Source organism: Blautia sp. St.27G3 (assembly GCF_059728505.1).
The window spans coordinates 346,029-403,699 of the sequence record NZ_BAAGFO010000002.1 but is presented as its reverse complement, the minus strand read 5'-3'; the positions used below and the strand labels follow the sequence as shown (position 1 = coordinate 403,699).

Sequence of the window (57,671 nt, the reverse complement as noted above, 5' to 3'; positions counted from 1 at the left end):
GTCCGATATCCTTTCAGCCGGCGGAGCTTGCAAAGCTTGCAGTGATTCTGTTTATCCCGGTTTTAATTGTAAAGATAGGGTACAAGCTGAAGGGGGTTAAGGCCCCGTGCATTGTGTTTGGTTTTGGCCTTCTGTCGGCAGCCTTTACGTATGTGTTCACGGAGAACCTGAGTACGGCGATTATTATTGCCGGTATCACAGTGGTTCTGGTTTTTATTGCACACCCGAAAACGGCGCCTTTTGTGATTGCCGCTGTAGCGGGCGCTGCGCTTGTCGCGCTTGTTGTGCTTATTCTTGTAAACAGTGCGGCAAACTCTGAGAATTTCCGAATTCGGCGTATTCAGGTCTGGATTGATCCGGAATCATATTCGAGTCTCGGCGGTTATCAGGTTATGCAGGGGCTGTATGCGATTGGGTCCGGCGGCTTTTTCGGAAAAGGACTTGGAAACAGTGCACAGAAACTTGGAGCGCTTCCGGAGGCGCAGAACGATATGATTTTTTCGATTATCTGTGAAGAGCTCGGTGTGTTTGGAGCAGTATTAGTGATTCTGATGTTTGTGCTGATGCTGTACCGGCTGTTTTTTATCGCACAGAATGCACCTGATTTGCTGGGGTCTCTGATTGCATCCGGTATTTTTGTGCATATCGCGCTTCAGGTAGTACTGAACATTGCGGTAGTGACAAATATGATTCCGACGACGGGAATTACGCTTCCGTTTGTCAGTTACGGAGGTACGTCGATTTTGTTTTTGATGGCGGAGATGGCGCTGGCGCTCAGTGTGTCACGACAGATTCGTTTTAAATAAAATACATGGCAGACTGTATTTCAGGCGGAGACATGCTTTGCCTGGTGTCTGTGCAGGAAGAAAAAGAGGAGTAGAGTATGAGCAAAGTAAAGACGAGATTCGCACCAAGCCCGACAGGCAGAATGCATGTGGGAAATTTAAGGACGGCGTTGTACGCTTATCTGATCGCGAAGCATGAGGATGGGACGTTTATGCTGCGCATTGAGGATACCGATCAGGAACGTTATGTGGAAGGCGCTGTGGAGATTATCAACCGCACTCTGGAAAAGACGGGGCTGATTCATGACGAAGGGCCGGATAAAGATGGCGGCTGCGGTCCATACGTGCAGAGTGAACGGCAGAAAGCCGGAATCTATATGGAATATGCGAAAAAACTGATTGAAAAAGGAGAAGCTTATTATTGTTTCTGCGATAAGGAGCGTCTGGATTCTCTGAAGCAGGAAGTTGCAGGAAAGGAGATTGTTGTATACGACAAGCATTGCCTGCATCTTTCTAAAGAAGAGGTAGAGGCGAAACTGGCAGCGGGCGTGCCGTATGTCATTCGTCAGAACGTACCACGTGAGGGTACAACGCGGTTTGTGGATGAGATTTACGGCGTGATTGAGGTGCCGAATGCAGAGCTTGACGATATGATTCTGATCAAATCAGACGGTTTTCCGACCTACAATTTCGCCAACGTTGTAGACGATCATCTGATGGGAATCACGCATGTCGTACGCGGAAACGAATATCTTTCTTCTGCACCAAAGTATAACCGCCTTTACGATGCATTTGGCTGGGAGGTTCCGGTATATGTGCACTGTCCGCTGATCACGAACGAGGAGCACAAAAAGCTTTCCAAACGTTCCGGTCATTCCTCCTATGAGGATTTGCTGGAGCAGGGCTTTGTGTCAGAGGCGATTGTCAATTATGTGGCTTTGCTTGGCTGGTGCCCGGAGGATAACCAGGAGATTTTCTCTTTGGAGGAGCTGGTGAAGGCTTTTGATTATCACCATATGAGTAAATCTCCGGCTGTATTTGATGTGCAGAAGCTGCGCTGGATGAACGGAGAATATCTGAAGGCAATGGATGATGAAGTATTTTATGAAATGGCGCTTCCGTATTTGAAGAATGCAATTTCCAAAGATCTTGACTTCAGAAAGATTGCGCAGATGGTAAAAACAAGGATTGAAGTATATCCGGATATCACGGAGATGGTTGATTTCTTTGAAGTACTTCCGGAATATGAGCTTTCCATGTATACGCACAAAAAGTCAAAAACGACGGAGCAGAGCTGCTATGAGGTACTGACAGAGCTTCTGCCTGTGATTGAAGCACAGGAAAATTTCACGAACGACGCACTTTTTGATATGCTCAAAGCATATGTGGATGAAAAGGGCTGTAAGGTGAATTTTGTGATGTGGCCAATCCGCGTGGCCGTTTCCGGAAAGCAGATGACGCCGGCCGGGGCGACGGAGATTATGGAGATACTTGGAAAAGAAGAATCTGTTGCAAGAATCAAAAAAGCAATTGAACGATTAGGTGAAGCATGCAGATAAGCAATGCACAGTCACGGGCGATCGCCCATGGAAAAGGTCCTGCCATGGTACTGGCGGGACCTGGTTCCGGAAAAACCCTTGTTATTACACAGAGAACAAAATATCTGATCGAAAAGCATCGGGTCAGTCCGCGGGAAATACTGGTGATCACATTTACCAGAGCGGCGGCACAGGAGATGCAAAATCGGTTTGCAAAGATTTCAGGCGCAAAAGGAGTAATATTCGGTACATTTCATGCCGTTTTTTTTAGTATTCTGAAAGCGGCGTACCGGTTTACTTCAGCAAATATTTTAAGCGAAGAGAAAAAATACCAGATATTACAGCAGCTTTTAAGAGAATATCGGCTCAATCCAGCGGAAGAAAAGGAATTGCTTCCGGAGCTTGCAGCAGAGATCAGCCTTGTGAAAAATGAGCAGATTGACCTTGCTCATTATTATTCGAGATCGTGTCCGGAGGAAAGGTTTCGGATGCTGTTCGCACGTTATGAGCAGGCGCACAAAGAGATGGGCCTGTTGGATTTTGATGATATGCTCGTGTGTACGTATGAACTTCTGAGAGAGAGGGAGGATATTCTTGCCGCATGGCAGCAGCGGTTTCGCTACATTCTCGTGGATGAGTTTCAGGATATTAATCTTTTGCAGTATGAGATTTTGAAAATGCTTGCGAAACCGGAAGATAATCTTTTTATTGTGGGAGATGATGATCAGTCTATTTATCGTTTCCGGGGAGCGAAGCCGGAGATTATGCTGAATTTTCCGAAAGATTATCCGGGGGCGGAGATGATTTTGCTGGATATGAATTTTCGTTCTACGGCTCCGGTAATACAGAGTGCGCAGCTTGTGATTGAAGAAAATCGAAATCGTTTTCCGAAGAAAATCCTGCATGTTCGTACCGGAGGCGTCGCTGTAGATGTCCGGCAACTGGAACATCAGGAACATGAGAGTCTGTATCTTGTGAAATGTATTCAGAAATGCGTGGAAGCGGGAGTTCCACTTACGGAGATTGCAGTACTGATGCGCACGAATCAGGGAGCAGGCCCGTTTGCACAGCGGCTGATGGAATTTAATTTGCCGTTTGAAATGAGGGATGCACTGCCTAATATATACGAACACTGGATTGCGAAAGATATTTTTGCCTATCTGCATCTGGCAAGAGCAGGACTTGACAGGGCAGAATTTTTGCAGGTGATGAACCGGCCGACGCGCTATTTCAGCCGCGACAGCATTGATGCGCCGGTCGTATCGTTTGAGACGCTGCGGACATATTATGAGGAAAAGGAATGGATGTTGGATCGCATTGACCGGATGGAGCAGGATTTGAAACTTCTGGCAGGTATGACGCCTTATGCGGCAGTGAATTACATACGTTATGGAATGCAGTATGAAGAGTACCTGAAAGAATATGCAAAGAGCAGAAGGATGAAATCAGAGGAACTGACCGATCTGATTGATGAGATTCAGCAGTGTGCAAAGCCGTTTCATACGTATGAAGAATGGTTTGAACATCTGCGCGCTTATAAAGAGGCTCTGGAAGAGAGAAAACAAAATGGAAGTCAGAAAAAGGAAGATGCAATCACTCTGGCTACATTGCATAGTTCTAAAGGGCTTGAATTTACGGAAGTGTTTCTTGTCGATGTGAATGAAGGGGTGATTCCTCACCGGAAGGCGTCGGTGGAGGCAGATCTGGAAGAAGAACGCCGCCTGTTTTATGTCGGGATGACGCGGGCCAAAGACCGGCTGCATATTTTTTATGTAAAAGAGCGGTATGGAAAAGAGGCGGAGCCATCACAGTTTCTGGAAAAGCTGCTGCCGGAATAAAGGGCTAAAAAGAGCGGGCTGCTTTCTTTCGGCAGCCCGCTCTTGAATTCCGGACAGGAAATCTGTTTGCAAAACCTCCGACAGCTTTGCTGTCTGTTTTCGTTTTAAACGAGTTTTATTCCTCGTCTTCAGCCGGAACCAGTTCATCGTATTCCATGGAATCGAGCCACTCGTCGAAGCCGTCAGATGCAGCCTCGTATTCGTCGTCGTCCTCAATATTTTCCAGTACCGGAACGCCGTTTTCTTCGTGGAAACGATAGATAAATACTTCTCCGTCCTCATTGATCCCCTGTTCATTCAACGGAAGCAGTGCAATGTAGTTTTTGCCTGCCGCTTCATAGACGGTAAGGATGGAGCATTCAATAGTTTCGTCGTTGTCAAGAGTCAGCGTGATTGTTGCGCCGCCTTCGCTGCATTCTTCTGCGCAGCCTTCACAATTGCCGCTGCATGTTTCGAAATCGCTCATGTCTGTACCTCACTTATTCTAAATAGTTGTAAGCTTGTTTTCTTACTTTAACATAAAGCAGGCAAAAAGGAAAGATACTACTGGGAAAATATTTCAAATAATGATATAATAAGCGTCAGAGAGGAGAGCACAATGAAGTTAATATCATGGAATGTAAATGGGTTGAGGGCATGCGTCCAGAAAGGATTTCTCGATTTTTTCAAAGAGACGGATGCTGATATTTTCTGTATTCAGGAGAGCAAGCTGCAGGAAGGGCAGATAGAGCTGGAGCTTCCTGGCTATTTTCAGTACTGGAATTATGCAAAGAAAAAAGGTTATTCCGGGACAGCGGTATTTTCGAAACAGGAGCCATTGTCTGTCTCCTATGGCATAGGAATCGAACAGCATGACCAGGAAGGCCGGGTGATTACCCTGGAATTTGATGCGTATTATCTTGTGACTGTCTACACGCCGAATTCCCAGAGTGAGCTTGCGAGGCTTGATTACCGGATGCAGTGGGAGGATGCCTTCCTGGCCTATTTAAAAACGCTGGAAAAGAACAAACCGGTGATTTTCTGCGGAGACCTGAATGTTGCTCACCGGGAAATTGATTTAAAAAATCCAAAGACAAATCGCAAAAACGCAGGGTTTACGGATGAGGAGCGGGCAAAGTTTACACAGCTTACGGAACAGGGCTTTGTTGATACGTACCGTTATTTTTATCCGGAAACAGAAGGTGTCTACAGCTGGTGGTCCTATCGGTTTAAAGCAAGAGAGAAAAATGCGGGATGGCGGATTGATTATTTCTGTGTGTCGGAAGCGTTGAAATCCTGCCTGGTGGATGCGAAGATTCATACGGAAGTGATGGGATCGGATCATTGTCCGGTTGAGTTGGAGCTTGATCTGACATAAGTGCGGAGATCGGATGACCGTAAAAATAAATATGAAACGTAAAAGATAGAGACAGATTAAGAAGAACGTACAAGCAGGGAAGGGGGCGGAAGATTGAACGAAATAAATTTTAAAATAACAGAAGACAACTGCCGGCAGCCAGGAGCAGTGCCCATGCGTGACGGTATACATTTTGGCTGTTTCGGTTCAGGGAAAGAAACGCCAGTTCTGCTGCTTTACAAAAAAGGGACGCAGGAAATTGTGGCAGAGCTGCCGTTTCCAGAAACAGGTGCCGGGGATCTCTATTATGCTATGAAAGTGAAGCTTCCGACGGAAGCGTATGAATACAATTTCCGCGAAGGGGACAGGATATTTACGGACCCATATGCAAGAAAAATATGTGGAAGGGAGACATTCGGTACCGTGCCTGCGGACTGTGCACACGCTCTTCGCGGCGGATTTATGGTACCGAAGTACAGCTGGGAGAATGACCGTCTTCCGGCAATTCCATTTGAGGATGCGGTGATGTATCATCTGCACGTTCGCGGTTTTACGATGCAGAAAAATTCAGGTGTGCGCAAAAAAGGAACCTACTCTGGGTTAAAAGAAAAGATTCCCTATTTGAAAAAGCTTGGGGTGAATCAGTTAAAACTGATGCCTGTGTATGAATTTGCGGAGGTTTCGCTGCGGGTTTCCAGACATCAGGAACGGCCGCAGACGCAGCAGGAGGCGGCAAAGCGGGCCTTTGAACTGCCGGAGCCGATGACCGATTCTGCGGTAAATAGGCAAAACCAGTCATTACATTGGACAGAGGGGACGAGCGTCAGCGAAAAATATCGGACGAATTTCTGGGGGTACGGAGTGGGGTATTACTTTGCACCGAAGCATTCCTATGCTGCCGGAGAGCACCCGGATACAGAGCTGAAAGATCTGGTTAAAGCGCTGCATGCAAACGACATAGAGCTGCTTCTGGAATTTTGCTTTACAGAGGATACAGATATTTCCATGATAACGGAATGCCTTTCTTACTGGGCGTGTGAGTATCATATTGATGGCTTTTCTGTCATTGCAAGAGAAAGCGTGACGGCAGAGCTTGCCAGGCTTCCGCTTTTTCGGACGAGAAAGCTGATCTGTGGCTGGCATCCGGAGTATATTAAGGGCTGGAACGAAAGAATCGGGCACAGATTTTTAGCTGAGTCAAACGACGGCTTTATGAACGACTGTCGCAGGCTTTTAAAAGGCGATGAATCTTGTCTGGAGGCTTTCAGCTGTCAGCTGCGCAGTCATCCGGAAGGCTGTGCAAAGGTGAATTATCTAACGAATCACGATGGCTTTACGCTGATGGATCTCGTATCGTATGAGCATAAACATAACCTTGCCAACGGTGAAAATGACAGGGATGGTACGGATTATAATTACAGCTGGAACTGCGGATGTGAGGGTCCTTCCGCGAAAAAAGCGATCGCTGCTTTGCGAATGCGCCAGAGGAAAAATGCATATGCGATGCTTCTGTTCTCGCAGGGAGTTCCAATGCTGCTGGCCGGCGATGAATTTGGAAATTCACAGGAGGGCAACAATAATCCCTACTGTCATGACAGCGAGCTTTCCTGGGTGGACTGGAGTACCTGCCGCCGTCAGAAGGAGCTGACGGAATTTGTGGAGAAAGCGATTGTCTATCGAAAGACTCACCGGGTACTGCATCAGGCCAGGGAACCGAAGCTTACGGATCATCTGTCCAGCGGATATCCGGCCTTATCTTTCCACAGTGAACGCGCCTGGTACGGGGATTTCTGCCGCTCAGGGCGACATCTTGGGTGCATGTATTCCGGCCGTTATGCAGGCGAGGAAGGCTTTGTATATATTGCGTGGAATTTCCACTGGAATCCCAAAGAGTTTGCGCTTCCGTCTCTGCCGAAAGGCCAGACATGGCGCAAGGTGATGGATACTTCATTGAAAGAGAGCTTTCCGGAGGAAGATGCGCAGGAGAAAATTGGAGAGGTGAAGGCGTTTACCGTCCCGGGAAGAACGATTATAATTTTAGAAGGAAAATAAAATGAAACTGTCAAAAGCATGGAAGATGATTTCCTGGAGAAAGATCCGGGGACATCTGAAAACAATCAATGAACATAAGCTTCTGGTGATGAAACACTGTTTCCGGATTGGCTTATATAAACAGGGGCTTCTTCACGATTTGTCCAAATATATGCCGTCAGAGCTGCTGATGGGTTTTCTGTATTACGATGACGGGAAAAGCAGTCCGAATAATGGAGAACGCCGAGACAAGGGGTATTCTGGCGCATGGATGCATCACAAAGGCAGAAATAAGCATCATTTTGAGTACTGGTCCGACTATTCTTTGCATCCGGTGGAAAAGAAGTATCCGCTACAGGCCGTGCAGATGCCAAGAAAATATGTGGCAGAGATGCTGATGGACCGAATCAGTGCATCCAAGAATTATAATAAAGAAACGTACACCCAGCACCATCCGCTGGAATATTTTGAGCATGGAAAGAGTCATTATCTGCTGCATCCGCAGACAGAGAAGGAGCTGCACGGCATGCTGCGGATTCTGGATGAGCGTGGAGAAGAAACGCTGATGCGTTTTGTGCGGGACTACTATCTGAAAGGTTATAAGATATAATCACGAAGACCATTGAGATAAAGGAATAGATATGACAGCAAATATTATAGAAATAAAGGAGTTTGAAGCGCCAGAGCTGGATGTTTTCTGTCGTCTTACGGAAAATCAGCTGTTGAACCGTCACGAGCCGGAGAAGGGGATTTTTATCGCAGAAAGCCCACGGGTCATTGAGCGGGCACTCGATGCCGGCTGCGTTCCTGTATCGATTTTGATGGAACGAAAGCATGTGGAGAGTGTGGCCAGTGGCATTTTGGAGCGGTGCCCTGGCATTCCTGTCTATACGGCTGAGTTCGATATTCTGACAAGGATTACAGGATTTCAGCTGACAAGAGGGATGCTTTGCGCGATGTATCGGCCTCCGATGCCAAGTGCAGCAGATGTATGCCGGAACGCGAAGCGGATTGCAGTTCTGGAAAATGTTGTTAACCCGACGAATGTCGGAGCGATTTTCCGCTCGGCAGCAGCTTTACATATGGATGCGGTACTGCTGACTCCGGAAGCAAGCAATCCGCTGTACCGCCGGGCGATCCGGGTGAGCATGGGCACCGTTTTTCAGATTCCGTGGACAATCCTGGACAAAGAAACGTGTGCGTGGCCTGAAGCGGGTATGCGTTTTTTGCGGGAACAGGGATTTCAGACGGCAGCAATGGCGCTGCGAAAAGACACAGTCAGCATTGATGATCCGAGGCTCAGGGAAATAGAAAAGCTTGCGGTGATTCTTGGTACGGAAGGAGACGGACTGTCAGATGAGACGATAGCCGCCTGTGATTATACCATTCGTATTCCGATGTCACACGGCGTAGATTCCCTGAATGTGGCGGCTGCCAGCGCGGTTGCATTCTGGCAGCTTGGATCCGGTGCAAAGAGATAGTTATCTCAGGCGCGGGAGCATAATTGTGTGACAGTCAGGACGCTGATCACAGAGTATATCGTGAAATATAACTTTTATTCCGGATAGGAAAGGCGCTCCGGGCTGATGTCTGCCAGTACTTCACGCAGATATTTTTCTGCCAGATAATTTGCCATAGGCAGGTTCATATCAAGGTAATTTCCGCAGTCTTTTGCGCAAGCTCCCGGCACTTCACCGCGAAAATCACGGATAAAAGCAAACATCTCCTGTATCAGCGGTAGAATGTCGCGCGATGCAAGGTCTCCTGCAAGCAGCAGATAAAAGCCTGTGCGGCAGCCCATCGGTCCGAAATAGATGGTCTGGTCTGCGTACTGCGGATGGTTGCGCAGAAAAGTGGCGCCAAGGTGTTCGATCGTGTGTACCTCTGCCGTATTCATGACAGGTTCTCCATTTGGCTTTGTCATACGGATATCAAAGGTAGTGATAATCTCTGCGCCGATGTGATCTTTCCGGGAAACGTACAGCCCGGGAAGTAGTTTGATATGGTCAACAGTAAAGCTCGCTATTTTTTTCATGGTAATATCTCCTTATATAGTTATTTGATAACTGCTCCATGCCTTCACAATTACATTATTTGCAGCTTCATGATAGCAAATTTGGCCGGGTTATACAACCTTGACTTTACTGTGTGAAAGTGATAAACTTTTTAAGAATTTGTTTATATATAGATATAGAATGAAAATCCAGGAGGAAAAATTAATGATTAACGATAAAAAGGTACTGTTTAGCGGCATGCAGGCGACGGGCAATCTGACGCTTGGAAATTATCTTGGCGCTCTGAAAAACTGGGTGACGTTAAGCGATGAATATGAGTGCTTTTATTCGGTAGTAGATATGCACTCCATTACAGTCCGTCAGGACCCGCCGACATTGCGGAAGCGTGCAAGAGCGCTGCTGACACTTTACATAGCAGCCGGGCTTGATCCGGAGAAGAACTGTATTTATTATCAGTCCCATGTTTCGGGACATGCGGAGCTGTCCTGGATTTTGAACTGTTTCACGTACATGGGCGAGTTGAACCGGATGACACAGTTTAAAGATAAGGCGGCAAAGCATGCGGATAATATTAATGCCGGTCTGTTTACGTACCCGGTACTGATGGCGTCTGATATTTTGCTTTATCAGGCAGATGTCGTGCCGGTAGGAATCGACCAGATGCAGCATCTCGAATTGACAAGGGATATTGCACAGCGCTTTAATACGATTTACGGCGATGTATTTACAGTACCTGAAGCATATATCGGGAAAGCAGGCGCCAAGATTATGAGCTTGCAGGAACCGACAAAGAAGATGAGTAAGTCAGATGAGAATCCAAACGGAAGTATTTATCTGATGGATGACCCGGATACGATCCGTAGAAAATGTAAACGAGCAGTGACGGATTCCATGGGTGAGATCCGCTACAGTGAGGAGCAGCCAGGGCTGCATAATCTGATTGATATTTACTGCGCTTGCCTTGACAAAACTCCGGACGAGGTGGTAAAAGAGTTTTCCGGATGTGGTTACGGCCAGCTGAAGGAAGCAGTAGGAGAGGCTGTTGTGTCCGTTCTGGAGCCGCTTCAGAAGCGCGTAGCGGAGCTTGAGAAAGATAAGGCATATCTTGACGGCGTAATTAAAAACAACGCAGAAAAGGCAAATTATTTTGCGCAGAAAACACTGCGTAAGGTGCAGAAAAAAGTGGGATTCCCGGAGCGTGTACGCTGAACTAAAGAAAAATTGTAAATATCTTGACAGAGGGCTGCTGCAAATATATTGCGGCAGCTTTTATTGTACCCACGATAAAAATAAACCACCTGGCATGCAGTTGTCAGGCTGTGAGAACAGTTTGTACCTCTATTTGAAAATTGTTTTGAAAGATGAAAACATTTGTTAATAGCAGGCTGGGAGGGGATATGGTAAAATTTTATGGAAAAATACAGGAAAGAGAAATGTGAGATGGCGTACAAAGGAAAAACAAAAAAGAAAAATTCACTCAAAAACAGACTTTTTCAGATTATTATGATCAGTACAATCGTGAGCATTCTGGCAACCTTTGTTCTTTCTTCTATGACGATTTCTTCTGTAGAAAAAAAGCAGATTCAGAAATCCATGCGCTTCTCTCTGCATCAGATCAGCACAAGCCTGGATCAGGGGTACCTCAATCTGGTGAATATTATGCAGAACCTGGAGCCGCAGGGAAGCAGCGGAAGAGCTGTGACAGATTATTTGATGCAGTCTGAAAATTATGAGAAGCGACTTCAGAGGTATTATGTTCAGGAGCAGCTGGCCAACATTTTATTCACGAATTTGAATGTCCGGCGGGTTTTTTACGAGGATGCTTCAAGTAAGGAGGTGCTGTTCACCGGGGGCAGCGCTTATGGAAAGGTATCGGAACAAAAGAAAGAACTAAAGCAGGTTGGGGATAATCTGTTTTTTGCAATAGAAAATGACAAAAACAAATATCAGTCGCAATACCTGATTTCTATGGAAAAGCAAAAACAGAAATTCGGAGAGTCAGAGCTTGATATTTACCTGGAAGTGCAGCTGGATGATCTGGCAATGGAGAATTACAGGCTGCTTCAGCTGAACGAAAACATGGAGGTACTCTATTCAGAAGCAGATGAGTTCCCGCAAGGGGAAAAACTGAATTTCATATGGTCAGGGGAAGCGGCGGAAAACAGCTTCCGTGAGAAAGAATATTATTTGCTGATGGAAAAAAGCCGGATGGGTTTTTACTATATTTTGGCTGTTCCGCTGTCTGTATACAATCATGAAAGCAGGGAATGGCAGAAACACAGTATTCTTATTTTTGCAGTAACCCTGGCGGTATTTTACAGCATTGTTCTTGTGGTTTATCGGATGATCGGAAAGCCGATTGAAAAGCTGAAATACGAGATAGAAGAAACTGGAAAAGGGAAATTTGAGGTGGTTGAAGAAGATATAGGAATGGAAGAGTTTAACCAGATCCTGGCAACGATCAGCCGGATGCGGCAAAATATCAGAGAACTTCAGGAGCAGGAGCGAAGAGGGTATGAGCTGCGCAAGAAGGCAGAACTGGAAAAATTGATGTATCAGATCAATCCGCATTTCGTTTTGAATACGCTGTATTCTGTTCAGTGGATGGCGCAGAGAGATGGCAATTTAAAAATCCGTGAGTTTGTACACGATCTCACCGTAATATTATCGTATAACCTGGGAAAGGAAAACGGAAGCAGTACCCTGCGCACGGAGGTGGAGATTGCCAGAAAATATATAGAAATTCAAAAACAAAGGTATGATTTTGAAGTAATGCTTCAAATAGAAGAAGGCAGCTATCTCGATGTGCCGACGATCCATATGTTGCTTCAGCCGTTACTTGAAAATGCATTGCAGCATGGTCTGGGGGATCGGGGGCGGTTAGAATTATGGATTTTTGAAGATGTGGTTCGGGAATATGCAGGTATTATTGTGCGTGATTATGGGGATGGCCTGAGCCAGGAGGACTACAGGCGGATCAGTCAGCCACTTGGTATGGAAACGGATAATGCAAAAAAAGCAGGGATTGGTTTTCGCTATGTGCGTTATATGCTGGAATCTTTTTACGGGGAAAAAGCAGTTTTGAATGTGAACAGTATGAAAGGCAGAGGGACGAAAATCAGTATCCTGATTCCGCTTGGTGAAAAAGGAGTTCAGCTGAAGATGAAATAGAACATGCGGTGCAAATGGAGTTTCGCTGCAGATTAAATAGGACTGCTGCGATTAGAGTGGAGTTGCGCTGGGCATTTGAAAAGATGAAGGAGGAGAAGATGATCAGAGTTTTGGTAGTAGATGATGACAAGCTGGCGAGACAGGGGATTATTGCACTTCTTCCCTGGAAGAAATATCAGATGGAAGTCGTCGGAGATGTACAAAACGGCAGAGAGGCGTTGCGCTTTTTGCGGGAAAACGATACGGATCTGGTTTTTGTAGATATTGATATGCCGGAAATGGACGGGATTGAATTTATGGAACAATGCACTGCTGAAAGACCGGATATCCGTTTTGTTGTGCTGACCTTTTATGAGGAGTTTTCCTATGCGCAGTCCGCAGTCCGGCTGGGATGTCTGGAATACATTTCAAAGGCTTCCCTTGAATTTACGGATGGAGAAATTTTGCTGGAGCGTATTGCAAAAAAGTATTATGAAAGGAATCAGGGGATGGTTCATGGCAAAAGCGGAGATATAAAAGCATGGGAGAAGATAAAAGAACAGTGGAACAGTCTCTGGTGGGTTTTTGATACCATGTTTTATGGGGAATTGTTAGATTACACGAGGGCCTGCCATCCAGAGGTGCGCATTTTGGAACGGCTGATGGTAAAATGTATCGGAAAAGCGGATCAAAATCTCGAACGTCGCGAAACGGATATTCCATGGTTTCAGTCTGTTGAGGAAATTTTTGAATGGGTAGAGCAGATGCGCGGGGAGTATCGCAGCTGTGATTTTGGAAAGAACGAGTTCGGGAGTATGATGAAAGCGGTCAGACGGATTGAACGCACGTTTACTGGTCCGCTTCACGCATCGGAGGTGGCAGCGGAAATCGGAATGAGCCGCAGCTGTTTCAGCATGAAATTTAAAAAGTATACAGGTGTTACATTTGGAGATTTTGTTTCAAAACTGAGGATTGGCAAAGCAGAAGAACTGCTTTTAAATACAGAACTTGGAGTGGCGGAAATTGCAGAAAAAAGCGGGTACGAGGATGTTTATTATTTCAGCCGTGTATTCCGGGAAAAAATGCAGTGCAGTCCTGTCGAATACAGAAAACAGAACGGGAGGCAGGAATGAAAAAAGGGAATTTACTTGGGATTGGGCTACTCCTGGCAGTTATAGGATCAGGTCTGACCTGGATCCGGATGGAGGCAGAACCAGAAAAAGAGCAGGCAGAAAAGGAATTGCATTTGGGTCTGACGGTAGAGGATAATACGTTCTTGCCTGAAGGACAAAACATGAGCAACAATCAGCTTCTGGATCTGATTCGTGAGGATCTGGGAATTCATATTGTATACGACTGGATTTATTCAAAAGAAGAATTTGCCCGTAACATCGACATGCACATTGCATGCGATGCGCTGCCGGACGCGCTGTTGGTGGAGGAGGAACAATATCTCCAGATGTTGGAGTACGGGCAGCTTCAGCCCGTAACCACGCTTTATGAGCAGGAAGTTTCCGAACAGGTGAAGGCCTTTGTCGAAAGCGGAGGAGAGCAGATTATAGAGACAGTGAAAACGGGAGGAGAAATGATGGCAATTCCTTTCCCGAATCTGATAGCGAGCAACATCAATGTAATGTGGATTCGTCAGGACTGGCTGGATGAACTGGGACTGGAAGCACCGCGGACTATGGAAGAAATTATCGGGGTGAGCGGGCAGTTTGTAGAAAAACAGATGGGAGGCAATGGAACAATTGGAATCCTTGGACCGGGGATAGAGGATTCTCTTACGGCAGTAGGAAAGTGCTGTTTCGGGCTGGGACCGATTTTTTCAGCCTTTCATGCATATCCTGGTTACTGGATCACCAACGAAGACGGAGAACTGGTGTACGGTTCAGTACAGGAAGAGGCGAGGCAGGCGTTGGAGGTATTGGCTGAGTTATATCAGGAAGGCATATTGGATCAGGAGATCTTTTTCCGTGAAAACATACAGGAGATACTGGAGGAAGGGAAGGTTGGAATCTTTTTTGGTCCCTGGTGGGCAGCAGAGCGACTGAAGCGGGATATGATTGACAATAAAAGTGAATGGCAGGCATATGGCGCGCCACTTGATGCGCAAGGAGAATACATTTGTACAATGCCGTCGAATGTGAATCAGTACCTAGTCATTCATAAAAAGTGCAGGGATCCTAAAAGTGTTATTCAGGTGTTGAATTATGGGCTTCAGTTGGAGTATGGCTGGCGGGAAGAAGAACGGCAGGAAGGACCGAGCATAAAGGCTTATCCACTCGGATGGGAGCACGATTTTGCCAACGAATTGGAGTATACCTGGATAGTACTGAACAATGTCATGGAAGGTGCGGAGCAGGAAATTAATTATTCCAGACATAAGAGGTTGCAGAGCGATATTGATAATTTAAAAGAACTGAACCGATATCCGTATGATCATTTTGGAATAGAGGATTACAAAGAAGAAAAAGAGGACAGTTTTATACGGCTTTTCGGGATTTTGAATGGAGTCAGACCGATTGCCGATCAGAAGTATCATCCCGTTTATAATGAGGGGGCGGGAATTGCAGGCTCAGGGGAAACAAAGTGGAAGGCATTGAAAACTTTAGAAGAGCAGACGTATGCAAAAATCATTCTCGGGCAGGAATCAATCGAAGCATTTGATGAATTTGTTGGGATATGGGAGGAAAATGGAAGTCCGACTGACAATTGGTGCAGAGAACGAGAACAATTTTCAAATCAGAACGAGAAGTGAAAAATAAACCTTGAAAACAAAGACAAATCTCCATGGTAGTTATTGTACAATAATAATAAAATATGTATAAAATAAAAAAGGAGGTCTGTGCAATATGAAAAGAAATGTGAAAAAGAAATCAATGGCAGCTATGCTGACACTTTCTATGGTTATGGGAAATGGAAGCGCGGCTTGTGCGGGAGCAGGCACGTATCCGGAGGCTGAGCTTCAGGAAGGCGGAATCTGGTATGAGCTGAATGTAGGCACTTTTTTTGACAGCGACGGAGATGGAATCGGAGATTTCAAAGGCGCAGAGAAGAAACTCGGTTATCTGGAAGACCTCGGTGTTACCGGAATATGGGTTCAGCCGATTAATAAATCAAACGCTTCCCCTTACAGCACGATTGATTATTATGGACTGAACGCTAGCTATGGAACCATGCAGGAGCTGAAATCTTTCCTTGCTTCGGCAAAAGAAAAAGGAATCCGTGTTGTCATGGATTTAGTAATCAATCACTGTGCATACAACAACCCGTGGTTTGAGTCTGCACTTGAGGGACCGGTTCTGGAAGACGGAAGCAAGAACAAATATTTTGACTGGTTCAACTTTGTTTCGAAGGATGCCAACTTTGTAGATAAGACCGCTCTTGAAATTCAGGAAGAGAGAAATGCTTATGAAAAAGAGCATGGCAATCTGGATGGTTGGACAGAGCAGTATCCGATGACAGGCGGAACGTATTCCGGAGATAATGCAAATGGCAGATTTGAGTCCGTGTGGTGGACCACAGATCAGCTGGCAGAGGATTCACCGTATTTTGGAAAAGAATTTGATTATACGTGGATTGATATTTTCCAGGACAATGTGCCAGATTTGAACTTTGATAATCCGGAAGTACGTCAGGAGTTTATTGACTGTGCAAATTTCTGGCTGGATCTCGGCTTTGACGGATTCCGACTGGATGCAGCGCGTCACATTTTCGGAGATTACTTCTCCAATATTTACAGCGACGAAATTTTTGCGAAAAATATGGCTTTCTGGCAGGAATTCAGTGAAGGTGTTCATGCAGAGCATCCGGATGCATATTTGATTGCAGAGGTATGGGACAAAGATGCCAGCCATATGATTCCGTTTATTACGGGCGGACATCTGGACAGCCTTTACAATTTTAATCTTGGAAGTAAGATGCTGATGGCAGCTAAAAATGAGTCTACTGCTTATCAGTATGTGGAAGGTGAAGATGCACTCACAGACAAGACAAGCAATGATCTGAATCTTGTAGAAGACCTGAAAGCATATTATGAAACTTGTAATGCTGCTTCTGACGGTAATTTCATTGATTGTCCATTCCTTTCCAATCATGATCAGCAGCGTGTCATGAAACAGTTAGAAGGAAATAAGGATCATGCACGTACAGCAGCTTCTCTGCTTGCAGCAATGCCGGGAAATGTATTTATGTATTTTCAGGAAGAGCTGGGTGCAACAGAATCCTGGAATTCAGATGGCCCGATCAAAATGCCGTGGACAGCAGATATGGCTGTAGAAGGTCTTTCTGTAGAAGATGCAGAAGCAGGCGTGAATCCGTTATATACATACTATAAAGAGGTTATGAACCTGAAGAAGAGCTGCGATGTATTAAGAGACGGTGATATTGACGTTTATGAGACAGAGGATCAGGGAATTGTATCATTTATTCGTATGACACAGAACGAAAGCGCTTTGGTGCTGGTAAACCTGACTGGCGAGGTCAAGGAGCTTGATCTGGTTCCGTCAGAAACTTACGGAGAGTTTACTCAGATTCTGTTCCAGAGCACAGATGATACGCAGAGCAGTCTGGATGGAAACCATGTTACAATCAATCCGTACTCACTGCTTGTACTGGAGTAAAAGTGCCGGAAGATCCGGAAGCATGGGATGATGTACTTGTGTGTGATACGTATAAAGATATCCCGATGCAGGTTCTGGGCGGCGCAGAGGTAGAGCCATATCTTTCAGACATTTATTATGACGGCGTGCCGCAGATGAGCGAGGACTGCCTTTACCTGAATATTATGACAACCGGGGACAGCTTGAATGCGGATACGAAAAAGCCGGTATTTGTATGGTTCCATGGCGGCGGACTGAACAGTTGTTATACGTTTGAGCCGGAGGGGAACGGAGAGGCTTTTGCACAGAACGGAATTGTGTTTGTATCCGTTGAGCAGAGACTGGGAGCATTTGGTTATTTGTCTTTGCCGCAGCTTTCAGAGGAACAGGGGCAGAGCGGAAACTATGGTCTGATGGATCAGATTAAGGCCATGGAGTGGATCAAAGAAAATATTGCGGGCTTTGGCGGTGACCCGGAGAATATTACGGTTGGCGGACAGTCTGGCGGCACCACGAAGGCGATGAGTATGGAAGCGTCTCCGATGATGGATGTTGAGGTAGGCAGATTAATCCTGGAAAGCGGCCTGAAATACGGAAATGCGTTTAAATCACAGGAAGAGGCAGAGGAAAGCGGCGCGTCTTACCTTGAGGATCTTGGTTTGGACAGAGCGATATCCCTGGAAGAACTCAGAAGTATTGATGCTGCTGAGCTGGTGAACAGCGGAAGTAAATTTTATCCTGGCAGTATGAATCAGGACGGGCTGTATGTAACGTATGCGAGCCTGAAGGACGCCGTGGATGCAGGAGCGTTTGATGACGTGGCGATTCTTTCCGGAACCAATATGGGAGAAGGAAGTTATCCGCAGGTGACAAATGCAGAGGATTTCTATGCGCAGTATAAGGAAGTACTGGGCGATCTGTATAACGACTATGATTTTGAAAATCTGGTTAAAGTATCTGACGCTTCTGCAGGTATTACCAGCCGTCAGCTTGGAACTTACGGTCTCGGAACGAATATGAGCAGAAGCCTGATGGTAAACAGAATTTTTGGAAAGATGATCGCAAAGAGAACAAATGGAGCTACCAAGAATTACAATTATCTGTTCAGCCAGGTAACGCCGGAGAGCATTACAGATCTTGGTACGGACAGAGGCGCTGCAAATCAGTGGGCATGGCATACCAGTGAGATGTGGTATGCGTTCAATTCCATCCGTGAAGGCGTGCCGGAAGTGAGACAGTGGAGAGACTGGGATTATGAGCTGGCCAAGAAGATGAATCAGTACTGGTCTAACTTCATTAAGACCGGAGATCCGAACGGCGAAGGACTGGCCGAGTGGCCGGTAGCTGACGAAGGCATGGGGTATATCGACTTCGGAGCAGGCATTGCTGTTCATGAGGAAGAGCTGAGTGAGCTGGAACAGTTGATGGAAGAATATACGACAGATTATTTTGGATTCCCGACGGATGCAGAATAATAAGAAATTTTGATTAAATTTAAGAGAAAAGCATAAAAGAAGCTGCTGTAAAATGTAAGATTAAGAATATGATATGGTCAATATTCTTTTCTTACATAGTTTACAGCAGCTCTTTTTATAATGGGAGTTTCGTTAATCTTACGTGCATTTTTGGTGGAGGTATTATGCACGGTTATTATTTTATTCAGAAGAGCTGAAGAAAACAAGCCTCCCCGGGGGATATCACAATATGAAATAAAGACAGGAATCTATGCAAAAAAAGAATAGCTATGAAAATGTCCTGGTATATCCCCATGGGAGGCTTGCAGGATTTCGTTTGCTGCGCTATGATTTGGCAGTGAGAGAAAGGCGGATATGGAACGATGGATATTAAACAGTTAAAATATTTTGTCGCCTGTGTGCAGGCGGGCTCGATCAGTCAGGCAGCCAGACGGCTTTACACAACGCAGTCCGCCGTGAGCAAGACAATAAAAGGACTGGAAACAGATCTGGGAGTCGGCCTGTTTGAACGGCTTCCGAGAGGGATTGCGCTGACGGAGGAGGGAAAGCATATCTATTCCTATGCACATAAGATTGTAAATGATATGGATATGCTGGAATCTTTTCCACGTTCTGGTATTACAAAATGGCTTCGTATTTCCATGAATCCGAGTTACTGGATGGCAGATCAGATCGTAGAATTTTATCGTGTGAATGACCAGAAGAAATATCATTTTCAGATTTATGCGGCAGACGTACGAACTGTCATGGAGCGGATGGCGAAGCATCTGGATGATATTGGGTTCGTGTATGTGCCAGAGGATCAGAAAAGAATTTTTTGCGAGGAACTGGCGGGAAATAAACTGGCTTTTATTGAGCTGTATGGGGAGACGATGGAGCTATATCCAGGAAAAAAGAGTACGCTGTCTAAACAGGAAGGGCAAATCGTTACTTTAGAGGAATTGAAGGGCCATCGGCTGATACAGAATTATTCTGAGATTTGGGAAGGTTCTTCCATATGGGAGGATTTGGAAATCTCAGTAATTACGAACAGTGATTATATCATGAGCAGGATGCTGGATGAGACAGACCTGGTGAATATCAGCGGGAGTTATCTGCACCAGACGGAAACGGGCACATGCAAACTGAGTGTGGATGGATCGGCAACTCGTTTCCTTTTTGGTTGTATCGTATATAAAGGGGCGGAGCTGAGTGGGGGAATAAAAGAGCTGATTTCTTTTTTGAGAGAAAAGCTATGTCAGAAACGGAATGGATAGGCAAAAACAGGAATGGTTTCATATCCCCCCGGGAGGCTTGCGAAAATTTCTTCTGCACGATAAGATAGCACATAGAAAATTTGACTGCCTGGGGGCAAATTTTATAAGCTGATGAATCAGGAAGCTGCGGGTAAAGCAGTATATAAAAACAGGAGGAAACAAATGAAAAAAGCAATATTATTTCTTGCAGCAACCGCTGCATTGGCGTGTATGAATGTTTGCGCGGCAGAAGCATCCACACTTGTTTACGGAAGCGGTGATTATACGAGAATCAATCCTGCGATGGATGAACATGGAGAGATCAATATTCTGCTCTTTAATGGTCTGACCGCGCACGACGGTGAGAATCAGGTCGTTCCGGGACTTGCAAAGAGCTGGGAATTTGACGAGGAAGCTTTTAAGTATACGTTCCATCTGGAAGAAGGCGTGAAGTGGCACGACGGGGAGCCGTTTACAGCAGACGATGTGAAATTTACGATTGAATCTATTATGGATCCGGAGAACGGCTCTGAGAATGCACCGAATTATGAGGATGTGGAAGAGATAGAAGTAATTGACGACTATACGATTGCATTTTGGCTGTCCTCTCCGAACGTGGCGTTTCTTGATTATATGACGATGGCGGTTCTTCCCGAGCATCTGCTTGCAGAAGAAAATATGCAGGAATCTGATTTCTTCCGCAATCCGGTCGGTACAGGGCCGTATAAGCTTGCCGAGTGGGATGAGGGCCAGGCGATTATTCTCGAAAAAAATGAGGAATATTTCAAAGGGGAACCGAACATCGACGAGATTATTTTCAAGATCGTAACAGACGACAATGCGAAAGCAATGCAAATGGAAGCCGGTGAGCTGGATCTGGCACTTCTGACACCGAAGGATGCGCAGCTGTTTGCCGGAAGAGAAGGCTATACGTGTTATGATATGCAGACATCGGATTACCGCGGAATTCTCTTTAATTTCTGGAATGAATACTGGACGAAAAACAAAGATATCATTCCGGCAATCTGCTATGGAATCGACCGCGAGGCAATTATCAATGCCATAATTCTCGGACAGGGCATGGCAGCTTACGGACCGCTGCAGCGAAACATCTATAATAATGAGAATGTGGAACATTATGATTACAATCCGGAAAAAGCAAAAGAGATACTGGAAGCGGCCGGATGTACGATGGAGGAGGACGGCTTCTATTACAGAGACGGGGAAAAGCTTGGCTTTGTGATCAGTGTCGGATCAGGCGACCAGGTGCGCGTGGATATGGCGCAGGCAGCCGCACAGCAGCTGCGGGAGATTGGTCTTGACGTGACAGTAGACATACCGGCTCAGGTCGACTGGGGCGGACAGATGGCATATCTGATCGGATGGGGCAGCCCGTTTGATGCAGACGACCATACGTATAAAGTATTTGGGACAGACAAGGGAGCAAATTATTCCGGATATTCAAACAAGATGGTAGATCAGTATCTGACCGAGGCGCGTCAGTCCAATGATCCGGCAGTGCGGGGTGAAGCTTATGCGAAATTCCAGGAGGAGCTTGCAAATGATCCGGCTTTCGCCTTTATCTGCTACATTGATGCAAATTACGTAGCAAAATCATCCATCTCAGGAATCGCCCCGGATACCGTTATGGGACATCACGGTGTGGGAATATTCTGGAACGTGGCAGAGTGGACGATAGAAGAATAATCGGATAATTCACGGGACTTTTATCACAATCAGAACCAGGGTAAACGGTACGGAACAAGAGGTGACTTTTTTGCGGGAATCTCGGTTTTGTACCGTTTGTCCGGGTTCGTCCTGTTTGTAATTGGAAGCAAAATTGTAACATCCGGAGGAAATGATGTCTGAATTACTGGAAGTAAAGCATTTATCAGTCGGTATTGATACTGTGCAAGGAGAAGTGGAGGCAGTCAGAGACGTAAGCTTTTCCTTACGCGCAGGAGAAATTCTGGCAGTGGTGGGAGAGTCCGGCTGCGGAAAGAGCATAATGTGCAAGTCGATCATGAAGCTGTTGCCTGGAAATGCGAAAATAAAATCAGGAAGTATCTGTATAAATGGCGTGGATATCACTTCCTACAAGGAAAAGGAAATGCAGAAGCTTCGCGGAAATCTGTTTTCCATGGTATTTCAGGATCCCATGACGTCGCTGAATCCGACTATGACGATAGGGGCGCAGATTGCAGAAGCCGTCCTGATTCATCAGCCAAAGCTGTCAAAGGCGGAGGTGAAAAAGCGCGTGCTGGAACTGATGGAGCTGGTAGGCATTGAGCGGGCAGAAGAACGGGCGAATCTGTATCCGTGGAATTTTTCGGGCGGTATGCGTCAGCGAAGTGTTCTTGCAATTGCACTTGCCTCAGATCCGGATATTCTGATCGCAGATGAGCCGACTACCTCGCTCGACGTGACGATTCAGGCGCAGATTCTTGACCTGTTGCGTGAAATACAGAAAAGGCTTGGGACGGCTACGATTCTCGTATCACATGATCTCGGTGTTGTGGCGCGTTGTGCGGACCGCGTTGCGGTGATGTACGCCGGGAAAATCATTGAAACGGGAGAAACGCAGGAAGTTTATTATGACCCGAAGCATCCGTATACGTGGGGACTGCTTCGTTCCCTGCCGGCTCTGTCAAGAGGGAAAGACAGGCTGTATACCCTGCCTGGAATGCCGCCGTCTCTCATTCATCCGCCCAAAGGGGATGCGTTTGCATACCGCAATACATATGCGCTTGCGGTTGATTATGAGAAAGAACCGCCTATGTTTCGCGTGACAGACAGTCACTATGCGGCAACATGGCTGCTGGATGAACGGGCGGCAAACGTCAGGAACCAGATTGCGGAAGCGATGGGAAATGTTGATGCGGTTGGTGCACAGAATGGAGAAATGGAAACAAAACAGTTATGCAGAAAAAGATGTATAGAAAAACTGGAAAGTGGCGGGAATTTCGAGGTTCTGGAACAGGCGGAATCAGAAGAGGGACAAAATTCTGAGACTGGACAAAATGCAGAGATTCTTCTGGATGTGCAGCATTTGTCGCACGTATTTCCACTGTCTAAAAAGCATGTAATCCGTGCAGTGGACGATGTTTCCTTTCAGATTCGGCGTGGGGAAATACTGGGACTGGTTGGTGAATCCGGGTCCGGAAAGTCGACGGTTGCGCGCTGTATCATGAATATTTGCCGGCCATATTCCGGGAAAATTGTGTATCGCGGCATAGATGTCTGCGACAGGGGGCAATTCAGGCAGAACAAAAAAATGCTGCAGACAGACAGACAGTTGATTTTTCAGGATTCCGGGTCCAGCCTGAATCAGAGGATGAAGGTGAAAGAGATTATTCTGGAACCCCTGAAAGTAAGTCATATGAAGCCGATGCATGGGTCGTATCATGAGGAAGCGCTTTTTCAGATGAAGGCGGTGGGGCTGGAAGAGCAGTGCCTGAACCGATATCCTTCTGAACTGTCCGGGGGCCAGCGGCAGCGTGTGGCAATCGCACGGGCGCTGATTACAGAGCCGGGGCTTCTTGTGGCAGATGAACCGATAGCTTCTCTGGATGTGTCAATTCAGGCGCAAATCGTTAATTTATTTCGTCATTTGCAGGAAGAACATGGTTTTTCTTTTTTATTTATTGCACATGACCTTGCCATGGTGGAGTTTTTGTGCGACCGTGTCGGTGTGATGTATCACGGGCGGCTGGTTGAGCTGGCGCCGTGTGGCGAGTTGTATGCAAATCCGTTGCACCCATATACAAAAGAGCTGCTGTCTGCAATTCCCGTACCAGATCCGCTCAAAGAAAGAGCACGCAAAACAACGGAATTTGGAAGTGATAAGTATGTGAGAGGCGGGAGAATGGAAGAGGTTCTTCCAGGACATTATGTGGAGATCGATCAATAGAGGCGGTGGAGCAGGGATGAAAAAGAATAAAGTACAGTACATTGGGAAGAAAGTGCTGATTTTTGCGATCAGTGTTTTTTTGCTGTCTCTGATTACGTTTTATATTTCCAGAATGGCACCAGGCGATCCTCTGGTTTCTTATTATGGAGACCGGGTGGAAAAGATGAGCCCGCAGGAGCGGGAACGTGCAGAAGAACGGCTTGGGCTGCATGAGCCGGTTTCCGTTCAGTATGTGCAGTGGCTAAAACAGGCAGTGCGCGGAGACTTTGGGATTTCGTATAAATACAAGAAGGATGTGCTGGAGGTCATTGGAGGAAGAATCGGGAATACATTGGTTCTCGGAGGAATTGGTTTTCTTTTGATTTTTGTTCTGGCACTTTTGCTGGGAGTATTGTGCGCATGGTATGAGGACAGCCTTTTAGACCGTATGATCTGCAAGGTTGGCACTGTTACGAGCTGTATTCCGGAATTCTGGCTGTCGTTGCTGTTGTTGCTTATTTTTGCAGTGGAGCTGCGGTGGCTGCCCGGAAGCGGCGCTTACACGGTCGGAAAAAGTGATGATATTCTGGACAGAATCTGGCATCTGATTTTGCCGGTGAGTATTGTAGTACTCAATCATCTCTGGTATTATGCGTACATGATACGCAATAAGCTTCTGGAGGAAGTAAGGGCAGATTACGTACTACTTGCAAGGTCGAAGGGGATGGATAAAAAGCAAATTCTGTTTCGGCACTGTCTTCGCAATATTATACCGTCGTATCTGAGTATTATGGCGATTTCCGTGCCGCATGTGCTTGGAGGAACGTATATTATTGAGACCGTGTTTTCCTACCCGGGAATCGGAACACTTTCGTATGAGAGCGCACGATACAAAGATTATAATCTGCTGATGGTTCTGTGTATTCTGTCCGGCGTTGTAGTGATTTTGTGCAATATGATTGCCCAGGCAGTCAATGAACAGATTGACCCGCGAATCCGCGCAGCGGAGATTATGGAAGAAACGGAGGTAACGCAACTGTGAGTCCGGATGAATTTCAGGTGGTTGGAATCCGGCACATAGCAGAACAGCCGGATAAATTGAAAAAAAAGTGGTATCAGGGCAGGCCCATTTTTTCGATTGGAATATTGGTCCTGATTGTTGCAGGATGCCTTGGAAATCGTTTTATTATGACGAAGGACCCCACGTACATGGATTTGCTGCACTATAGCCTCGCACCAGATGCGGAATTTCTGTTCGGAACAGATACGATGGGGCGGGACATTTTTTCCATGATCTGGTATGGCGGGAGGATCTCGCTTTTGATTGGTTTACTTTCCGCTGCGATCTCAACGGTGATTGCGGTTCTGTTTGGGGCTGTCAGCGGAATTGCGCCGCAGTGGCTGGATACGCTGCTGATGCGGGTAACAGAGATCCTGCTCAGCATACCGAATCTTTTGCTCGTTATTTTGCTTCAGGCTATTCTTGGAAAAGCAAATGTGCTGACAATTTCGTTTGTAATCGGTGTGACAGGCTGGACAAGCATTGCGAAAGTGGTACGGACTGAGGTGCGGCAGATTCGAAACAGCGAGTATGTGATTGCCTCGCGTTGCATGGGAGGCGGGTTTTTTCATATTTTGTGGAAGCATCTGACCCCGAATTTTGTTTCTTCCATCATGTTTATGGTTGTTATGAACGTGCGCAGCGCAATTGTGTCAGAGTCCACATTGAGCTTTATGGGAATTGGACTGCCGCTTGAGGTGATATCCTGGGGAAGTATGTTGTCTTTGTCCGAAAAAGCGCTGCTTGGCGGGTCCTGGTGGATGATTCTGATTCCAGGTGTTTTTCTGGTAGTGACGCTTCTTTGCATGACGAATATCGGAAATTATCTGAGAAAGAGTGTGAATCAGAAGCAAAGCAACCTGTAAAATCGCCGGATTTGCGCCGGGAAACGGCATTTTCCGATGTAAATCCATGCGATTCACCGAAGGTTTCCTTAGAGGTTTGGGATTTAGTTATGGAAAATTGGGAGGTATGGTTATGAATTTTTATGAAAGAGCGTTGGAATTACGTGAGGAAACAGTCGCTCACCGTCGCTGGCTGCATAGAAATGCGGAGGTAGGTCTGCATATGCCAAAAGGGCAGGCTTATGTTTTGGAGCAGTTGAGGAATTATGGTCTGGAAGCGTATCTCTGCGGCCATGGTGTGACCGCAGAATTAGGAAGGAAAGGCGGTAGAACAATTCTGCTCCGGGCGGATATGGATGCGCTGCCCATGCCGGATGAGAGCGGCGAAAGCTTTGCCTGTCCTACCGGCACGGAGGCTCACACCTGCGGACATGACCTTCATACGGCTATGCTGTTGACAGCAGCAAAGATGTTAAAAGAAAAGGAAACTACGCTGGGTGGGAGGGTTCGTTTTATGTTCCAGCCTGCGGAGGAAACCTTTGAGGGCGCAAAGGATATGCTGGCAAACGGAATACTGGAGGATGTGGATGCCGCCCTGGCCTACCATGTTGGTTCTGGCAGAATTCCAATGGGGCAATTCATGTACAACAGGGGCGGAATCATGATGTATGCTGTGGATGGTTTCGAGATAACGATCCATGGCAGAGGCGCCCACGGGGCATATCCGCACAATGCGATTGACCCCATCAATATAGGAACCCACATTTACCTTGCCCTGGAATCGCTGATTGCGCGGGAGGCAGATCCTGGTAAATCTTGTGTGTTGACGATTGGCAGCTTTTTGGCCGGTTCAGCTCCAAATATAATTCCGGATACCGCTGTCCTTCAGGGAACCCTGCGTACGAATGATAAAGACAGCCGTGAAAAAATGGTTCGCCGTCTGAAAGAGGTTGTACAGAAGACAGCGGAAGCTTTTGGCGGAACGGCAGAAACCAAGACGCTCTTTGAGGTGCCGCCTCTGATCTGCAATCCGGAAATGACGGATGAGCTGGTAGGCTATATGGAGGAATTGCCGATTCCAGGTCTGAATTCTGTTCCGGATATGTCGATCAGTGTTTCAGAGGATTTTGCGTTTATTGCGGAGAAAGTCCCCAGCGTATTTATGTATCTTTCAGCAGGGTACATGGATGAGCGGGGAGATGCCCCTGTCCACAATCCGAAAGTTCAATTTAATGAGGAGGTCTGTCCGATTGGCTCCGCCTGTCTGGCGCATTGTGCGGTCCGCTGGCTGGAAGAACATCAATAAATAAAACAGGCAAAAATTTGATATGAAAAAACTCTGTGATCTTGGTTATTCAAGATTTACAGAGTTTTTTTGAATGTATGTATTTTCCATTTCAGATATGTTTGGAAAAAATAATCCTGCATTCTGCATAAAAAGGAACTTCTATGCAAAGACTCTGTGTAGAAATAAGGATTCGTAACAGAAATGGTCTGGTGGCGGGAAACGACAGTTTAGACGAACAAAGTGGATGGACAAAGTGAAGTTTTAGGAAATCTTTGGGAAGGAGGAATTTTGGCATGAGTCTTCTGAAAAAGGAAAATGTGCAGATTTGCGAGTCGGCTGACAACTGGCGGGATGCAATCAGGATCTCTGTGCGTCCGCTGGAGCAGGGCGGCTATGTAGAAAGCTGTTATAAGGATGGGATTATTGAAAATGTAGAAAAATTAGGTCCTTACATTATTATCGCAGACCATATTGCGTTGCCGCATGCAAGGCCGGAACAGGGGGCTGTCAAAACGCAGATTGGCATCACTTTATTCCGGCAGGATATCGAATTTGACGGCAAAGAAACGACGGCCAGATTATTCGTGACATTGGCTGCTAAGGATAATAACAGTCATTTGGATGCGCTGGTGCAGATATCGGAGCTACTGTCGGATGAGGATAAAGTTGAGAGGATCTTAAAGGCTCCGGATGTACAGACCTTATACCATTATTTTGAACGTATCTAAGAGAGAAAAGGAGTTAGATTATGCTTGGTATTTTACAGTTTATTCAGCAGGTGCTTTCTACACCGGCAATTTTTGTGGGTCTGATTGCGCTGCTAGGTCTGCTGCTTCAGCGTCAGGATGTACAGACCTGTGTGAAGGGAACCATTAAAACAATACTCGGATTTATCGTGCTGAATGCAGGGGCCGGTGTTGTCCAGGATTCCATTATTCCATTTGGCGATCTGTTTCAGGCAGCTTTCCATGTAGAGGGAGTTGTGCCGAATAACGAAGCGGTTACATCACTGGCATTAAACAGCTACGCTGTGCAGACGGCCTCCATATTTGCGCTTGGCATGTGTGCGAATATTCTGCTTGCGCGGTTTTCGAGGCTGAAATACATTTTCTTAACCGGGCATCATGCATTATATATGTCCTGCCTGATTTCCATTCTCATGTCGATCAGCGGTCTGACAGGCATAAAACTGATTCTTGCAGGCGCATTGCTGCTGGGACTTGTGATGACCATATTTCCGGCGCTCATGCAGCCCACGATTGAAGCAGTCACAGGGGACGATTCACTTGCACTTGGCCATTTTGGAAGCAGCTGCTATTGGCTGAGCGCTCAGATTGGGAAGCTGTTTGGCAAAAAAGATGATACGGTAACAACAGAAGATATTAATTTCCCGACAACACTGTCATTTTTGAGAGAGAATACAATTTCGATTGCTCTGGCAATGTTCCTGTGCTATATCATTGTTGCGGGAGTGGCGGTATTTACTTCTCCTGCGGAAGCTGCCACAATCATCGGAGCAGATAACTGGGTAATTTATTCTGTCATTCAATCCATTACGTTTTCGGCAGGTATTTACGTTGTGCTTTCAGGGGTTCGTATGCTGATTAATGAAATTGTGCCTGCTTTTAAGGGAATCTCGGAGAAGCTTGTACCAAATGCAAAACCGGCGCTTGACTGCCCGATCGTATTTCCATATGCGCCGAATGCGGTACTGCTTGGGTTTTTCAGCTCTTTTATTGGTGGAATTGCAGCGCTGGCGATTCTTGCATTCATGGGAAGAGCGGGAATTGCAGTTGCAATTATCCTTCCGGGAGCAGTGCTCCATTTCTTCTGTGGGGCGACAGCGGGCGTATGCGGCAATGCGCGCGGAGGCTTGAAGGGCTGCATTGCAGGGGCGTTTGTACACGGGGTAGTGGCTACCTTCCTGATTGCAGGAATGTATCCCGTATTAAGCTCTATGGGATTTGCAAACACTGCATTTTCTGACACAGACTTTACGCTGGTGGGTATTATATTTGGCAATCTGACAAAGGTTATGAGCGGAAATGTTTTGTTTGGGATTATTATTGTCTTATTCCTGATTCCGATTATTTACAATTGGATCGGTGGGAAAAAGGAAGTTGAAAATGAGATAAATTAAAATGATCAAACAGGAGGAAAATGAAATGATTAAAAAGATTTTGTGTTTTTGCGGTTCTGGACTGGGAACGTCTTTTGTTATGGAGATGAATGTAAAGAAAGCTCTGAAAAACCTGGGAATCGAGGGTGTAACGGTAGATCACTCGACGATTGATGACGTGCTTCCAGGTGCTGCAGACCTCTTTGTCTGCAGCGCAGACCTTCTTCCAAATGCACAAAAGGCAGGAAAAGCAATCGGACTGAACAATATGGTAGCGGTAAAAGAAATTCAGGAAAAGCTGAAACTGGCATTTGAAGAAGAATAGAGATCGGTCATCCAATCTGTACAACCCGACGCATATCTTCCGGCATATCACATGTGAACGCAAGCGCTTCTCCCGTAACTGGATGTGAGAAGGAAAGGCTGTGGGAGTGGAGCGCCTGGCGTGTGATAAGCTGCATCGAAGTTGGGTGATATAAAAAATCGCCGATCAGGGGATGTCCAATATGTTTCATGTGAACGCGAATCTGGTGTGTCCTTCCTGTTTCCAGACACACGGAAGCGAGAGAGAGCGTCGGAGAACCGTTGATATGCTTCAGGCAGCGGTAATGCGTGACAGCGGTCTCTCCGCGTTCCTGATCGACACATCGCATGATGGCAGAATCCTCAGCCCGCGCGATCGGAGCGTTGATTGTGCCGGTAGGAGGAAGAAATCCTTCTGTGATGGCAAGATACTCTCTGTGAATGAGGCGGGAGGCGGACATTTCAGACAGGATGGCGCCGCTTAACATATGCTTGGCAATGATCAAAAGCCCGCTGGTATCCCGGTCAAGACGGTTAATGCAACGGAAAACGAACGGGATATCCTTTGATGCGAAGTGGTACATAATCCCGTTTGCAAGCGTATTTTCATAATTATTGACAGAAGGGTGAATAGGGGTATCGCTTGCTTTATTGACCACCATCAGATCTTCGTCTTCGTATACAATATCGAGTTCCATGGGAACCGGAACAATATTTGGCGAAGAGGTTTCCTCGATCAGACGGATTTGCAGGAGGTCACCGCAGCGGAGATACTGATTCGTGTAAGCCCATTCACCGTTTTGCAGAATTCCGAACTCTGTGCGTTTCAGGTGAGTCAGCACGTGATGAGAACAGCCCTGGCTGCGAAGGAACTGTTCGACCGTTAATCCTCCTCCGGCATGTCGAATTGACCTGCCGGAACCGGCAGTCTGCTCATCTATCATATTTTCCGTAATTTCCCATGATAATGTCCGGTTCATATTTTCATTCCTCTGGCAGATATATTATGATGCTGCTGGGGTCAAAAGTTATTTTGCCCCATCATACCCACGGATTACTGCGCACTTCGTGCTCCTGCAATCCTGAAACACCTCAAATGTGATAATGAAAGAGGCTGCTGCATTCCTTCATGCGGCAGCCTCTGTTTTATATATGCGTCCGATCGTTAGCTGGACTTTACTTTGTTCCAGTAATCATTGTAGATATTGTCAACTTCGTCGCCGAGATAGTGGAAGGTTTCACAGCGATCCATATCTGCGGCATCCGGGAATGCGATTTTGCTGTTTTTGATATCTTCATCCTCAATCAGTTCACGGGCAGCCGTATTTGGTGTGGAATATGTGATGTACTCAAAGTTCATCAGCGCAATTTCAGGTTTGCACATGAAATTGATAAATGCCTCTGCGTTCTCCTTATTTTTTGCGTTTTTCGGGATAACCCAGCTGTCAATCCAGATATTAGAACCTTCTTCCGGTATCACGTATTCGAGATTTTCATTTTCACGTTGCGTATAAATCGCTTCACCTGAGTAGATAACACCGATTGCAGCTTCGTCGCCGATCATCTTATCGCGTACCTGGTCAATTACGTACGCCTGAACAAGTGGTTTCTGCTCGATGAGGGTATCGGCAGCTTCTGAAATTTCTTTTTCATTTGTGGTATTCAGAGAATAGCCCAGCCGTTTCAGCGCAATACCGAGCGCGTCACGCACGCTGTCCTGCATCAGAATGTTGTCTTTGTATTTCTCATCCCAGAGCACATCCCAGCTTGTGATCGGTTCGTCAACCATTGTTTTATTGTAGAGAATGCCGACGGTTCCCCAGCAGTACGGCACAGAATACTTATTTTCCGGGTCAAATTCACGGGAGGATTTCAGGTATTCTTCACCGATGTTTTTGAGGTTCGGAACATGATCGAAATTAATCTCAGAGAGAAGATCATTCTCAAGCATTTTCTGAATCATATAATCAGAAGGACAGACAACGTCGTAAGCGATCGCGCCTGTTTCGATCTTTGGATACATGATTTCGTTTGTCTCAAATTCTTCATAAATAACTTTAATTCCAGTTTCCTCTGTAAATAGCTCCAACGTATCCGGATCAAGGTATTCGCCCCAGTTGTAAACAATGACCTCACCGGCCCCCTTTTTATTTTCCGCTGCTTCGGTCTTTTCTTCATCCTTGGATGAGGTTTTGCTCTCCGTTTCCTGAGAGTCGGCAACTACTTTTGTGTCCTTTTTCTCCTTCTCATCGCCGCCGCTCTTTCCGCAGCCAGCCAGAAGTACGGCAGGAATAATTCCTGCAAGAATCAACAGATTTCTTTTTTTCATGATTTTTCTCCTCCCTGAATAATAAATAATATTAACTGCAAAATTACACTTTTGCAGTATTTTTCTGCTTCGGTTTATAGTTTACGATAAGCAGCAGAAGCAGCACTGTAATGAAAACAAGCGTAGAAAGCGCATACATTTCCGGCTTGATGCCTTTGCGGACTTCCGAGTAGATTTTGGTTGAGAGCGTATCCACACCGGGGCCTTTTACAAAGTGCGTGATAATGAAGTCATCGAGCGATAACGTAAATGCCAGAAGGAAGCCGGAGAGTACGCCTGGCATGATGTCCGGAAGAATGACTTTGAAAAAAGCATAGATAGGTGAAGCACCGATATCAAGCGCAGCTTCGTAGGTCGACATATTGACCTGCTTGAGTTTTGGCATGACGCTCAAAATGACATAAGGCAGATTGAACGTAATATGTCCGATCAGGATGGTCATAAAACCGAACCGAATGCTTCCGCCGAATAGAGACAAAAAATTACCGACAGCGATAAAAAGCATCATCAGCGAGATACCTGTCACAATTTCAGCGTTCAGCATTGGGATGTTCGTCATACTCATCCAGAAAGTACGCGTTTTGCTTTTCATGGAATTGAGTGCCACAGACGCCATGGTACCGATTACGGTTGCGATCAGTGCGGAAAGCAGGGCAATCAGCAACGTATTATAAAGCGCCTGCAAAATCGCTTTGTTCTCAAAAAGAGAGGAATACCATTTTAAGGAAAAGCCTCCCCATTTTGCCCTCGTTTTTGATGCATTGAACGAGTAAACGATAAGGGTGAGGATCGGCGCATACAGCAGGACAAAAATAAAAAAGAGATAAAATTTTTTGAAAAAATTCCGGATCAAAATGCAACCCCCTCTCCATCTTTATCGTATTTATGCATAATTGCCATACTGATCAGAATAAATACCATCAGTACAAGGGACAGACCGCTTCCGACGTTCCAGTTGTTTCCCTGTTTGAATTTCTGTTCAATGACATTTCCGATGAGAAGAATTTTTGCTCCGCCGAGAAGATCACTGATGACGAAGGTTGTCATGGCCGGAACAAATACCATCGTAATGCCGCTGATGACGCCGGGGAGACTCAAGGGAAACGTGATGCGCCAGAAGGTCTTGAATTCGTTTGCACCGAGGTCACGTGCGGCGTTGATGACATTTTTGTCTATTTTGATCAGGCTGTTGTAAATAGGCAACAGCATAAACGGCAGGAAATTGTAGACCATGCCGAGAATAATGGCGTACGGCGTATTGATGATATTTAAAGTGGGCAGATGCAGCGCTTTCAGGATCATGTTGATGACACCTGTTTTTTCAAGCAGAGTCTGCCATGCAAGCGTGCGGAGCAGGAAATTCATCCACATCGGCACAATAAAAATCATAACAATGAGTCCATTCGCGTTGAACTTGAGGTTGCACAGGATCATGGCAAGCGGATAAGCCATAATCAGGCAGATCACCGTGCTTACAAGGGAGAGTAGCAAAGCAAGGACAAGCGCTTTGATGTTTTCCGGCGTTCCCATCTCTGCAATATTGGACAGAGTAAAGCTTCCTTCCGTGGATGTAAGCCCATAATAGACGATAATTGCGAGCGGAATCATGATGAAAGCTACAGTCCAAAGAAGAAATGGGCCGGAGAGCAGCCATTTTGTTTTTCTTTTACTCATCAATGGTGACCGCCTCCTCATCCTCTGATTCCGGTTTGTTCATAATCTGAATGTCAAAGGGATCGACATGAAGACCGACCTGTGTGCCAACCGGGAAAAGGTCTGTACTGTGAACAAGCCATTCATAACCGTTTGCCATGACTTCCATCTCATAATGCACGCCTTTGAAAATCAGATGTGTGACGACGCCCTGAATGGTGCCTTCCTCCGGCTTCAGAAGATCAATGTCCTCCGGACGAATCACAACGTCTACCGGCTTGTTGCGGCCGAAGCCCTCGTCTACGCACGGGAATTTTGCACCAAGGATTTCAACGAGGCGATCTTCCAGCATCGTGCCATTAATGATGTTGCTGTCGCCGATAAAATCTGCGACGAAAGCGTTCTGCGGCTCGTTGTAGATGTCCTCCGGCGTTCCGATCTGCTGGATGTAGCCCTGATTCATGACGACGATCGTGTCTGACATGGTCAGCGCTTCTTCCTGATCGTGTGTGACATAAATGAACGTAATCCCGAGTTCGTTTTTGAGGCGGATCAGTTCGTATTGCATATCCTGCCGCAGCTTCAGATCAAGTGCGCCGAGCGGTTCGTCGAGAAGAAGAACCTTTGGTTCATTTACGATCGCGCGGGCAATGGCAATACGCTGCTGCTGGCCGCCGCTTAAGGAATCCGGCATACGGTTTTCATATCCCTGAAGATTGACAAGTTTCAGCGCGTATTTAATCTTATCATCAATGTAGGCTTTACTTTTTTTCTTTATTTTAAGGCCAAAAGCAATATTTTCCGCAATCGTCATATGTGTGAAGAGTGCGTATTTCTGGAAAACGGTATTGAGCTGCCGTTTGTTTGGAGGAAGCTGTGTAATATTTTCTCCGTTAAAAATGACACTGCCTTTATCCGGATTTTCAAATCCGCCCAGAATACGGAGCGTCGTTGTTTTTCCGCAGCCGCTGGGACCGAGGAGGGTGAGAAATTCATTTTCGCGAATATAGAGATTCAGGTCATCCAGAACCAGTTCTCCGTCAAAGGATTTGGTGATACCAACCAGGTCAATTAATTTGTTGCTCATTCGTACCTCCTGTTAAAAACTCGGCGGCGTGCTGATCCAGAGCAGTTCAGCGCCGGTTTTTCCGTTTGCTTTAATATAATGCTGAGTATTTGGTATGAAATAAAAGGCCTCGCCCTTTTTAGCCCGGTAACTGCGGTTGCCAAGATGAATCGTAATACTGCCGTGAAGAACGTAGCCGAATTCTTCTCCTTCGTGCGGAACGTCCGGGTAGGTGGAGCCGCCTGGTTCCAGAGTCAGGCGAATCGGTTCCATCATGTTTTTCTGGGCATTTGGAATAATCCATTCGATTTTATTTTTCAGTTCTGTATCAATCTTTTCGAAATAATCCTGGTCGTGGAATACAATCTGTTCATCGGCCGGTGTGCTGAAGAATTCCTGTAAATCAGTGCCGAGACATTGCAGGATATCCACCAGCGTGGCGATGGACGGTGAGGTGAGATCACGTTCGAGCTGTGAAATAAAGCCTTTTGACAGCTCCGCGCGGTCGGCCAGCTCCTCCTGCGTCAGATTTTTGGCAATACGGAGTTCTTTTAATTTTGATCCGATTTTCATAGCGTTCTCCATTCTTATGTAAACACAGTAAAAATAAACAAAAAGTTTACTGTCACTAAACGCGCATTAATGATGATTATACTCTTACTTTTCATCATGTCAATATGTTTTTCAAAAGTTTTTTCTCTAATTTACTTAACAAAAAAAAGCTTCTGTGTTATGATTGGAAAAAAGCCCGGCGCGATCGAAAAGTACTGGATAAAAACAGGCCGGCGATACTTTTGCAGGAGGTTTTGAATGATGGAAAGACAGGAAAAATACGTAGCCTACGTTGGCACATATACGCATGGGAGCAGTATCGGAATTCATGTTTACGATATTGACCTGGAAGAAGGGCATATGACAGAGCGTGAGGTGGTTCCGGTCAACAACGCTTCCCATATGGTGAAATCCTGCGACAGCAAATATCTGTACTCAATTGCAGATGAGGGCGTGGAAGTACTGAAAATTCTGGAAGATGGCGGACTTGAACCAATTAACAAGATTGGGATAGACGGGATGCGCGGCTGCTATCTTTCTACGGATAAAAGTGGAAAGTTCCTGTATGTGGGCGGTTATCATGACGGGAAGGTGACGGTAGTTCATACGCATCATGACGGACGGCTTGGCTCTGTGATGGACGGGATTTTTCACAAAGGGCTCGGCAGTGTGGCGGACCGGAATTTCCGGCCCCATGTAAGCTGTGTGATTCCTACTCCGGATGACAAATATCTGTGCGCTGTGGATAATGGGATTGACCAGGTGAAGCTTTATAAAGTAAACGAAAAAACAGGAAAGCTGAAGCTCTATGATATCATTCGCTGCAAGCTGGATTCCGGCCCGAGGCTTCTGACATTCGGGAAGGATGGGAGATTTGCCTATATCAATGCAGAGCTGACGAATGAGGTCTGTGTTTACCGGTATGACGGGGACGGGAAAGCGCCTGAGTTTGAGAAAATTCAGGAGATCTCCGTAGTCCGGGACCCGGCATCGAAGGGGAGCGCCTGTTGCGGTATGAAGATTTCACCGAGCGGAAGATATCTGTATACGTCGACAGCCGGGGAAAATACAGTGGCGGTTTTCGAAATTGACCAGGAGACTGGTATGCTGACAAGACTCTGCTGTCTGCCGATCAGTGGGGATTATCCGAAGGACATTGATGTGCTGCCGGGTGAAAAAACGCTGGTGGTGCTGAATCATGAGACGAACGAAATACGGTTTTTTACGATTGACTATGACAAAGGCCTACTTGTAATGAAAGGACGGCCGATCCAGGTCGATACGCCGAACTGTATTCTGATATCGAGATACGAGTAAGGAGTTTTGATAAAGGCGATATGCGTCAGGAAAGAACGCGCATCGCCTTTTTGCTTTTTGCAAAAGAGCAGTATGGAAGATTTTTATAAATATTATAAGTAAAAGAAAAGCCCGGCAAAACCACTGATCAGCATAATCAGAATCGGATTGATTTTCCATTTACGCAGGATAAACAGCATGGTTAAGAATAAAAACAGCGCAGTCCAATTCATTGCTGAAAAAGATAATTCAGGTTTGTTGCTGCCGTATAACGCTAACAGTATCATCGTGAATGCGGCTGAAAGAATCAAACCCAGGGAAGCAGACTTCAGTCCGTTTAATACTTCCAGCACATAAGCCGATTTTTGATGAGTCTGAAAAAAGCGATATAAAATCAGGGAAAGAATCATACCGCAAAGGATGCATCCGGCTGTTGCAGCCAGCGCGCCTGATACACCTCCAATTTGGAGCCCGACAAAGGTTGAGGTATTTACGGCCAGTGGTCCCGGTGTCATTTGCGAAATCGTTATAATGTCCGTAAACATTTTTTCGCTGATCCAGCCGGTTTTTTCTACGACCTGTTCTTGAATTAAGGGGATAATTGCATAACCGCCGCCAATGCTTAATCCCCCAATTTTTAAAAATACAAGGAATAAGTTCAATACAGTATTCATTTTTCTTTCCTCTTTTTATAAAATATTTGCAGGATGCACAAAATGCAGCAGACCAGAAGGATGAGAGCCACATTGATTCCAAATACGGAATTGGCGATAAATGACAATGGGATCATGGCAGATAAAAACAAAGATTTCTGTTTGAAAATCAAAGCGCACATGTCAATGATTAAATCAACCATTATAGCGGCAACCCCTGCTTCCATTCCTTTTAAAACTGCTGTAATCATCGGATTGGAAACAAATATCTTATAAAATACGGAAACAAACGAGAGAATCACAAGCGGAGGAATGACGGCAGAAATGCAGCTGATCAAAGCCCCCGGAATACCGGCTACTTTATAACCGGCCAGAGCAGAGAGATTGATAGCAATCGCTCCGGGTGTTGATTGTGCTATGGCAGACATATTGATCAGTTCTTCTTCTGTGAAATATTGTTTTTTGACAACAAAAAAACGGCGCACCATTGGAACAACGATATAGCCGCCGCCAAAAGTAAAAGCACTGATAAAGAGATTAATAGCCAAAAGCCATGAATATGTTTTGATCTGTGGTTTCAAAATCATTTCCCTCCTGTCTGGCTTATTGTATCTCTTGTTCTGAAATCTGTAAAATGTTATAATTTTATAGAATCCATCTATTTTACTCATGTCTGAAAGGAAAGAAAAATGGTAATACGATATCTGGAAATTTTAGAAGCAATTGCAGAGACCGGGACCTTTACAGGGGCTGCAAAAAAACTGTATATTACGCAATCCGCAGTTTCTCATGCAATTGCTGAACTTGAAAAACAGACAGGAACCCCTCTATTTGAGCGGTTCCCCAAAGGTGTTACCCTGACGCATTGCGGAGTTTCTCTTTTGGAAGAGGCCCGCAATATTTTGACGGCCTGTTCACCGGATTTTCCGGTATCCGGGCAAAGCGTTACGCTGGAACAATTATGTGCTTATCCGCTGTTGCTCCGTGAGCAGGGGAGTGCAATCCGTGACACGCTGGATCATATGCTTGCACTTTCCAACCTGAAAGCAGAACCTGTATGGGAAAGCGTTAATTCATTTGCGCTTATCAAAGCAGCAGAAGCAGGACTGGGCATCACTGTTTTGCCGGAAAAATTATTGTCAGATTCTTTGCTTTTAAAGAAACTGCGTATCATTCACTTAGACAACATGAAAATGGAAAATCAAATGCTTGCATTATTCCAAAAGGACAAGTACATTACAAAACCTTTCCAAATTCTGATCGACCATCTGAAAAGCAAAAATGAGCCGTGTTCTTTCTGATGTTGAACGTTCTTATTTCAGATACTATTTTTTCAAATATTATTATTCAGATATTACAGTTTGGCTGTTACACGGAGATGGACGGTATATTTTTTTGATGTTTTCGATTCTGGAAGCCATATTGAGCAGCAGGTGGTCGGCGAGCACGAGAGCGGTCATAGCTTCTACCACGACGACGGCGCGGGAAACAATAATCGGGTCGTGCCTGCCGTGAATGCATTCTCTGTGGATAGTTCCGTCGCGGCCGAGCATGGACTGCGGCTGTGCGATCGAAGGCGTGGGTTTGAAGGAGGCGCGCAGCAACAAAGGAGAGCCGTCGCTGATTCCACCGAGGATTCCGCCGCTGTGATTTGAGGCTTTTACGGGGCGGTTCTGTTCATTCAAGGTATAAGCGTCGTTGTTTTCAGAGCCATGGAGAGCGGAGACGGTGGTTCCGTCACCGATTTCTACGGCTTTGACCGCACCGATGGACATAAGCGCCTGAGCGAGAACGGCGTCGAGTTTCTCAAACACCGGGGTACCGAGTCCGGCAGGGACGTTCTGCGCAATGCATTCGATTGTCCCTCCGCTGGAATCCTGGGATTGGATGCAAGCATCGAGATAGGCAAGCGCTTTTTCAGTAGCTTCTGAATCCGGCATGCGTACTTTACTTTTCTCAATGTAGGAAAAATCAACATGAGAGCGGTTAATCGTAACAGGGCCGATTGCGCTGACATATGCGGTAACTGTAATTCCAAGTTCTGCAAGAAGCTTCATAGCGACAGCACCCGCAGCTACGCGCCCGATTGTTTCCCGGCCGGAAGAACGGCCCCCTCCTCGATAGTCACGAAATCCATACTTCTGATCAAACGTATAATCGGCGTGTCCCGGACGGTACAGCTCCGAAATAGAACCGTAGTCGCGGGAACGCTGATCCTGATTTCTGACCAGAAGAGAAATCGGCGTACCCGTCGTTTTTCCTTCAAAAATTCCGGACAGAATTTCCACGCTGTCAGATTCCGCGCGCGCCGTCGTATATTTGTTCTGTCCCGGCCGTCTCCGGTCCAGATACATCTGAATATCCGCTTCATCCAGTGCAAGGCCTGCCGGACAGCCATCTATCACGACGCCAATCCCCTTTCCATGGGATTCCCCCCAGGTACTTATCTTAAAAATCGTTCCGAATATTGAACCAGCCATATTTTTCCCTCTCATTTCTGTTATTTTTATATTCTGTAATCTGAAATTAGTCAATTCCCGATGTGTGCAATCCACACTTTAATTGTAGCCAGCCACCAGATGTGCAGCACAAAATAAGGGGTGACTTGTTTGCGTCGGAACCCCGTTTTTGTGCTGCACATCCGGTGGCGTCCGATAAATCTGTTTCCCAGTATAGTACAGCAAAGGACTTGGATGCAAGCAATTTTCTTCCGGATGCATACGATATATGTATAGGATAGAATAAAAACGGGAGTGATCTTATGGCATACTTTTGCAAATGCATCGGTTTTACTCATACAATAGAAAAAGGGGATACACTTTATCTGCTTGGGAAAAAATATAATGTACGTGTTTCTGCACTGATCTTTGCGAATCCGTACGTGGATGTGTATAATCTTCAGATCGGTGATCAGATTTGCATTCCGAAGCTGCGTCCGCTTTCATAAGGTTTCTTAAAAAAATCTAAAGAACCGGAATTACGGGATTCGTGTAATTGACAAAAGAAGCACGTAAAATTATAATAAGCAAAGCAAGATAGGGCAGTCAGGCCAGAAGCAGTGGCAGGGCTGGAAGAAACCCTGGAAAAGAAAGAGGATGAATTATGAATTTTCTGGATAAAATGGAACGCAAATACGGAAAATATGCAATCAAAAATCTGCCGGCAGTCATGGTTGCCCTGTACGCGGCCGGATATCTGATTTATGCGCTGATGCCGGAAATGATGCGGTATCTTACACTGAACCCGTACCAGATTTTGCATGGGCAGGTATGGCGCGTAATTTCCTGGATTCTGGTGCCGCCAAGCCAGCTGGATCTGTTTACGATTATTATGCTGTATTTCTATTTTTCGATTGGCCGGTCGTTGGAGTACACGTGGGGAGCTTTCCGGTTCAATGTATATATTATTTCCGGTATCCTCTTTACGGTGCTGGGCGCATTTATTCTGTATTTTATGGGAGGGGCCGGCTATTTCAGCACGTACTATATCAACATGTCGATCTTGCTTGCTTTTGCGGCCACTTATCCGAATGCAGAGGTTATGCTTTATTTTCTGATTCCGATTAAGATGAAGTGGATGGGGCTGGTGTACGGATTTTTCGTAGCGCTTTCCTTCTTTCAGGGAGGATGGGCGGATCGTATTTCCATCCTTATGTCGTTGTTGAACTTTTTTGTTTTCTTTTTGCTGTCGCGCAATGTCAGAAGATTTTCGCCAAAGGAGATTCACCGGAGAAATGAGTTCAAGCGTGAGGTCAAAAAGGTCATGCCAAAGGGCGGCAACACGCGGCATAAGTGTGCAGTTTGCGGACGGACAGAGCTTGACGGGGAAAACCTGGAGTTCCGTTTTTGTTCCAAGTGTGATGGAAATTATGAGTATTGCCAGGATCATCTTTTTACCCATCAGCATATCAAGTTAAAATAAGACAGAAAAGATCAGGAAAAACAGATAAAAATCAGACAAAAATAAACTATATAAAAAATTAAGGTACAGAAAATGAAAGAGTTTATACAGAAAATAAATAAAAGAAAGACTGCGGTGGCAATTTTTGTGACCGCAGTTCTGTTTGTTGTCACAGCGCTTGCAGTATTTGGAGAAGGGATGGATGTGCCGTTTTTGGGGACAGCGGTGCTTCTGTCCGTGTTGGCCGGCATTTTTGTTCTGCTGCCGATCTCATACGGATGGATTCTAAGTGGTATTGCTTATCTTGTGCTTCCCTTTGCAGCATTTACGGCGCTTGAGAATTATACGCATGTCCTGAGTGATCTGGATGTGCCGATTATTGTTTTAAATATGTTATTTTTCTACCTGCTGTATGGTCTCGGAGCGTTCTTGACCGGTCGGGTGAGTGTTGGATTTTCGGTTGCAACGCTGGTACCGATGATCTTTGGCCTTGTCAATTATTTTGTAGTCAGCTTCCGGTCCTCACCGATTGTTCCGTGGGATCTGCTGTCAATTGGGACAGCGCTGTCCGTGGCGGACAATTATACGTTTACAATTACCTGGAAGACGGCGTTTGTATTGATTGCTTTTGTATGGATTATATTGATTGCATCGAAGTCCTCAGTACGGTTCCGGAAAAAGAAAGTGCGTTTTCCGGCAGCGGCCATTTATGCGCTGCTGTTGTGTATGTATGTTTCAGGTATACAAAAAAGCAGCATGCAGAGTTATTTCGGCATGGATACCACTCTTTTTACGCTAAACGTATTATACCGGAACAACGGAATTGCTGCTGCATTTCTGGGGAATCTGAGGTTCCTGAAAATTGAAGAGCCGGATGGATATTCCAAATCAAAGGTGGAGGAGCTGATGGCGTCTGTGGAAACTGCGAACTCGAACGATTCGAAAGAGAAAAACAGTACCCTAAAAACAAGTCAGCAGCCGAATATTGTTGTGATTATGGATGAGGCTTTTTCTGATCTCTCTGTCTGGGGAGATTTTGAGACAAGCGAGGAGGTAATGCCATATTTTAAAATGATGCAGCAGGAAGCGGTCGGAGGAGAAGTATATGTTTCCGTAAAAGGCGGAAATACAGCCAACACGGAGTTTGAGTTTCTGACCGGAGATACGATGGGATTCCTTCCTGTGGGTAGCGTTCCGTATCAGCAGTACATTCATGAACAGACACCGTCGCTTGCCTGGTATCTGAAATCTCTGGGCTATGATACGACGGCGATTCATCCTTATAATGCTTCCGGCTGGGACCGGGATGAGGTGTACCAATATTTCGGCTTTGATGAATTTCTGAGTCTGAAGGATTTTGTGAATCCACATAAGATGCGTGGCTATGTCAGTGACCGGGCGGCATTCGATAAAATCCAGGAATTGTTTGAACAAAAAGAACCCGGAAAACCGGCGTTTATCTTTGAGGTAACAATGCAGAATCACGGGGGCTACAGCAAGGAATCACCGGATTTTGAGTCGTATATAAAACTGACGGAGATCGCAAATAAGACGACCAGTATCCTGGCAACTGAAAAGTACCTGACGCTGATGAATGAAACAGATCGGGCGTTGCAGGACTTGCTGTTATATTTTGAGGAGCTGGACGAGCCGGTGATTGTGATGATGTTCGGCGATCACCAGCCTTCGGATTACATTACGAATGTCATTCAGCGAATCTGCATGGTAGAGAGTGAGGAGACGCTGGATTATGTGCAGCAGGGCTATCGTGTGCCGTTTTTGGTATGGAGTAATTACGGACTGGAGCACCAGTATTACGATGGGCTGAGCGTCAATTATCTAAGCGGAATTTTACTGGAGAATGCAGGATTGCCGCTGACTGGGTATCAGAAGTTTTTGCAGAATCTACGGGAAGTGCTGCCTATTATAAATGGAAATGTCTACCAAAGCAAAGGCGTGTTCCACAGCTATGGGGATGCGGCGCAAGCAGAGCTGTTGAACGATTATAAAATTTTGCAGTATAATCATCTGGTGGACAAGAAAAACCGGTCTGGTTCTTTCTTCGGTCTATAAGGCATTGCAAAAAGACAGGTTAAAAAATACAATACCAATATTCGCATGACGGGCAATGGTAAAATATTGTCCGTCATTTTATAATGTTCTTAAAAGAACAATTTTTAAACAGACATATATTTAGGTATTGACAAGCTCTTCAGGAACAGGGTATAGTAATAAAGCTAAGTATACGAAGATGTATACCCCCAAAAGCATGGAGTATGCCCATTTGTGGGCGCTGCAGTTTGGGGGTATTTTTGTGAGGAGAATGTCATAATGAAAAAAACGTTTGTAACAAAAGAAAAGCTGGAGGAGATCACACAGCAGTTTCCGACTCCGTTCCATCTGTATGATGAAAAAGGAATCCGTGAGAATGTGCAGGAATTGTACGATGCTTTTTCCTGGAACAAAGGATACAAAGAGTTTTTTGCAGTGAAGGCTACGCCGAATCCATTTTTGATCAAAATTCTGCATGAGTACGGGTGCGGAACGGACTGTTCTTCTATGACAGAGCTGATGCTTTCTGAGGCGATCTGCATTAAAGGTCACGATATCATGTTTTCTTCGAACGATACGCCGGTGGAGGAGTTTAAGAAGGCTGCGGATCTGGGCGCTATCATCAATCTGGATGATATCACGCATATTGAGAAAGTGGAGGAGGCAGTCGGTTTTCTTCCGAAAACAATGTCCTGCCGTTACAATCCGGGCGGACTGTTCAAGATCAGCAATGACATCATGGACAATCCTGGGGATTCCAAGTATGGTATGACACCGGAGCAGATCGAAGAGGCATTCCGGATTATGAAGTCCAAAGGGGTAGAGGAGTTTGGCATCCATGCGTTTCTAGCCAGCAATACAGTGACAAACGACTATTATCCGATGCTTGCAAAGGTGCTTTTTGAGCTGGCGGTCAGCCTTCAGGAAAAAACAGGCGTGAAAATTAAGTTCATCAATCTGTCCGGTGGGATTGGAATTCCATATCGCCCGGATCAAGAGAAGAACGATATTCGAAAGATCGGTCAGGGTGTAAAAAAAGTATATGAAGAGGTTCTGCTTCCGGCCGGCATGGGCGATGTTGCGATTTATACAGAGCTTGGACGTTATATGCTCGGCCCGTACGGCTGCCTCGTTACACGTGCAATTAATGAAAAGCATACGCATAAAGAATATATTGGAGTTGATGCGTGCGCAGTTAACCTGATGCGTCCTGCAATGTATGGCGCTTATCATCATATTACGGTTATGGGCAAGGAAAATGAACCGTGCGACCATCTGTATGATGTGACAGGCTCCCTGTGCGAAAATAATGACAAATTTGCGATTGACCGCCAGCTCCCGAAAATTGAAATGGGCGACCTGATGGTGATTCATGATACCGGAGCACATGGTTTTTCGATGGGCTATAATTATAATGGCAAGCTTCGCTCTGCTGAGGTGTTGTTAAAAGAGGACGGAAGCGCGCAGCTGATACGCCGCGCAGAGACGCCGAAAGACTATTTTGCAACCTTTGATTTTTGCGATATTCTGAATAGAGTTCTGTAATATAAGAGTTATACATTAGAGAACTGCTGATTCATGCGTTTCTTTAGAAATCGCTCTGCTTGTCAGCAGATTTAAGGCGTGGCTGAATGAAGTTCTTTGTAAGGCAGCAAAATGAGACTGTGAAAATTTTCCTTGCATTTCTAGAAGAAGTGTGCTAATATAAAAAACGCGTTAATCAGCCGCGCTTTGCCGCTGTGGCGGAATTGGCAGACGCACTTGACTCAAAATCAAGCGGGTAACACCGTGCCGGTTCGAGTCCGGCCAGCGGCATTATGAAAAAGACCTCTTTTGTCTACTGTGACAAGAGAGGTTTTTTCTTTTGGCTTTAGACAGAGAGAAAGAGCGGCGGAATAATATTTTCTGCACCCTTTGTTCCACAGAATGTAGCAAGTACTACAAAAGTAGTAGACAGGCGTAAATCATTATGTTACTATGATAGTGTTAAAAAAATGTCAAACATAGGATAGGGGGAGATTTTAGGTGAATGATCAATTAATGGAGAGAGTAAAAAAAGCTTCTCTGACTAAGACTCAGACCAGAATTGCTGATTATGTTATACGAAATCCGCAGAAAATAGGAGTACTGTCTTCGGCTGAAGCGGCAAATGAGATTGGGGTTAGTGATGCTTCTGTGATTCGTTTTGCCCGGGCAATTGGTTTTGAAGGATATTCTGATTTAAAGAATTTTATTTATCATTCGCTGGTTTCGGATGGATATCAGTCCCTTTCCCTGTCAGAACGTATGAAGCAGAGTACAGAAGAATACGCCGGCCAGGATATTTCCTATCGCTTTCTGGAGTTAATGCAGACCAATATCCAGAATACGTTTGAACAGAATAAGCAGGAAACATTCCGGATAGTGGCAGATGCAATCGTAAACGCAAGAGAATGTTATGTGGCAGGATTTCGCGGCTGCAGAGGACCGGCATATGCTTTTGGCCGGTTGCTGAATTTTATGAGAAAGAGTGTTCATACCATTGTGGATACGGAATGCATGTCTTTGAGTCAGGTGCAGGATATCGAACCCGGGGACGTATTTGTGATGATGGTTTATGCCAGATATTATAAAATGGACGAGATCTATTTGAGACTTGCAAAAGAAAAAGGAGCAAAGATCATTCTGATTATTGATAATGTGGCTGCTTCTTTCTGTGATGATGCAGATTATATTTTGCTGACGGAAACAAAACATATGAGTTTCTTTAATTCCATGGTAGGTACAAATTTTATAGTAGAATATTTACTAACTCTGATCAGCCATCTGTTAGATTTTAATGAGCGAAGCGATGAGAGAGATTACCTGACCAGAATCCAGCGCATGTGATTTGGATAGAGAATGAAATAATAGAACAATTTATGGGTTTTATATAAAAAAGTTGTGAATTGAAATGTTCACAACTTTTTGTTTATTATTAACAAAAAAACTGTAGTAATTACGTCAATTATGCAAATTGATAGATGGAGTTATTTATGATAGACTCTAAAAGTGAAGTGAACACAACATTAGATATTAATATGAAGTAATGGCAACAAAAGGAAGGAGGGATTGGGAAAATGACAGTTTATCTGAGTGAGTATATTCACCCGGATGCAAGAAAATTGCTGGAAGAAAGAGCAGAGGTTGTATCAACTTTTGATGAAGGAGAAAAAGTTGATGCAATTATACTTCGGGTACTGCCTGTGGATGCTAAGGTGATGGATCAGTGTCCAAATCTGAAAGTAATTGGAAAACATGGTGTTGGCTGTAACACGATCGATCTGGACGAGGCAAAAAAGCGTTGTATTCCAGTGATCAATACACCCAGAGCAAATACAAATGCTGTTGCGGAGCTAATCGTAGGTCTGACTTTGAATGCCGGAAGAAATATTACCCTGGCGCATAACATGAGTCAAAAAGGTGATTTTAAAACAATTGCGCCCAGGGAAATGACCGGAGTAGAGCTTTCCGGAAAGGTACTCGGTCTTGTGGGGACAGGAAATATTGCCAGACGGGCAGCCGAGATTTTAAGCAAAGGTTTTGGTATGAGAGTAATTGGCTATGATCCGTATGTAACGAAAGAGGCGATGGAACAGATGGGCTATGAAAAATATGATGAAGTAAATGAACTGATCCGCAACGCAGATATTATCAATGTAAGTGTACCTTTTACACCGGAAACGGTAAATTTGATTTCCGGTGACAGCTTTAACTGTTTCAAAAAAGATGCGTTGTTGATTAACGCAGCAAGAGGCGGAATTGTGAATGAGGCCGGATTATATCAGGCGCTGAAAGAAGGAAAGATACGTGCAGCGGCCTGTGACGCATTTGTAGAAGAACCGCCTACAGGAGCAAACACAAATCTGTATGAACTTGATAACTTTATCGGTACTCCGCACATCGGAGCAGGGACAGAGGAATCTCTTTACCGCATGGGAATGGAAGTGGTACAAGAAGTTACGAGTATTCTGGATGGTGCAGAACCGGTACACAGAGTTGTTTAATGAAGTTACCCAAAGTATAAAAAATTAAGGTATCCAAACAAAATGAAGAAAAACAAAAAATATGATTCGTAAAAGAAAGGAAAAAAACTATGATGAAAAAATATGTAGTATCCGTACTTGCAGCTACTATGATGTGTGCAATGTCTGCAAATGCAGCATCTGTTACAATTCAGCTTGGTCATGCAGAAGCAGCTTCTGAGGACAGCGTTCATCACAAAATGTCTACTCTGTTTGCACAGTATGTAGATGAGATGTCTAATGGTGATATCGCAATTGAAATCGTTCCAAGCGGCGCGCTTGGCGGCGAGCGTGATATGATTGAAGGCATTCAGATTGGAACCGTTGAGATGGCTTCTACTGCAAACATGGTATTATCAAACTTCGATACAACTTTCTCTATTCTGGATCTTCCGTATGTTTATACTGATTATGAGACCGCTTACAAAGTACTTGATTCTGAAGAAATGCAGGGATTGATCAATAAATTCGCAGAGGAATCCGGTGTTCGTATCCTTGCATATGGCCAGGGCGGTTTTCGTGATGTAATCAGCCGAAAATCCTGTGTAGATCTTGCAAGCTTTAAAGGTATTAAAATCCGTGTTCCGGAAAGTGATATCTATCTGAGCACATTTGCAGCATTAGGTGCAAATCCGACTCCGCTGGCATTCACAGAAGTATTTACAGCACTTCAGCAGGGAACGATCGATGGTTTTGAAATCGTTCCACTGGTAGTTCTTGCAAATGGATATTATGAGGTATGTTCAAATGTTTCTATGACTCGTCATCTGTACAGTCCGAACCCGTTCATGATCTCCGAAACTGTGTTCCGGAGCCTGACAGAAGAGCAGCAGACAATTCTTCAGGAGGCAGCAGACAAAGCGGCAGCCGAACAGCGTGCATGGGTAGAAGAAAAAGAAGCAGATTGTCTTGCACGGCTGGCAGACAAAGGAATGACAATTGATGAAGAGGTTGATGTAAATGCCATGTCTGATGCATGCGCAGAGGCCGGTATTTACGAGAAATACAGAGACATCATCGGTGCTGATTTCTATGACAGCGTAATGGCTCTGATCCGATAATTTAGACAAAAAGTTCTGATGAAAGTTTTATTATAACCAGATAATTAACGGGGGAGTTTATGCAGCAAGGTATAAACTCCCCCAGGGCAGTAAATCCGAAAGGGCGAATTAGGAGATTCTTATGATACTAAAGTATTGGGATAAATTTTGTGCTTTGCTCAGCAAGGCAGCTTTTGTTTTCTGCATGGTCTTACTGGTGCTGATGACAACTGCCAGCGCTATGCAGGTTATTACCAGATATATTCTGAACAATACACTTTCCTGGACAGATGAGTGTGCACGTTATTGTTTTATCTGGTTAAATTTGATTGGCGCAGGCTGTCTGGTGTACAGTGGGGGACACGCGGTCGTAGATCTTTTCTCTAAGAAATTAAAAGGAAACGTGAAGAAGGTCTATACATTTTTAATTAATGCAGGTATTGCTTATATTGGACTGGTGTTGCTCCGTTATGGTTTTGCTCTCTGTCAGGCTACTATGAAACAGAAAAGTACGGCTATGAAAATTCCGATGGGATTGATCTACAGCGTGGTTCCGGTTTGCGGAGTACTGATTATTATTTTTGAGATTTCTATTTTGGCACATATATTTTTGGATAAAGATGCAGAGAAAGGAGGGAAATAATGGGAGCTTTGTTATTTGTTCTTCTTTTAGGATTCATTTTTGTCGGTCTGCCGATAGGCTTTTCTATTCTTTTATCCAGCACCATGTTTCTACAGATTACCAGCTTAAAGCCATTGATCGTTGTAGCACAGAAAATTGCTCTTGGTCTTGATTCTGCATCATTGCTTGCAATTCCGCTCTTTACTCTGATGGGATATATCATGGAACAGTGCGGTCTTTCCAAACGATTGGTCGACTGGGTATATGCGATGTTCGGAAGATTTCGTGGGGCAATGGGGATTGTAACGATTATATGCTGTACCATTTTTGCGGCGCTGTCAGGTTCTGGCCCGGCTACCGTAGCTGCAATTGGCTCGATTCTGATTCCTGCAATGATTGAGAATGGTTATGAAAAGAAAACAGCAGCAGGATTGACTGCTATGGCTGGTGCACTGGGACCGATTATCCCTCCGAGTATCATCATGATCGTTTATGCAACAACAATGAACGTTTCGATTACAAAAATGTTTATGGGCGGTGTTCTGCCGGGACTTTTGATCGCACTATGTCTCTGTGTTGCAAACGTATTTGTTACCAAAAAGATGCCGCTTATCGTGAATACGGAAAAGACATCTATTAAAGAAATACTGAGAGTTACATGGAAAGCATTGCCGACACTTTTTCTGCCGATTTTGATTCTTGGAGGAATTTATGGCGGTATCTTCACTCCTACAGAATCTGCTACCGCCGGGGTTGTATACAGCCTGATTCTTGCACTTATTTATAAGAAGCTGAGTGTAAAGACTTTTGTAGAGTCCTTAAAGAAAACGATTATAACATCAGCAATGATCTGTTTCCTGATCGGCAGTGCAGCAGTATTTTGCTGGATACTTTCTACGACGCAGATTCCGGCCAAGATCGCAAACTATGTAGTACCGCTTCTGGATGGAAATGTTGTTCTCTATTGGATTCTTCTGGTAGGCATTCTGATGTTCATTGGCTGCCTGATGGAAGGTCTTGCAAGTGTTGTTATGCTTGCTCCGGTACTTGCCCCGATCGGTCTTGCTATGGGTATTAATGAGATCCAGCTTGGTGTGGTTTTCTGTATCACGCTGATCGTAGGATTTGTTACTCCGCCGTTTGGTGCGAACCTGTTTACGGTAGTAGGTTTGACAAAACAACCGTTTGGCGATGTCGTAGTCGGAGTACTTCCGTTCCTGATTGCTACCTTTATTGCATTGATTCTTTGTATTATTTTCCCGCCGATTGTTACATTCCTTCCGGGACTGGTTGCTTAGTTGGGGAATGATACTTCTTCTCAGGAGGCAAATACATGAAAGATTATTTACAGGGGGCATATGACCTTCATATCCACTGTGGTCCGGATGTGTTGCCACGGAAAGTCACTGCGCTTGAAATGGCAAAAAGAGCAGTGGACTGCGGCATGAAAGGATTTGCAATCAAATCCCATTATGCACAGACCTGTCTGCAGGCAGCTGCCGTTCGTGATATTTATCCGGATTGCAATGCGGTCGGAACGCTGGTATTAAACTCCGCAGTGGGAGGAACTAATCCAATGGCAGTGGAGACCGCTGCACGTATGGGGGCAAAGATCATCTGGTGTCCGACCTTTGATTCACCCGGACAGAGAGCATATTATCTGAAAAACCTGCCGCAGTACATCGGAATGCAGAAAAAGTTTCTGGATAATCAGATTGACATACCGGCAGTTGCTCTGGTGGATGCGAATGGCGAACTTCTGGAAGCAATGAAGATTATTTTGACACTTGCAAAAGAGTACAAAATGGCAGTTGGTACAGGTCACATTTCTCATGAAGAAACCTTTGCTCTGGCAAAAGAAGCCAGGAGAATCGGATTTCAAAAATTAATCATTACTCATGCTGACTGGGAATTTACACATTACAGTGTAGAAGAACAGAAAGCCCTGGCAGGAATGGGCGCTTATATTGAACATTCCTATACGTCACCTGCAGAGGGAGCAGTACCATGGGAGCAGGTATTCCGGGAAATACGGGAAATTGGTGTGGAGCACTGTTTTATTACCACGGATCTTGGGAAAATGGCTGGAGATTATCCGGAAATTGGTTTGGTTGATTATGCGAAGAGACTTGCAGACGGTGGTTTCTCTGATGAGGAAATTGGCATTATGATGAGAGAAGTTCCTGCTTATCTGATAGAGGGATAAAATTATAACTGGAGGTTTACAATGAATTTATTTGATAATACCCTCCGTGATGGAGGAAATGTTGTAGGACATGGTTTTTCTGTTGAATTGACCAAAAGTATTATTTCAGGTCTCTTAAATGCTGGTATTAAAGATATCGAGATGGGTAACTGTAAAGGTCTGGGGGCCTATGATCTGCTGAATGCGGCCAACTGTCCGTCTGATGAAGCGTATCTGGAAGCAGTTCAGCCGTACCTTTTGGATGGACGCATTGGGATGTTTATGCTTGCAAAATGTGCAAATAAGGATAAGATTCGTGCAGCAAAGGAGGCAGGGCTCGCGTTTCTTCGTGTAGGTGCAAATGCAAGTGATGGCGCAGGAGCAGTTAAAGCAGTAGAAATGGTAAAAGAAGCAGGTTTCCTATGTCGTTATTCTATGATGAAAGCATATGTATCCACACCGGAAGAGCTTGCAGCTGAAGCAAAAATGCTTCAGGATGCCGGCGTAGATAAAATTACCATTATGGATTCCGCAGGAACGATGTATCCGCAGGAAGCAGCAGATTATGTAAAGGCACTGAAAGAAAAGGTTACAATACCGGTAGGTTTCCATGGCCACAGCAATCTTGGACTTTCACAGGCAAATGCGATCTGCGCAGCAGCAGCAGGTGCGGATGAGATCGACTGCGGATTACTTGGTATGGCAAGAAGCGCAGGAAACTGCGCAACAGAACTGGCAGCAGCAACGCTGAAAAAGCAGGGTTATCTGGAAGAGGTTGATCTTTATAAGCTGCTTAATTATCTGAATGATGAATTGATACCGACGATGAAAGCGTACAATTATCATGTGGCGGTAGAACCGGTGGAATTGATGTTGGGCCTTGCGGGATGCCATTCCAACTTCCTGGGCATGTTCCGGAAAGTAGCAGAAGAAGAAAATGTATCTTTATTGAGACTAATCGCTGAAGTATCTGCAGTGGATAGAAAAAATCCGGCGGAAGAGCTGCTTCGTAAAATAGCATTACAGTTAAAATAACAGACAGTATGAGGGGGCAGGTCCTATGACTCTGGTTTGAGTCATAGGACCTGTCCCCAAAATAATCTAGGTTACTTTTCTGCTGAAACAGCGTTCTTCCAATTACATAATCAGCTAATACGGGGAAATTCAGGAACACACCTTGCAATAACTGATTACTGATGCTAAGATGGAAATCATGGCAGTAATGAACAAAGTAAAAGAAAATCAGGGGGCCAATTATGAACTGCATGGAAGCGCGGAGAATGGTTACACCATTTATAAAAAGGGAACTGTCAGACAGAGAAGCAGAGCAGTTTTTGCGGCATATTGAGCATTGCAGTGACTGTATGGACGAGCTTGATATGTATTTTACGGTATATAAGGCATTGGATACCCTGGAATCCGGAGTGCATAATGAGCTGGATTTTCAGAAAATGCTGGAGGCAGACATACGTTTTGTAAAGCGCGGCATACAAAGAAGAAAAGCAGTGAAGGCAATGCGGAGTGTGACGCTTATTGCGGTGGAGCTTCTTCTTCTCCTGAGTGTATACGCTGGTTATCGGGTCAGAAAAAGTGAATCAGAACAGAACCGCGTACAAAAAGAAAGAACAGAATCGGAGCTCGCCAAAGAGGAAAGTACAGAATTAAACCGTGTACAGGACGAAAGCACAGACACGAACAAGGCGCAGGATGAAAGTACAGAAGTGAACAGCGTACAGGACGAGAGCACAAAATGAAACAGCTTGCAGCGGAAGAATACAGAGGAAAAGGCAGCAGAAGCAGTGCAGTAAATATAAAACGAAGAGGTGCATGATGGCAGAAAAAGAAAAGATTGTTTTAATTGACGGACACAGTATTTTGAACCGGGCGTTTTATGGCCTGCCGATTCTGACCAACAGTGAAGGTCTTCATACGAATGCAGTGTATGGCTTTATGAATATTCTTTTTAAGGTTCTAGAAAAAGAGAAAGCATCTTATGCGGCGGTGGCGTTTGATTTGAAAGCGCCGACGTTCCGGCATAAGATGTTTGACGGTTATAAGGGCACGAGGAAGCCGATGCCGCAGGAGCTTCATGAGCAGGTGCCTTTGATGAAGGAAATGCTGCGGGCAATGCAGATCCCGGTGATGGAGCTGGAAGGCTTTGAGGCGGATGATATTCTCGGTACGGTTTCCAGTCAGATGGAAAGAGCGGGGCTGGAGGTTTGTATTGTGTCCGGAGACCGTGATTTGCTGCAGCTTGCCAGGGATGAGGTGCGAATTTTGATTCCGAAGACAAAGGCCTCCGGAACAGAGATTGAAGAGTATTATGCAAAAGATGTGCTGGAACGGTATCAGGTAACGCCGGTTCAGTTTATTGATGTAAAAGCCCTGATGGGAGATACTTCCGACAATATCCCGGGGGTACCGGGGATTGGAGAAAAGACGGCGACGAAGCTGATCGTGCAGTATGGGTGTATTGAGGAAGCCTATGCGCATGTGGATGAAATCGGACAGGCGAAGGCGCGGGAAGCGCTGCGCGCACACTATGATCTGGCGCAGATGAGCAAGACGCTTGCGACGATTGATCTTGCTGCTCCGATTACGCTGGATCAGGATGCGGCGCGGCTGAAAAATCTGTATACAAAGGAGGCGCTTGAGCTTTGCAGACGGCTTGAGTTTAAAAATTTCCTGAATCGTTTTGCGGTGGAGGAAGAGAAAACGGATTTGCTTGCCTGTCATCTGATCTGTGATTTTGGAGAGGCAGAGGAATTGTTTGCAAAGGCAGAGGGAAAGGAAACTGCGTTTTTTCTGGTACAGGAGGGGCAGAGACTGCTGGGTCTGGCTATTTGTTTTGAAGAGGAAACTGCCTATTATCTGGAAGCTGGAGGGTTTCTGACGGGCGAATATCTGTGCGGAAAGCTGGCTGACCTGATCGGACAGGTACCTCGGGCATCGTCTATTCATCTCAAAGAGCAGCTTGCTTTTCTGAAGATAAACGAGCCGGACAGAAAAAAGCTGTTTGACACAGCGATTGCGGCATATCTGCTGAATCCGTTAAAGGACAGTTATGAGCCGGAGGACATTGCGAGGGAATATCTGGAACAGATGCAGCCGTCAAGAACCGAGCTTTTTGGCAAGAGTTTACTGTCGGAGGCATTTCAGGAAAAGAAAGAGTCCTTTCTTACATGGGTGTGCCGGATTTCGTCGGTCCTTCTGAAGGCGCGTCCGTTTATGGAAAAGCGGTTGGCAGAGGAGGGAATGCAGAAACTTTTTGAGGAAGTGGAGATGCCCCTTGTGTATACGCTTTACCACATGCAGGAGGAAGGTATCCGTATTCAGGCAGAAGAGCTGAAGGAATACGGACAGCAGCTGGTCGGTCGGATAGAAGAACTGGAACAGAAAATTTACGATGCGGCAGGCGAGAGCTTTAATATTAATTCACCAAAGCAGCTTGGTGTGATTTTGTTTGAAAAGCTACAGCTCCCGCATGGGAAAAAGACCAAGACAGGTTACTCTACGGCCGCAGACGTACTGGACAAACTGGCAGTGGAATATCCGATTGTATCGGACATTCTGGAATATCGTCAGATGACAAAGCTGAAATCGACGTATGCGGACGGGCTGGCAAATTTTATTGCTCCAGATGGACGGATTCACGGAAAGTTTCATCAAACGATTACCGCGACAGGGAGAATCAGCAGCACGGACCCGAATCTGCAAAATATTCCGATACGGATGGAGCTTGGCAGGCTGATTCGGAAAGTATTTGTGCCGGAGGACGGTTTCGTATTTCTCGATGCAGACTATTCGCAGATTGAGCTGCGTGTATTGGCGCATCTTTCTGATGACGATATGCTGATTCAGGCGTATCAGGATGCGCAGGATATTCATACCATAACGGCATCTCAGGTATTTCATGTGGCGCCGGAGGAGGTGACGCCGCTGCTTCGCCGCAATGCAAAAGCCGTCAATTTTGGAATTGTTTACGGAATCAGCTCTTTTGGGCTGAGTCAGGATTTGAGTATTTCACGCAAAGAAGCGCAGGAATATATTGAGCAATATTTTAAGACATATCCGGGGATCAAACGTTTTCTGGATCGTGCGGTGGAGGAAGCGAAGGAAAAAGGGTATGTGACGACCATGTTCGGGAGACGCAGACCGGTGCCGGAACTGCATTCCTCGAATTTTATGCAGCGTTCTTTCGGAGAACGGGTGGCAATGAATGCGCCGATTCAGGGCACGGCTGCCGATATCATTAAAATAGCAATGAACCGCGTGGATGGCTGGCTGCGCTCACACCAGATGCGTTCCAGGCTGATTTTGCAGGTGCATGATGAGCTTCTCGTTGAAACTGCGGTCGAGGAGCTGGATGAAGTGCGTGAAATGATGGCGCGCGAGATGCAGCATGCAGCGGATATGAAGGTGCGCCTTGAGGTGGACATCCATGACGGAAAGAACTGGTATGAGGCAAAATGAGTGAAGGTTCCTGAAATTACAGGCGGCGGTAGAGAGGAATAAAATAAAGTGAAGGTTCTTGGAATTACAGGTGGCGTCGGAGCGGGAAAAAGTACGGTGCTGGAATATCTGAGAGAACGGTATCAAGTACGTGTTATTTTAGCGGATGAAGTCGGAAGAGTTTTGCAGCAGCCGGGACAGGCATGTTATGCGCAGATCGTGCGGGCGTTCGGATCGGGGATTTTGCAGGAGGATGCTGCAGAAACCGGGGTTCGAACGGGCGAGATCGACCGGCAGAAACTATCTGCGATTGTTTTTGCAGATATTGATCAGCTTTCCCGCCTGAATGCGATTGTACATCCGGCGGTAAAAGCATATATAATAGAAGAGATCGAAAAAGAAAAGCAACAGCAAATCGTTCCCTTTGTTGTCATTGAGGCGGCGCTTCTGTTTGAGGATCATTATGATCAGATTTGTGATGAGATCTGGTATATTCACACGGACAAAGAGACGCGGATGCGGCGGCTTGCCAAAAGCCGCGGCTATACAGAACAAAAGTCATGCCGGATTATGGAAAATCAGATGTCCGAGGAGCAATATCGCGAAAAATGTAATTTGGTGATTGACAACAGCAGTGAATTTGTGGAAAATACGTATGAACAGATAGATGAAGGATTGATACGACATGGATTTTTGTAGTATAGCCAGCGGGAGCAGCGGAAACTGCATTTTTGTTGGCACAGATCATACAAGTGTGCTGATTGATGCAGGAATCAGCGGAAAAAGGGTAACTGCAGGGCTGCATTCCATTGGCAGGAAGCCGGAAGAGCTGGATGGAATTTTGATTACCCATGAACATTCGGACCATATCAAAGGGTTGGGTGTTCTTGCAAGAAAGTACGGTATTCCGGTGTATTGTTCCGCAGGGACCAAAAAGGCTATGCTGGACCAAAATATGCTTGGAAAAGTAGATGCGGCTTTGTTTCACGAAATTGTGCCAGAAGCAAATTTTTGTCTGAAGGAGCTGGAGATCTGTCCCTTTCGCGTATCTCATGACGCGGCAGAGCCGCTGGCTTACCGTTTGTCCGGGGGCGGAAAATCTGTGGCGGTAGCGACAGATCTGGGCTATTATGATGATTATATTGTGGGATATCTGAAAGCGCTAGACGCAGTTCTGATCGAATCGAATCATGATGTCAATATGCTTCAGGTGGGGACTTATCCTTATTATTTAAAACAGAGGATTCTTGGATTTAAGGGGCATCTGTCAAACGATAATGCAGGACGTCTGCTCGGAGAGATTCTGCATGAGAACATGAAAGCCGTAATGCTGGGGCATTTGAGCAAAGAGAACAATTACGAAGCGCTTGCGCTGGCTACGGTCTGCTCAGAGATTACCATGGGGGACAATCCATTTCGGGCAGATGATTTTCCGATTCAGATTGCAAAAAGAGATGAGCCGACACAGCTTATCGCGGTTTAAGTGTAGGGGCAGTTGTTAATAGAAGAATGCGCGGAGGAATGGAAAATTATGAAAAAGACAATTATCACGGTAGTAGGAAAAGACACGGTGGGCATAATCGCAAAAGTATGTACGTATCTGGCGGAAAATAATGTAAATATTCTGGATATTTCACAGACCATTGTGCAGGGATTTTTTAATATGATGATGGTGACGGACGCATCGGCGTCTGAGAAAAGCAGTGTTCAGATTGCGGAGGAGCTGGAGGCAGTCGGAAAGGAAATCGGCGTGGTTATCCGCTGCCAGCATGAGGATATTTTTAACATGATGCATCGTATTTAACCAGGTATAAAGCGAGGAGAAGCAATGATTAATATATTTGAAGTAAACGAGACGAATAAGATGATCACGCAGGAGAACCTGGATGTGCGTACGATTACGCTTGGCATCAGCCTTCTGGACTGTATTGATGATAATCTGGAAACACTGAACGAAAACATTTACCGGAAAATCACAACAACAGCAAAAGATCTGGTTGCAACAGGTGAGGAAATTGAGAAAGAGTACGGGATTCCGATTGTGAACAAAAGGATTTCCGTAACGCCGATCGCTCTGGTTGGCGGCAGCGCATGCAAGTCCTCGGAAGATTTTGTGACAATTGCCAAAACGCTGGACCGTGCGGCAAAAGAGGTGGGCGTGAATTTCCTCGGCGGGTATTCTGCCCTTGTATCCAAAGGGATGACAAAGGCAGATGAGTATCTGATTCGTTCGATCCCGGCCGCTTTGTCACATACAGAGCGCGTGTGCAGTTCCGTCAACGTCGGCTCTACAAAATGTGGAATTGACATGGATGCT

Annotated in this window: 52 protein-coding genes and 1 tRNA gene (2 of these 53 cut by a window edge); 42 read left to right on the top strand and 11 right to left on the bottom strand. The window is 45.5% G+C overall.

Annotation, left to right across the window (positions count from 1 at the left end; translation table 11 throughout):
* From AC6I2O_RS11510 to AC6I2O_RS11500, 3 genes are all read left to right on the top strand, one after another.
* Positions 1-806 carry the 3' portion of an FtsW/RodA/SpoVE family cell cycle protein gene (locus AC6I2O_RS11510; RefSeq protein ID WP_497742702.1) on the top strand. The gene continues 430 nt to the left of window position 1, outside the view, so the window shows 806 of its 1,236 coding nt (coding positions 431-1,236); its start codon lies off the left edge, out of view; its stop codon occupies positions 804-806.
* A 77-nt stretch (positions 807-883) separates the two neighbouring features.
* Positions 884-2,344 (top strand): glutamate--tRNA ligase, encoded by a 1,461-nt coding sequence (gltX, locus tag AC6I2O_RS11505; protein ID WP_120392225.1) that lies wholly within the window; start codon positions 884-886, stop codon positions 2,342-2,344.
* Positions 2,335-4,161 carry an ATP-dependent helicase gene (locus AC6I2O_RS11500; protein ID WP_120392224.1) on the top strand — a complete coding sequence of 609 codons (1,827 nt, stop codon included), beginning with the start codon at positions 2,335-2,337 and terminating at the stop codon, positions 4,159-4,161. Before gltX ends, AC6I2O_RS11500 begins: the two co-directional genes overlap by 10 nt.
* 115 nt (positions 4,162-4,276) lie before the next feature.
* On the opposite strand, the gene AC6I2O_RS11495 is transcribed toward AC6I2O_RS11500, so the two are convergent.
* Positions 4,277-4,627 carry a DUF1292 domain-containing protein gene (locus AC6I2O_RS11495; protein ID WP_120392223.1) on the bottom strand — a complete coding sequence of 117 codons (351 nt, stop codon included), beginning with the start codon at positions 4,625-4,627 and terminating at the stop codon, positions 4,277-4,279.
* Positions 4,628-4,759: 132 nt separating this feature from the next.
* Here AC6I2O_RS11495 and AC6I2O_RS11490 point away from each other — a divergent pair, with 132 nt between their 5' ends.
* The 4 genes from AC6I2O_RS11490 to AC6I2O_RS11475 all read left to right on the top strand — a co-directional run bounded on the left by AC6I2O_RS11490 (position 4,760) and on the right by AC6I2O_RS11475 (position 9,009).
* On the top strand, positions 4,760-5,518 hold the full coding sequence (locus AC6I2O_RS11490) for an exodeoxyribonuclease III (protein ID WP_497742701.1): 759 nt from the start codon (positions 4,760-4,762) through the stop codon (positions 5,516-5,518).
* Between the two features lie 93 nt (positions 5,519-5,611).
* The gene (locus AC6I2O_RS11485; protein WP_497742700.1) at positions 5,612-7,549 is read left to right on the top strand and encodes a hypothetical protein; all 1,938 of its coding nucleotides are present in this window, start codon (positions 5,612-5,614) and stop codon (positions 7,547-7,549) included.
* Between the two features lies 1 nt (position 7,550).
* A complete protein-coding gene (locus AC6I2O_RS11480; protein WP_497742699.1) occupies positions 7,551-8,138 on the top strand; it encodes a DUF5662 family protein in 588 nt (195 codons plus the stop codon).
* A 31-nt stretch (positions 8,139-8,169) separates the two neighbouring features.
* Positions 8,170-9,009 (top strand): TrmH family RNA methyltransferase, encoded by an 840-nt coding sequence (locus AC6I2O_RS11475; protein ID WP_497742698.1) that lies wholly within the window; start codon positions 8,170-8,172, stop codon positions 9,007-9,009.
* Between the two features lie 74 nt (positions 9,010-9,083).
* Here AC6I2O_RS11475 and AC6I2O_RS11470 read toward each other — a convergent pair whose 3' ends face one another.
* On the bottom strand, positions 9,084-9,563 hold the full coding sequence (locus AC6I2O_RS11470; RefSeq protein WP_497742697.1) for an S-ribosylhomocysteine lyase: 480 nt from the start codon (positions 9,561-9,563) through the stop codon (positions 9,084-9,086).
* A 184-nt stretch (positions 9,564-9,747) separates the two neighbouring features.
* On the opposite strand from AC6I2O_RS11470, the gene trpS reads away from it, so the two are divergent.
* The 15 genes from trpS (at position 9,748) to AC6I2O_RS11395 (ending at position 29,533) form a co-directional block, all read left to right on the top strand.
* Positions 9,748-10,752 carry a tryptophan--tRNA ligase gene (gene trpS, locus AC6I2O_RS11465; RefSeq protein ID WP_497742696.1) on the top strand — a complete coding sequence of 335 codons (1,005 nt, stop codon included), beginning with the start codon at positions 9,748-9,750 and terminating at the stop codon, positions 10,750-10,752.
* A gap of 201 nt (positions 10,753-10,953) precedes the next feature.
* A complete protein-coding gene (locus tag AC6I2O_RS11460) occupies positions 10,954-12,714 on the top strand; it encodes a sensor histidine kinase (protein WP_497742695.1) in 1,761 nt (586 codons plus the stop codon).
* 98 nt (positions 12,715-12,812) lie between these two features.
* On the top strand, positions 12,813-13,826 hold the full coding sequence (locus tag AC6I2O_RS11455) for a response regulator transcription factor (protein WP_497742694.1): 1,014 nt from the start codon (positions 12,813-12,815) through the stop codon (positions 13,824-13,826).
* Entirely contained in the window at positions 13,823-15,454 is a 1,632-nt protein-coding gene (locus tag AC6I2O_RS11450; RefSeq protein WP_120392215.1) for a type 2 periplasmic-binding domain-containing protein, read from the top strand. The genes AC6I2O_RS11455 and AC6I2O_RS11450 overlap by 4 nt, the downstream gene beginning before the upstream one ends.
* Before the next feature lie 94 nt (positions 15,455-15,548).
* Positions 15,549-17,318 (top strand): alpha-amylase family glycosyl hydrolase, encoded by a 1,770-nt coding sequence (locus AC6I2O_RS11445; RefSeq protein ID WP_120392214.1) that lies wholly within the window; start codon positions 15,549-15,551, stop codon positions 17,316-17,318.
* A gap of 2 nt (positions 17,319-17,320) precedes the next feature.
* Positions 17,321-18,772, top strand: coding sequence for a carboxylesterase family protein (locus AC6I2O_RS11440; RefSeq protein ID WP_497742693.1), 1,452 nt, complete (start codon positions 17,321-17,323; stop codon positions 18,770-18,772).
* 362 nt (positions 18,773-19,134) lie between these two features.
* A complete protein-coding gene (locus AC6I2O_RS11435; protein WP_120392213.1) occupies positions 19,135-20,028 on the top strand; it encodes a LysR family transcriptional regulator in 894 nt (297 codons plus the stop codon).
* Positions 20,029-20,190: 162 nt separating this feature from the next.
* Positions 20,191-21,714, top strand: coding sequence for an ABC transporter substrate-binding protein (locus AC6I2O_RS11430; protein ID WP_497742692.1), 1,524 nt, complete (start codon positions 20,191-20,193; stop codon positions 21,712-21,714).
* Between the two features lie 154 nt (positions 21,715-21,868).
* Complete coding sequence (locus AC6I2O_RS11425) at positions 21,869-23,917, top strand: dipeptide ABC transporter ATP-binding protein (RefSeq protein WP_497742691.1); 2,049 nt, start codon at positions 21,869-21,871, stop codon at positions 23,915-23,917.
* 16 nt (positions 23,918-23,933) lie between these two features.
* Positions 23,934-24,938, top strand: coding sequence for an ABC transporter permease (locus AC6I2O_RS11420; RefSeq protein ID WP_497742690.1), 1,005 nt, complete (start codon positions 23,934-23,936; stop codon positions 24,936-24,938).
* Positions 24,935-25,822: an ABC transporter permease gene (locus AC6I2O_RS11415; protein WP_120392209.1), complete on the top strand. Its 888-nt coding sequence runs from the start codon at positions 24,935-24,937 to the stop codon at positions 25,820-25,822. The genes AC6I2O_RS11420 and AC6I2O_RS11415 overlap by 4 nt, the downstream gene beginning before the upstream one ends.
* A 112-nt stretch (positions 25,823-25,934) precedes the next feature.
* Positions 25,935-27,107: a M20 family metallopeptidase gene (locus AC6I2O_RS11410; protein WP_120392208.1), complete on the top strand. Its 1,173-nt coding sequence runs from the start codon at positions 25,935-25,937 to the stop codon at positions 27,105-27,107.
* A 275-nt stretch (positions 27,108-27,382) separates the two neighbouring features.
* Positions 27,383-27,817, top strand: a complete 435-nt coding sequence (locus AC6I2O_RS11405) for a PTS sugar transporter subunit IIA (RefSeq protein ID WP_120392207.1) — start codon at positions 27,383-27,385, stop codon at positions 27,815-27,817.
* A gap of 20 nt (positions 27,818-27,837) precedes the next feature.
* Positions 27,838-29,229 (top strand): PTS ascorbate transporter subunit IIC, encoded by a 1,392-nt coding sequence (gene ulaA / locus AC6I2O_RS11400; RefSeq protein WP_120392206.1) that lies wholly within the window; start codon positions 27,838-27,840, stop codon positions 29,227-29,229.
* Between the two features lie 25 nt (positions 29,230-29,254).
* Positions 29,255-29,533: a PTS sugar transporter subunit IIB gene (locus tag AC6I2O_RS11395; RefSeq protein WP_120392322.1), complete on the top strand. Its 279-nt coding sequence runs from the start codon at positions 29,255-29,257 to the stop codon at positions 29,531-29,533.
* A gap of 7 nt (positions 29,534-29,540) precedes the next feature.
* Here the strand turns inward: AC6I2O_RS11395 and AC6I2O_RS11390 are convergent, their stop codons facing one another.
* From AC6I2O_RS11390 to AC6I2O_RS11365, 6 genes are all read right to left on the bottom strand, one after another.
* Positions 29,541-30,491, bottom strand: a complete 951-nt coding sequence (locus AC6I2O_RS11390) for an RluA family pseudouridine synthase (RefSeq protein WP_497742689.1) — start codon at positions 30,489-30,491, stop codon at positions 29,541-29,543.
* A gap of 185 nt (positions 30,492-30,676) precedes the next feature.
* The gene (locus AC6I2O_RS11385) at positions 30,677-31,840 is read right to left on the bottom strand and encodes an ABC transporter substrate-binding protein (protein ID WP_120392204.1); all 1,164 of its coding nucleotides are present in this window, start codon (positions 31,838-31,840) and stop codon (positions 30,677-30,679) included.
* A 43-nt stretch (positions 31,841-31,883) separates the two neighbouring features.
* Complete coding sequence (locus tag AC6I2O_RS11380; RefSeq protein WP_120392203.1) at positions 31,884-32,693, bottom strand: ABC transporter permease; 810 nt, start codon at positions 32,691-32,693, stop codon at positions 31,884-31,886.
* Positions 32,690-33,514, bottom strand: coding sequence for an ABC transporter permease (locus tag AC6I2O_RS11375; RefSeq protein WP_497742688.1), 825 nt, complete (start codon positions 33,512-33,514; stop codon positions 32,690-32,692). Before AC6I2O_RS11375 ends, AC6I2O_RS11380 begins: the two co-directional genes overlap by 4 nt.
* The gene (potA, locus tag AC6I2O_RS11370) at positions 33,507-34,580 is read right to left on the bottom strand and encodes a spermidine/putrescine ABC transporter ATP-binding protein (protein WP_120392201.1); all 1,074 of its coding nucleotides are present in this window, start codon (positions 34,578-34,580) and stop codon (positions 33,507-33,509) included. The genes AC6I2O_RS11375 and potA overlap by 8 nt, the downstream gene beginning before the upstream one ends.
* 12 nt (positions 34,581-34,592) lie before the next feature.
* Positions 34,593-35,132 (bottom strand): helix-turn-helix domain-containing protein, encoded by a 540-nt coding sequence (locus tag AC6I2O_RS11365; RefSeq protein ID WP_120392200.1) that lies wholly within the window; start codon positions 35,130-35,132, stop codon positions 34,593-34,595.
* 237 nt (positions 35,133-35,369) lie between these two features.
* On the opposite strand from AC6I2O_RS11365, the gene AC6I2O_RS11360 reads away from it, so the two are divergent.
* The gene (locus AC6I2O_RS11360) at positions 35,370-36,428 is read left to right on the top strand and encodes a lactonase family protein (protein ID WP_497742687.1); all 1,059 of its coding nucleotides are present in this window, start codon (positions 35,370-35,372) and stop codon (positions 36,426-36,428) included.
* Positions 36,429-36,520: 92 nt separating this feature from the next.
* Here AC6I2O_RS11360 and AC6I2O_RS11355 read toward each other — a convergent pair whose 3' ends face one another.
* Positions 36,521-37,081, bottom strand: coding sequence for a chromate transporter (locus AC6I2O_RS11355; protein WP_497742686.1), 561 nt, complete (start codon positions 37,079-37,081; stop codon positions 36,521-36,523).
* Positions 37,078-37,647, bottom strand: a complete 570-nt coding sequence (locus AC6I2O_RS11350) for a chromate transporter (protein ID WP_497742685.1) — start codon at positions 37,645-37,647, stop codon at positions 37,078-37,080. The genes AC6I2O_RS11355 and AC6I2O_RS11350 overlap by 4 nt, the downstream gene beginning before the upstream one ends.
* 102 nt (positions 37,648-37,749) lie before the next feature.
* Here AC6I2O_RS11350 and AC6I2O_RS11345 point away from each other — a divergent pair, with 102 nt between their 5' ends.
* Positions 37,750-38,361 (top strand): LysR family transcriptional regulator, encoded by a 612-nt coding sequence (locus tag AC6I2O_RS11345; RefSeq protein ID WP_497742684.1) that lies wholly within the window; start codon positions 37,750-37,752, stop codon positions 38,359-38,361.
* A gap of 42 nt (positions 38,362-38,403) precedes the next feature.
* Here AC6I2O_RS11345 and aroC read toward each other — a convergent pair whose 3' ends face one another.
* Entirely contained in the window at positions 38,404-39,540 is a 1,137-nt protein-coding gene (aroC, locus tag AC6I2O_RS11340) for a chorismate synthase (protein ID WP_497742683.1), read from the bottom strand.
* A gap of 281 nt (positions 39,541-39,821) precedes the next feature.
* On the opposite strand from aroC, the gene AC6I2O_RS11335 reads away from it, so the two are divergent.
* The 18 genes from AC6I2O_RS11335 to AC6I2O_RS11250 all read left to right on the top strand — a co-directional run.
* Positions 39,822-40,007 (top strand): LysM peptidoglycan-binding domain-containing protein, encoded by a 186-nt coding sequence (locus tag AC6I2O_RS11335; RefSeq protein ID WP_120392195.1) that lies wholly within the window; start codon positions 39,822-39,824, stop codon positions 40,005-40,007.
* 155 nt (positions 40,008-40,162) lie between these two features.
* The gene (locus tag AC6I2O_RS11330) at positions 40,163-40,981 is read left to right on the top strand and encodes a DUF1751 domain-containing protein (protein WP_120392194.1); all 819 of its coding nucleotides are present in this window, start codon (positions 40,163-40,165) and stop codon (positions 40,979-40,981) included.
* A 72-nt stretch (positions 40,982-41,053) separates the two neighbouring features.
* Entirely contained in the window at positions 41,054-43,033 is a 1,980-nt protein-coding gene (locus AC6I2O_RS11325; RefSeq protein WP_497742682.1) for a sulfatase-like hydrolase/transferase, read from the top strand.
* Positions 43,034-43,288: 255 nt separating this feature from the next.
* The gene (locus tag AC6I2O_RS11320; protein WP_120392192.1) at positions 43,289-44,557 is read left to right on the top strand and encodes a diaminopimelate decarboxylase; all 1,269 of its coding nucleotides are present in this window, start codon (positions 43,289-43,291) and stop codon (positions 44,555-44,557) included.
* A 188-nt stretch (positions 44,558-44,745) separates the two neighbouring features.
* Positions 44,746-44,827 (top strand) — tRNA-Leu (locus tag AC6I2O_RS11315).
* 210 nt (positions 44,828-45,037) lie between these two features.
* Positions 45,038-45,880 (top strand): MurR/RpiR family transcriptional regulator, encoded by an 843-nt coding sequence (locus tag AC6I2O_RS11310; protein WP_147412283.1) that lies wholly within the window; start codon positions 45,038-45,040, stop codon positions 45,878-45,880.
* A gap of 230 nt (positions 45,881-46,110) precedes the next feature.
* Entirely contained in the window at positions 46,111-47,037 is a 927-nt protein-coding gene (locus AC6I2O_RS11305; RefSeq protein ID WP_120392190.1) for a hydroxyacid dehydrogenase, read from the top strand.
* A gap of 89 nt (positions 47,038-47,126) precedes the next feature.
* Positions 47,127-48,116: a TRAP transporter substrate-binding protein gene (locus AC6I2O_RS11300; protein WP_497742681.1), complete on the top strand. Its 990-nt coding sequence runs from the start codon at positions 47,127-47,129 to the stop codon at positions 48,114-48,116.
* A 121-nt stretch (positions 48,117-48,237) separates the two neighbouring features.
* Positions 48,238-48,738, top strand: a complete 501-nt coding sequence (locus tag AC6I2O_RS11295) for a TRAP transporter small permease (protein ID WP_497742680.1) — start codon at positions 48,238-48,240, stop codon at positions 48,736-48,738.
* Positions 48,738-50,015 (top strand): TRAP transporter large permease, encoded by a 1,278-nt coding sequence (locus tag AC6I2O_RS11290; RefSeq protein WP_497742679.1) that lies wholly within the window; start codon positions 48,738-48,740, stop codon positions 50,013-50,015. Before AC6I2O_RS11295 ends, AC6I2O_RS11290 begins: the two co-directional genes overlap by 1 nt.
* A 35-nt stretch (positions 50,016-50,050) precedes the next feature.
* Positions 50,051-50,923, top strand: coding sequence for a DUF6282 family protein (locus AC6I2O_RS11285; protein ID WP_497742678.1), 873 nt, complete (start codon positions 50,051-50,053; stop codon positions 50,921-50,923).
* 21 nt (positions 50,924-50,944) lie between these two features.
* Complete coding sequence (locus AC6I2O_RS11280) at positions 50,945-51,937, top strand: hydroxymethylglutaryl-CoA lyase-like TIM-barrel protein (RefSeq protein WP_497742676.1); 993 nt, start codon at positions 50,945-50,947, stop codon at positions 51,935-51,937.
* Positions 51,938-52,158: 221 nt separating this feature from the next.
* Positions 52,159-52,656 (top strand): zf-HC2 domain-containing protein, encoded by a 498-nt coding sequence (locus tag AC6I2O_RS11275; protein WP_120392184.1) that lies wholly within the window; start codon positions 52,159-52,161, stop codon positions 52,654-52,656.
* A 76-nt stretch (positions 52,657-52,732) separates the two neighbouring features.
* Positions 52,733-55,375: a DNA polymerase I gene (gene polA / locus AC6I2O_RS11270; RefSeq protein WP_497742674.1), complete on the top strand. Its 2,643-nt coding sequence runs from the start codon at positions 52,733-52,735 to the stop codon at positions 55,373-55,375.
* 48 nt (positions 55,376-55,423) lie between these two features.
* The gene (coaE, locus tag AC6I2O_RS11265) at positions 55,424-56,053 is read left to right on the top strand and encodes a dephospho-CoA kinase (protein ID WP_497742673.1); all 630 of its coding nucleotides are present in this window, start codon (positions 55,424-55,426) and stop codon (positions 56,051-56,053) included.
* Positions 56,040-56,837: an MBL fold metallo-hydrolase gene (locus tag AC6I2O_RS11260; protein WP_120392181.1), complete on the top strand. Its 798-nt coding sequence runs from the start codon at positions 56,040-56,042 to the stop codon at positions 56,835-56,837. Before coaE ends, AC6I2O_RS11260 begins: the two co-directional genes overlap by 14 nt.
* Before the next feature lie 48 nt (positions 56,838-56,885).
* Complete coding sequence (locus AC6I2O_RS11255; RefSeq protein ID WP_120392180.1) at positions 56,886-57,158, top strand: ACT domain-containing protein; 273 nt, start codon at positions 56,886-56,888, stop codon at positions 57,156-57,158.
* Positions 57,159-57,182: 24 nt separating this feature from the next.
* On the top strand, positions 57,183-57,671 hold the 5' portion of the coding sequence (locus tag AC6I2O_RS11250; protein ID WP_497742672.1) for a PFL family protein. The gene runs 876 nt beyond the window's last position; only the first 489 of its 1,365 coding nucleotides appear in the window; the start codon lies at positions 57,183-57,185; its stop codon lies off the right edge, out of view.

Excerpts from the sequence above, each read along its gene's own strand:
- AC6I2O_RS11490 (WP_497742701.1), top strand. The coding sequence starts at position 4,760 with ATGAAGTTAATATCATGGAATGTAAATGGGTTGAGGGCATGCGTCCAG.
- AC6I2O_RS11335 (WP_120392195.1), top strand. The coding sequence starts at position 39,822 with ATGGCATACTTTTGCAAATGCATCGGTTTTACTCATACAATAGAAAAA.
- trpS (WP_497742696.1), top strand. The coding sequence starts at position 9,748 with ATGATTAACGATAAAAAGGTACTGTTTAGCGGCATGCAGGCGACGGGC.
- AC6I2O_RS11285 (WP_497742678.1), top strand. The coding sequence starts at position 50,051 with ATGAAAGATTATTTACAGGGGGCATATGACCTTCATATCCACTGTGGT.
- AC6I2O_RS11305 (WP_120392190.1), top strand. The coding sequence starts at position 46,111 with ATGACAGTTTATCTGAGTGAGTATATTCACCCGGATGCAAGAAAATTG.
- AC6I2O_RS11365 (WP_120392200.1), bottom strand. The coding sequence starts at position 35,132 with ATGAAAATCGGATCAAAATTAAAAGAACTCCGTATTGCCAAAAATCTG.
- AC6I2O_RS11385 (WP_120392204.1), bottom strand. The coding sequence starts at position 31,840 with ATGAAAAAAAGAAATCTGTTGATTCTTGCAGGAATTATTCCTGCCGTA.
- AC6I2O_RS11495 (WP_120392223.1), bottom strand. The coding sequence starts at position 4,627 with ATGAGCGATTTCGAAACATGCAGCGGCAATTGTGAAGGCTGCGCAGAA.
- AC6I2O_RS11360 (WP_497742687.1), top strand. The coding sequence starts at position 35,370 with ATGATGGAAAGACAGGAAAAATACGTAGCCTACGTTGGCACATATACG.
- AC6I2O_RS11460 (WP_497742695.1), top strand. The coding sequence starts at position 10,954 with ATGGAAAAATACAGGAAAGAGAAATGTGAGATGGCGTACAAAGGAAAA.
- AC6I2O_RS11500 (WP_120392224.1), top strand. The coding sequence starts at position 2,335 with ATGCAGATAAGCAATGCACAGTCACGGGCGATCGCCCATGGAAAAGGT.
- AC6I2O_RS11420 (WP_497742690.1), top strand. The coding sequence starts at position 23,934 with ATGAAAAAGAATAAAGTACAGTACATTGGGAAGAAAGTGCTGATTTTT.
- AC6I2O_RS11450 (WP_120392215.1), top strand. The coding sequence starts at position 13,823 with ATGAAAAAAGGGAATTTACTTGGGATTGGGCTACTCCTGGCAGTTATA.
- AC6I2O_RS11345 (WP_497742684.1), top strand. The coding sequence starts at position 37,750 with ATGGTAATACGATATCTGGAAATTTTAGAAGCAATTGCAGAGACCGGG.
- AC6I2O_RS11475 (WP_497742698.1), top strand. The coding sequence starts at position 8,170 with ATGACAGCAAATATTATAGAAATAAAGGAGTTTGAAGCGCCAGAGCTG.
- AC6I2O_RS11480 (WP_497742699.1), top strand. The coding sequence starts at position 7,551 with ATGAAACTGTCAAAAGCATGGAAGATGATTTCCTGGAGAAAGATCCGG.
- AC6I2O_RS11325 (WP_497742682.1), top strand. The coding sequence starts at position 41,054 with ATGAAAGAGTTTATACAGAAAATAAATAAAAGAAAGACTGCGGTGGCA.
- AC6I2O_RS11395 (WP_120392322.1), top strand. The coding sequence starts at position 29,255 with ATGATTAAAAAGATTTTGTGTTTTTGCGGTTCTGGACTGGGAACGTCT.
- AC6I2O_RS11280 (WP_497742676.1), top strand. The coding sequence starts at position 50,945 with ATGAATTTATTTGATAATACCCTCCGTGATGGAGGAAATGTTGTAGGA.
- AC6I2O_RS11255 (WP_120392180.1), top strand. The coding sequence starts at position 56,886 with ATGAAAAAGACAATTATCACGGTAGTAGGAAAAGACACGGTGGGCATA.
- aroC (WP_497742683.1), bottom strand. The coding sequence starts at position 39,540 with ATGGCTGGTTCAATATTCGGAACGATTTTTAAGATAAGTACCTGGGGG.
- AC6I2O_RS11290 (WP_497742679.1), top strand. The coding sequence starts at position 48,738 with ATGGGAGCTTTGTTATTTGTTCTTCTTTTAGGATTCATTTTTGTCGGT.
- AC6I2O_RS11355 (WP_497742686.1), bottom strand. The coding sequence starts at position 37,081 with ATGAATACTGTATTGAACTTATTCCTTGTATTTTTAAAAATTGGGGGA.
- AC6I2O_RS11295 (WP_497742680.1), top strand. The coding sequence starts at position 48,238 with ATGATACTAAAGTATTGGGATAAATTTTGTGCTTTGCTCAGCAAGGCA.
- AC6I2O_RS11470 (WP_497742697.1), bottom strand. The coding sequence starts at position 9,563 with ATGAAAAAAATAGCGAGCTTTACTGTTGACCATATCAAACTACTTCCC.
- gltX (WP_120392225.1), top strand. The coding sequence starts at position 884 with ATGAGCAAAGTAAAGACGAGATTCGCACCAAGCCCGACAGGCAGAATG.
- AC6I2O_RS11410 (WP_120392208.1), top strand. The coding sequence starts at position 25,935 with ATGAATTTTTATGAAAGAGCGTTGGAATTACGTGAGGAAACAGTCGCT.
- AC6I2O_RS11375 (WP_497742688.1), bottom strand. The coding sequence starts at position 33,514 with ATGAGTAAAAGAAAAACAAAATGGCTGCTCTCCGGCCCATTTCTTCTT.
- AC6I2O_RS11445 (WP_120392214.1), top strand. The coding sequence starts at position 15,549 with ATGAAAAGAAATGTGAAAAAGAAATCAATGGCAGCTATGCTGACACTT.
- polA (WP_497742674.1), top strand. The coding sequence starts at position 52,733 with ATGGCAGAAAAAGAAAAGATTGTTTTAATTGACGGACACAGTATTTTG.
- AC6I2O_RS11425 (WP_497742691.1), top strand. The coding sequence starts at position 21,869 with ATGTCTGAATTACTGGAAGTAAAGCATTTATCAGTCGGTATTGATACT.
- AC6I2O_RS11455 (WP_497742694.1), top strand. The coding sequence starts at position 12,813 with ATGATCAGAGTTTTGGTAGTAGATGATGACAAGCTGGCGAGACAGGGG.
- AC6I2O_RS11390 (WP_497742689.1), bottom strand. The coding sequence starts at position 30,491 with ATGAACCGGACATTATCATGGGAAATTACGGAAAATATGATAGATGAG.
- AC6I2O_RS11435 (WP_120392213.1), top strand. The coding sequence starts at position 19,135 with ATGGATATTAAACAGTTAAAATATTTTGTCGCCTGTGTGCAGGCGGGC.
- potA (WP_120392201.1), bottom strand. The coding sequence starts at position 34,580 with ATGAGCAACAAATTAATTGACCTGGTTGGTATCACCAAATCCTTTGAC.
- AC6I2O_RS11430 (WP_497742692.1), top strand. The coding sequence starts at position 20,191 with ATGAAAAAAGCAATATTATTTCTTGCAGCAACCGCTGCATTGGCGTGT.
- ulaA (WP_120392206.1), top strand. The coding sequence starts at position 27,838 with ATGCTTGGTATTTTACAGTTTATTCAGCAGGTGCTTTCTACACCGGCA.
- AC6I2O_RS11275 (WP_120392184.1), top strand. The coding sequence starts at position 52,159 with ATGAACTGCATGGAAGCGCGGAGAATGGTTACACCATTTATAAAAAGG.
- AC6I2O_RS11330 (WP_120392194.1), top strand. The coding sequence starts at position 40,163 with ATGAATTTTCTGGATAAAATGGAACGCAAATACGGAAAATATGCAATC.
- AC6I2O_RS11405 (WP_120392207.1), top strand. The coding sequence starts at position 27,383 with ATGAGTCTTCTGAAAAAGGAAAATGTGCAGATTTGCGAGTCGGCTGAC.
- AC6I2O_RS11350 (WP_497742685.1), bottom strand. The coding sequence starts at position 37,647 with ATGATTTTGAAACCACAGATCAAAACATATTCATGGCTTTTGGCTATT.
- AC6I2O_RS11260 (WP_120392181.1), top strand. The coding sequence starts at position 56,040 with ATGGATTTTTGTAGTATAGCCAGCGGGAGCAGCGGAAACTGCATTTTT.
- AC6I2O_RS11300 (WP_497742681.1), top strand. The coding sequence starts at position 47,127 with ATGATGAAAAAATATGTAGTATCCGTACTTGCAGCTACTATGATGTGT.